General features: G+C 25.6%; 57 protein-coding genes, 1 tRNA gene and 1 riboswitch (1 of these 59 only partly in view). Of the genes, 46 read left to right on the top strand and 12 right to left on the bottom strand.

The window, feature by feature from the left end:
• Positions 1-14: 14 nt before the first annotated feature.
• Positions 15-90: transfer RNA gene (locus tag D3Z33_RS08230), tRNA-Phe, on the top strand.
• A 48-nt stretch (positions 91-138) separates the two neighbouring features.
• Here the strand turns inward: D3Z33_RS08230 and D3Z33_RS08225 are convergent.
• The gene (locus D3Z33_RS08225) at positions 139-1,155 is read right to left on the bottom strand and encodes a ribonuclease H-like domain-containing protein (RefSeq protein ID WP_160197285.1); all 1,017 of its coding nucleotides are present in this window, start codon (positions 1,153-1,155) and stop codon (positions 139-141) included.
• Between the two features lie 136 nt (positions 1,156-1,291).
• On the opposite strand from D3Z33_RS08225, the gene D3Z33_RS08220 reads away from it, so the two are divergent.
• The 4 genes from D3Z33_RS08220 (at position 1,292) to D3Z33_RS08205 (ending at position 5,741) form a co-directional block, all read left to right on the top strand.
• Positions 1,292-2,647: a hypothetical protein gene (locus tag D3Z33_RS08220; RefSeq protein WP_160197284.1), complete on the top strand. Its 1,356-nt coding sequence runs from the start codon at positions 1,292-1,294 to the stop codon at positions 2,645-2,647.
• A 77-nt stretch (positions 2,648-2,724) separates the two neighbouring features.
• Positions 2,725-3,711: an acyl-CoA dehydratase activase-related protein gene (locus D3Z33_RS08215; RefSeq protein ID WP_160197283.1), complete on the top strand. Its 987-nt coding sequence runs from the start codon at positions 2,725-2,727 to the stop codon at positions 3,709-3,711.
• Complete coding sequence (locus D3Z33_RS08210; RefSeq protein WP_160197282.1) at positions 3,683-4,789, top strand: CoA protein activase; 1,107 nt, start codon at positions 3,683-3,685, stop codon at positions 4,787-4,789. Before D3Z33_RS08215 ends, D3Z33_RS08210 begins: the two co-directional genes overlap by 29 nt.
• Positions 4,764-5,741, top strand: coding sequence for an acyl-CoA dehydratase activase (locus tag D3Z33_RS08205; RefSeq protein WP_160197281.1), 978 nt, complete (start codon positions 4,764-4,766; stop codon positions 5,739-5,741). The genes D3Z33_RS08210 and D3Z33_RS08205 overlap by 26 nt, the downstream gene beginning before the upstream one ends.
• 59 nt (positions 5,742-5,800) lie before the next feature.
• On the opposite strand, the gene D3Z33_RS08200 is transcribed toward D3Z33_RS08205, so the two are convergent.
• Positions 5,801-6,730: a hypothetical protein gene (locus D3Z33_RS08200; protein WP_160197280.1), complete on the bottom strand. Its 930-nt coding sequence runs from the start codon at positions 6,728-6,730 to the stop codon at positions 5,801-5,803.
• Positions 6,731-6,888: 158 nt separating this feature from the next.
• Here D3Z33_RS08200 and D3Z33_RS08195 point away from each other — a divergent pair, with 158 nt between their 5' ends.
• Positions 6,889-8,199 (top strand): hypothetical protein, encoded by a 1,311-nt coding sequence (locus D3Z33_RS08195; protein WP_160197279.1) that lies wholly within the window; start codon positions 6,889-6,891, stop codon positions 8,197-8,199.
• Between the two features lie 22 nt (positions 8,200-8,221).
• On the opposite strand, the gene D3Z33_RS08190 is transcribed toward D3Z33_RS08195, so the two are convergent.
• The gene (locus D3Z33_RS08190; RefSeq protein WP_160197278.1) at positions 8,222-9,211 is read right to left on the bottom strand and encodes an asparaginase; all 990 of its coding nucleotides are present in this window, start codon (positions 9,209-9,211) and stop codon (positions 8,222-8,224) included.
• 295 nt (positions 9,212-9,506) lie between these two features.
• On the opposite strand from D3Z33_RS08190, the gene D3Z33_RS08185 reads away from it, so the two are divergent.
• Genes D3Z33_RS08185 through thiI form a run of 3 tightly spaced genes read left to right on the top strand, consistent with a single transcriptional unit; the run spans position 9,507 to position 12,460 of the window.
• Complete coding sequence (locus D3Z33_RS08185; RefSeq protein ID WP_160197277.1) at positions 9,507-10,118, top strand: lactate utilization protein; 612 nt, start codon at positions 9,507-9,509, stop codon at positions 10,116-10,118.
• A gap of 13 nt (positions 10,119-10,131) precedes the next feature.
• Positions 10,132-11,286 (top strand): cysteine desulfurase family protein, encoded by a 1,155-nt coding sequence (locus tag D3Z33_RS08180; RefSeq protein ID WP_160197276.1) that lies wholly within the window; start codon positions 10,132-10,134, stop codon positions 11,284-11,286.
• Positions 11,287-11,290: 4 nt separating this feature from the next.
• Positions 11,291-12,460 carry a tRNA uracil 4-sulfurtransferase ThiI gene (gene thiI, locus D3Z33_RS08175; protein ID WP_160197275.1) on the top strand — a complete coding sequence of 390 codons (1,170 nt, stop codon included), beginning with the start codon at positions 11,291-11,293 and terminating at the stop codon, positions 12,458-12,460.
• Between the two features lie 17 nt (positions 12,461-12,477).
• Here the strand turns inward: thiI and D3Z33_RS08170 are convergent, their stop codons facing one another.
• A complete protein-coding gene (locus tag D3Z33_RS08170; protein WP_160197274.1) occupies positions 12,478-13,326 on the bottom strand; it encodes a DMT family transporter in 849 nt (282 codons plus the stop codon).
• Positions 13,327-13,549: 223 nt separating this feature from the next.
• Here D3Z33_RS08170 and D3Z33_RS08165 point away from each other — a divergent pair, with 223 nt between their 5' ends.
• From D3Z33_RS08165 to D3Z33_RS08145, 5 genes are read left to right on the top strand one after another with little or no spacing between them, the layout of a single operon-like run.
• Positions 13,550-14,089 (top strand): helix-turn-helix domain-containing protein, encoded by a 540-nt coding sequence (locus D3Z33_RS08165; RefSeq protein ID WP_160197273.1) that lies wholly within the window; start codon positions 13,550-13,552, stop codon positions 14,087-14,089.
• Between the two features lie 13 nt (positions 14,090-14,102).
• Positions 14,103-15,143: a spermidine/putrescine ABC transporter ATP-binding protein gene (gene potA, locus D3Z33_RS08160; protein WP_160197272.1), complete on the top strand. Its 1,041-nt coding sequence runs from the start codon at positions 14,103-14,105 to the stop codon at positions 15,141-15,143.
• Between the two features lie 4 nt (positions 15,144-15,147).
• On the top strand, positions 15,148-15,981 hold the full coding sequence (locus D3Z33_RS08155) for an ABC transporter permease (RefSeq protein ID WP_160197271.1): 834 nt from the start codon (positions 15,148-15,150) through the stop codon (positions 15,979-15,981).
• Positions 15,975-16,757, top strand: a complete 783-nt coding sequence (locus D3Z33_RS08150) for an ABC transporter permease (protein ID WP_160197270.1) — start codon at positions 15,975-15,977, stop codon at positions 16,755-16,757. The genes D3Z33_RS08155 and D3Z33_RS08150 overlap by 7 nt, the downstream gene beginning before the upstream one ends.
• A gap of 2 nt (positions 16,758-16,759) precedes the next feature.
• Positions 16,760-17,791 carry an ABC transporter substrate-binding protein gene (locus D3Z33_RS08145; RefSeq protein WP_160197269.1) on the top strand — a complete coding sequence of 344 codons (1,032 nt, stop codon included), beginning with the start codon at positions 16,760-16,762 and terminating at the stop codon, positions 17,789-17,791.
• A gap of 29 nt (positions 17,792-17,820) precedes the next feature.
• Here the strand turns inward: D3Z33_RS08145 and D3Z33_RS08140 are convergent, their stop codons facing one another.
• The 5 genes from D3Z33_RS08140 to D3Z33_RS08120 form a co-directional block, all read right to left on the bottom strand.
• Positions 17,821-18,687 (bottom strand): thiamine pyrophosphate-dependent enzyme, encoded by an 867-nt coding sequence (locus D3Z33_RS08140; protein ID WP_160197268.1) that lies wholly within the window; start codon positions 18,685-18,687, stop codon positions 17,821-17,823.
• Positions 18,687-20,363 (bottom strand): 2-oxoacid:acceptor oxidoreductase subunit alpha, encoded by a 1,677-nt coding sequence (locus D3Z33_RS08135; protein ID WP_160197267.1) that lies wholly within the window; start codon positions 20,361-20,363, stop codon positions 18,687-18,689. Before D3Z33_RS08135 ends, D3Z33_RS08140 begins: the two co-directional genes overlap by 1 nt.
• A gap of 137 nt (positions 20,364-20,500) precedes the next feature.
• On the bottom strand, positions 20,501-21,070 hold the full coding sequence (locus D3Z33_RS08130; RefSeq protein ID WP_160197266.1) for an accessory gene regulator B family protein: 570 nt from the start codon (positions 21,068-21,070) through the stop codon (positions 20,501-20,503).
• The gene (locus D3Z33_RS08125; RefSeq protein ID WP_160197265.1) at positions 21,045-22,373 is read right to left on the bottom strand and encodes a sensor histidine kinase; all 1,329 of its coding nucleotides are present in this window, start codon (positions 22,371-22,373) and stop codon (positions 21,045-21,047) included. The genes D3Z33_RS08130 and D3Z33_RS08125 overlap by 26 nt, the downstream gene beginning before the upstream one ends.
• A 44-nt stretch (positions 22,374-22,417) precedes the next feature.
• Positions 22,418-22,552, bottom strand: a complete 135-nt coding sequence (locus D3Z33_RS08120) for a cyclic lactone autoinducer peptide (RefSeq protein WP_160197264.1) — start codon at positions 22,550-22,552, stop codon at positions 22,418-22,420.
• Between the two features lie 210 nt (positions 22,553-22,762).
• Between D3Z33_RS08120 and D3Z33_RS08115 the strand changes: the two genes are divergently transcribed.
• The 3 genes from D3Z33_RS08115 (at position 22,763) to D3Z33_RS08105 (ending at position 25,681) form a co-directional block, all read left to right on the top strand.
• Positions 22,763-23,662, top strand: coding sequence for a nitroreductase family protein (locus D3Z33_RS08115; protein ID WP_160197263.1), 900 nt, complete (start codon positions 22,763-22,765; stop codon positions 23,660-23,662).
• A gap of 127 nt (positions 23,663-23,789) precedes the next feature.
• The gene (rpsD, locus tag D3Z33_RS08110) at positions 23,790-24,386 is read left to right on the top strand and encodes a 30S ribosomal protein S4 (protein ID WP_160197262.1); all 597 of its coding nucleotides are present in this window, start codon (positions 23,790-23,792) and stop codon (positions 24,384-24,386) included.
• Positions 24,387-24,526: 140 nt separating this feature from the next.
• Positions 24,527-25,681, top strand: a complete 1,155-nt coding sequence (locus D3Z33_RS08105) for a CD0519/CD1768 family membrane protein (protein WP_160197261.1) — start codon at positions 24,527-24,529, stop codon at positions 25,679-25,681.
• A 21-nt stretch (positions 25,682-25,702) separates the two neighbouring features.
• Here D3Z33_RS08105 and D3Z33_RS08100 read toward each other — a convergent pair whose 3' ends face one another.
• Positions 25,703-27,073, bottom strand: coding sequence for an MATE family efflux transporter (locus tag D3Z33_RS08100; RefSeq protein ID WP_160197260.1), 1,371 nt, complete (start codon positions 27,071-27,073; stop codon positions 25,703-25,705).
• Positions 27,074-27,194: 121 nt separating this feature from the next.
• Between D3Z33_RS08100 and D3Z33_RS08095 the strand changes: the two genes are divergently transcribed.
• Positions 27,195-27,638 carry an endolytic transglycosylase MltG gene (locus tag D3Z33_RS08095; protein ID WP_160197259.1) on the top strand — a complete coding sequence of 148 codons (444 nt, stop codon included), beginning with the start codon at positions 27,195-27,197 and terminating at the stop codon, positions 27,636-27,638.
• An 8-nt stretch (positions 27,639-27,646) separates the two neighbouring features.
• Positions 27,647-28,897: a UV DNA damage repair endonuclease UvsE gene (uvsE, locus tag D3Z33_RS08090; protein WP_160197258.1), complete on the top strand. Its 1,251-nt coding sequence runs from the start codon at positions 27,647-27,649 to the stop codon at positions 28,895-28,897.
• Here uvsE and D3Z33_RS16940 read toward each other — a convergent pair.
• The gene (locus D3Z33_RS16940; RefSeq protein WP_160197257.1) at positions 28,894-29,148 is read right to left on the bottom strand and encodes an Rdx family protein; all 255 of its coding nucleotides are present in this window, start codon (positions 29,146-29,148) and stop codon (positions 28,894-28,896) included. The genes uvsE and D3Z33_RS16940 overlap by 4 nt on opposite strands.
• A 171-nt stretch (positions 29,149-29,319) precedes the next feature.
• On the opposite strand from D3Z33_RS16940, the gene D3Z33_RS16530 reads away from it, so the two are divergent.
• The 12 genes from D3Z33_RS16530 to D3Z33_RS08030 all read left to right on the top strand — a co-directional run bounded on the left by D3Z33_RS16530 (position 29,320) and on the right by D3Z33_RS08030 (position 39,559).
• Complete coding sequence (locus D3Z33_RS16530) at positions 29,320-29,487, top strand: hypothetical protein (protein WP_201750469.1); 168 nt, start codon at positions 29,320-29,322, stop codon at positions 29,485-29,487.
• A gap of 104 nt (positions 29,488-29,591) precedes the next feature.
• On the top strand, positions 29,592-30,212 hold the full coding sequence (locus D3Z33_RS08080) for a DedA family protein (protein WP_160197256.1): 621 nt from the start codon (positions 29,592-29,594) through the stop codon (positions 30,210-30,212).
• 12 nt (positions 30,213-30,224) lie between these two features.
• Positions 30,225-30,899, top strand: a complete 675-nt coding sequence (locus D3Z33_RS08075; protein WP_160197255.1) for a TIGR01906 family membrane protein — start codon at positions 30,225-30,227, stop codon at positions 30,897-30,899.
• 42 nt (positions 30,900-30,941) lie between these two features.
• Complete coding sequence (locus tag D3Z33_RS08070) at positions 30,942-31,943, top strand: restriction endonuclease (RefSeq protein WP_160197254.1); 1,002 nt, start codon at positions 30,942-30,944, stop codon at positions 31,941-31,943.
• Positions 31,944-31,958: 15 nt separating this feature from the next.
• Positions 31,959-32,049, top strand: a riboswitch (THF riboswitch).
• A 63-nt stretch (positions 32,050-32,112) separates the two neighbouring features.
• The gene (locus D3Z33_RS08065) at positions 32,113-32,838 is read left to right on the top strand and encodes a folate family ECF transporter S component (protein WP_160197253.1); all 726 of its coding nucleotides are present in this window, start codon (positions 32,113-32,115) and stop codon (positions 32,836-32,838) included.
• Between the two features lie 42 nt (positions 32,839-32,880).
• The gene (gene aroC, locus D3Z33_RS08060) at positions 32,881-34,008 is read left to right on the top strand and encodes a chorismate synthase (RefSeq protein WP_160197252.1); all 1,128 of its coding nucleotides are present in this window, start codon (positions 32,881-32,883) and stop codon (positions 34,006-34,008) included.
• Positions 34,009-34,024: 16 nt separating this feature from the next.
• Entirely contained in the window at positions 34,025-35,095 is a 1,071-nt protein-coding gene (gene aroB, locus D3Z33_RS08055; protein WP_160197251.1) for a 3-dehydroquinate synthase, read from the top strand.
• Entirely contained in the window at positions 35,096-36,391 is a 1,296-nt protein-coding gene (aroA, locus tag D3Z33_RS08050; protein WP_160197250.1) for a 3-phosphoshikimate 1-carboxyvinyltransferase, read from the top strand.
• Positions 36,392-36,432: 41 nt separating this feature from the next.
• Positions 36,433-37,635, top strand: coding sequence for a carboxylate--amine ligase (locus D3Z33_RS08045; RefSeq protein WP_201750468.1), 1,203 nt, complete (start codon positions 36,433-36,435; stop codon positions 37,633-37,635).
• Between the two features lie 125 nt (positions 37,636-37,760).
• A complete protein-coding gene (pduL, locus tag D3Z33_RS08040) occupies positions 37,761-38,336 on the top strand; it encodes a phosphate propanoyltransferase (RefSeq protein ID WP_431768831.1) in 576 nt (191 codons plus the stop codon).
• A 13-nt stretch (positions 38,337-38,349) separates the two neighbouring features.
• A complete protein-coding gene (gene deoC, locus D3Z33_RS08035) occupies positions 38,350-39,015 on the top strand; it encodes a deoxyribose-phosphate aldolase (RefSeq protein WP_160197248.1) in 666 nt (221 codons plus the stop codon).
• 127 nt (positions 39,016-39,142) lie between these two features.
• The gene (locus tag D3Z33_RS08030) at positions 39,143-39,559 is read left to right on the top strand and encodes a DUF327 family protein (RefSeq protein WP_160197247.1); all 417 of its coding nucleotides are present in this window, start codon (positions 39,143-39,145) and stop codon (positions 39,557-39,559) included.
• Between the two features lie 25 nt (positions 39,560-39,584).
• Here the strand turns inward: D3Z33_RS08030 and ychF are convergent, their stop codons facing one another.
• Positions 39,585-40,676: a redox-regulated ATPase YchF gene (gene ychF / locus D3Z33_RS08025; protein WP_160197246.1), complete on the bottom strand. Its 1,092-nt coding sequence runs from the start codon at positions 40,674-40,676 to the stop codon at positions 39,585-39,587.
• 192 nt (positions 40,677-40,868) lie between these two features.
• On the opposite strand from ychF, the gene D3Z33_RS08020 reads away from it, so the two are divergent.
• The 15 genes from D3Z33_RS08020 to D3Z33_RS07950 all read left to right on the top strand — a co-directional run.
• Positions 40,869-41,804 carry a PstS family phosphate ABC transporter substrate-binding protein gene (locus D3Z33_RS08020; protein ID WP_160197245.1) on the top strand — a complete coding sequence of 312 codons (936 nt, stop codon included), beginning with the start codon at positions 40,869-40,871 and terminating at the stop codon, positions 41,802-41,804.
• 159 nt (positions 41,805-41,963) lie between these two features.
• Positions 41,964-42,887 carry a phosphate ABC transporter permease subunit PstC gene (pstC, locus tag D3Z33_RS08015; RefSeq protein WP_160197244.1) on the top strand — a complete coding sequence of 308 codons (924 nt, stop codon included), beginning with the start codon at positions 41,964-41,966 and terminating at the stop codon, positions 42,885-42,887.
• Positions 42,887-43,747 carry a phosphate ABC transporter permease PstA gene (gene pstA / locus D3Z33_RS08010; protein ID WP_160197243.1) on the top strand — a complete coding sequence of 287 codons (861 nt, stop codon included), beginning with the start codon at positions 42,887-42,889 and terminating at the stop codon, positions 43,745-43,747. Before pstC ends, pstA begins: the two co-directional genes overlap by 1 nt.
• A 16-nt stretch (positions 43,748-43,763) precedes the next feature.
• Positions 43,764-44,519: a phosphate ABC transporter ATP-binding protein PstB gene (pstB, locus tag D3Z33_RS08005; protein WP_160197242.1), complete on the top strand. Its 756-nt coding sequence runs from the start codon at positions 43,764-43,766 to the stop codon at positions 44,517-44,519.
• A gap of 10 nt (positions 44,520-44,529) precedes the next feature.
• Positions 44,530-45,177 (top strand): phosphate signaling complex protein PhoU, encoded by a 648-nt coding sequence (gene phoU, locus D3Z33_RS08000; protein WP_160197241.1) that lies wholly within the window; start codon positions 44,530-44,532, stop codon positions 45,175-45,177.
• A gap of 94 nt (positions 45,178-45,271) precedes the next feature.
• On the top strand, positions 45,272-45,826 hold the full coding sequence (locus D3Z33_RS07995) for a YhcN/YlaJ family sporulation lipoprotein (protein ID WP_160197240.1): 555 nt from the start codon (positions 45,272-45,274) through the stop codon (positions 45,824-45,826).
• 95 nt (positions 45,827-45,921) lie between these two features.
• On the top strand, positions 45,922-47,103 hold the full coding sequence (locus D3Z33_RS07990; RefSeq protein ID WP_160197239.1) for a hypothetical protein: 1,182 nt from the start codon (positions 45,922-45,924) through the stop codon (positions 47,101-47,103).
• Between the two features lie 11 nt (positions 47,104-47,114).
• Positions 47,115-48,377: an EF-P 5-aminopentanol modification-associated protein YfmF gene (yfmF, locus tag D3Z33_RS07985; protein ID WP_160197238.1), complete on the top strand. Its 1,263-nt coding sequence runs from the start codon at positions 47,115-47,117 to the stop codon at positions 48,375-48,377.
• 20 nt (positions 48,378-48,397) lie between these two features.
• Positions 48,398-49,690, top strand: coding sequence for an EF-P 5-aminopentanol modification-associated protein YfmH (gene yfmH, locus D3Z33_RS07980; RefSeq protein ID WP_160197237.1), 1,293 nt, complete (start codon positions 48,398-48,400; stop codon positions 49,688-49,690).
• 97 nt (positions 49,691-49,787) lie between these two features.
• Positions 49,788-50,519, top strand: coding sequence for a prolipoprotein diacylglyceryl transferase (lgt, locus tag D3Z33_RS07975; protein ID WP_160197236.1), 732 nt, complete (start codon positions 49,788-49,790; stop codon positions 50,517-50,519).
• A gap of 181 nt (positions 50,520-50,700) precedes the next feature.
• Positions 50,701-50,856 (top strand): Spo0E family sporulation regulatory protein-aspartic acid phosphatase, encoded by a 156-nt coding sequence (locus D3Z33_RS07970; protein WP_160197235.1) that lies wholly within the window; start codon positions 50,701-50,703, stop codon positions 50,854-50,856.
• Between the two features lie 160 nt (positions 50,857-51,016).
• Positions 51,017-51,448 carry a division/cell wall cluster transcriptional repressor MraZ gene (mraZ, locus tag D3Z33_RS07965; RefSeq protein WP_160197234.1) on the top strand — a complete coding sequence of 144 codons (432 nt, stop codon included), beginning with the start codon at positions 51,017-51,019 and terminating at the stop codon, positions 51,446-51,448.
• Positions 51,449-51,472: 24 nt separating this feature from the next.
• On the top strand, positions 51,473-52,405 hold the full coding sequence (gene rsmH / locus D3Z33_RS07960) for a 16S rRNA (cytosine(1402)-N(4))-methyltransferase RsmH (RefSeq protein ID WP_160197233.1): 933 nt from the start codon (positions 51,473-51,475) through the stop codon (positions 52,403-52,405).
• A gap of 30 nt (positions 52,406-52,435) precedes the next feature.
• Positions 52,436-52,807, top strand: a complete 372-nt coding sequence (locus D3Z33_RS07955; protein ID WP_160197232.1) for a cell division protein FtsL — start codon at positions 52,436-52,438, stop codon at positions 52,805-52,807.
• Between the two features lie 76 nt (positions 52,808-52,883).
• On the top strand, positions 52,884-53,638 hold the start of the coding sequence (locus D3Z33_RS07950; RefSeq protein ID WP_201750466.1) for a stage V sporulation protein D. It continues 1,255 nt past the right edge of the window; the window shows 755 of its 2,010 coding nt (coding positions 1-755); its start codon is at positions 52,884-52,886; its stop codon lies beyond the right edge, outside the window.

Below are 53,638 nucleotides of genomic sequence, written 5' to 3'. Positions count from 1 at the left end.
AAGGCCCACCACTTGCCCAGATAGCTCAGTCGGTAGAGCAGAGGACTGAAAATCCTCGTGTCGGTGGTTCGATTCCGCCTCTGGGCACCACTGAAAAAGCTTCTAAACTTAATGTTTGGAAGCTTTTTTAATATATAATTATTTAGTGAGTTTATTTAATATTCCATTCATAATTGATTGAAATAGCATTGTTAAATTTTCATATATAATTTTTTTATCATCTTTTATAATAATTAAGTGAGAAGGTAAGTTATATTTTGTTTGATCTGTTAAATTTAGTGATAAATCACATTTATCTTGATCTAAATAATAACAATATTTGCCTGTAGATAATTTTCCTTTTTTTAGTGAGATATTTAAAGAAAATAAACCATTTTTAACTTGCCATCTAAAACTATAATTATCTCTATAATATATTTGATCATTTAAATCTAAATAGTTAGAGCTACCACATATGCTTAGTGTTTCTTCATTTAAATCAATATTTCTTAGATCTGTACTAAATTCAACTTTATTATTTCTAAAAGTATGAATAAAATTAATATTAGATTTTCTTTTTATTAAATTATATATCTCTAGTATTTTTGGTAAGTAATAAATATCATCATGATTATGTCCTAAAATAATACTTTTTATTTTTTCATCTTTAGTTTTTATATAATCATAATATAAATCTATACTATCTTTTCCAGAAATTATATCATTTCTTTTTATTCCTAATCTTTTTTCAAGAGTTTTTAATTTACAGTTTTCTAAATTTAATAGTTCTTTATTTTTTCTTGCAGTTTTCAATAAATCAATATTATTACTTTTACTTATCGTATAATCTATTGAATTGGATTTGATTCTACTATTTAAAAAAGGAATATCAAATGTATCTCCATTAAAGGAAATTAAATATTTGAATTTTGAAATAAAACCAATAAATTTTATTAACATTTCTTTTTCATCATTTAAGTTTTCTGAAAAAAATTGAATTATTTTACTTCCTTTATAAGTTGGATAGAGTATTCCTATCAGCATAACTTTATTTTTATATCTATTAAAACCTGTAGTTTCTATATCAAAAAAACAATAACTATTGTTTTTAATTGTATTTTTAATTTCTTCAGGTAAAGCTATAATTTCTTTTGATTCATATGTAATTATTTCCATTATAATTCCTCCAAATTCTATCAACTTATATTATAAATCATTTAATCTATATAGTAAAATTATTTAATTAATAAATATAATATAAATAATGAAATTTTAAATGATAAATGTTAATATAAATATAGAGGTGGATAAAATGGACAAAAATGAACTGACAAATAATATAAAAATATCATCAAAAAATCAAAATAATGTTATTATGAAATTATCTATTTTAGAAATATTTTTTAGAGAAAAAAATATTATAAAAAGTGAAGAAAAAATAAGAGGTATTATATCTAATTTAGAAGACCAAAATACAAAAATTATTGAATTAAAAACTGAAATATTTAACAATATAATTAATATAAAAGATGACTTTTCAAGTATAAGCAAAAAAAATATAAATTATTATATTGATATAAGAAATGATATACATAAAACATTAATGGATTTATCAAGATATCTTACAGAAATATCTTATTATAATAATATATATTATGATTTTTTATCAAGAAAACAGTTTGATAAAAATATACCTATATCTTTTGAAGATTTTTATAAAAAAATATATGATTATTTAATGATAGATAAAATGACTATAAATCAAAAGATAGCTGAAGTTATTTGGGTTATACCAATGAAAATAACTAAACAAAAATATTATTCAATATTATCAAATTCACTTAAGAAAAGTTTTAAGAATTTAAATAAAGAAAAGTGTGAAATTTTATTTAAAAGGTATAAAAGTATTTTCAATGGAACACTTGAATGGGAATATGTTAATGCATTCGATAAATATTTTAGAATAACTCAAAATTATAAAGAAGTTGATTATAAACATATATCTCAAGAAGAATTGGATAAAAATTTTATAGATTCTAAAAATATAATAAGAGAAATTGAAGACTTATTAGAGTTTCTTAGAGAATTAGGTTTAATTATAAATAAATTTATTATTGTTCATATGATAATTGATGAAATGGATAAAGAAGATAAAAAGAAAGTAGAAATCTTTTTACAAGATCTAACAAAATATGACTATAAAATGCTGTTAAATAAATCAAATGAAATTGAAAGTGATTTAATGAAAGTAACTAAAGTATATCAAGAAGATACACAAAATATAATAAATAATAATATAGGAATCGATAAAAATTTAGAAGATATATATTCTAAAACTGAGAAAATATTATCCTATTTAAATGATTATTATATTGAAAGTGAAGAATTATTAATCAAAAATGATGAATCAATAGAACAAAATTATTTAGATAAATTAATTAGTAATTTTATAGAGTTTATTGAAAGAAATATAAAAAATATGGATAATACAAATAGGAAAATTAGAATGAAAAAAATACTTACATTATTAGAAATTCCATTTAATACTCCTGATGATTTTTTTGATTACTTAAAAAGTAGTATAGAATTTAATAATGATAGAAAAGAGATTCAATATATTATGAATGAAGTTTATAATATATTAAACCATAAAAAAAGTTCTCATTAATGAGAACTTTTTTTATGGTTTAATTAGAATAATAATTCGAATTTTGTCTATAATAATGAGTGGATTGGAGGTTAAATATGATAAAAATAGGAATACCACGTGGAATGAATTATTTTGACTTTTTTCCATTGTGGGATGAATTTTTTACTCAACTTGGAGCAGAAGTTATAACATCAAAAAAAACAAATAAAGACATTTTAAATATGGGAGTATTAAACTCAATAGATGATGCTTGCTTGCCGGTAAAGATATTTCATGGTCATGTATATAGTATAAAAGATGATGTAGATTATTTATTTATACCTAGGATAATAAGCATTCAAAAAAGTGAGTACGAATGTCCTAAAATATTAGGTTTACCTGCTATGGTGAAAAATACAGTTCCAGATTTACCAGAAATAATAGATATAGAAATTAATCTTAGAAAAAGAAAGATGTATCTTTTAAAAGAAGTGTATAGAGCAGGATCTAAAGTAACAAATAATTATATAAAAATACGAAATGCATATCTAAAATCTCAAGAAAAATATAATGAATATAAAATTTTATTGAATAATGGATTAAATCCAAATAATATTATTGAAAAGAATAGTAACAAAAAAGGAGAATATAAAAATAAACACTTAAATGTTTTATTAATTGGTCATCATTATAATTTATATGATGATTATATTAATATGAATGTATTTACTAAATTAAATAATATGGATGTAAATATAATTACTCCTAACATGGTAAAAGAAAAAGAGATTGAATTTTATATTTCAAAATTATCAAAGAGAATGTTTTGGACCTCAGGAAAGAAAATTGTTGGGGCATCAATGTATATGATTAATGAAAGAAATATTGATGGGATTATTTTTGTTTCTTCTTTTGGATGTGGTTTAGACTCAATATTGATTGATATGGTAGAAAGAGAATCAAAAATAAAAAATATACCATTTAATTTAATTACTTTAGATGAACATTCAGGTGAAGCAGGAATAAATACTAGAATAGAAGCTTTTATAGACATGATTAAATGGAGGTCAAATGATGAAGATTACTTTTCCACATATGGGTAATGTATATATTGCTGCTAAAGGACTATTGGAGGATTTAGATAGAGAAGTAATATTACCACCTCCAATAACAAAAAAAACATTGGAATTAGGGATTAAATATTCTCCAGAATCTATATGTATGCCATTAAAAATAAATATAGGAAATTATATAGAAAGTATAGAAAAAGGTGCAGATACTATAATAATAACTGGAAGTTGTGGACCTTGTAGATTTGGATTTTATGCTGATATGGAGAGAAAGATACTAAGTGACTTAGGATATAATATCAATTTTGTTAGTTTGGATCCTCCAGAAGGACAATTTAAAAATTTAGTAAATGAAATAATCAAAGTAGCTGGGACAAATAATATTTTCAAAATCATAAAAGCAATTATAAATGCTAAGAAAACATTATATTTATCTGATAGTTTGGTAAATTATTCAAATTATAAAAGAGCTGTAGTTCATGAGAAGTATAAAGTTGATAATATAATGGATTATTTTTATTCTAATATTGAGGAAGTTAAAGGTACATACAATATAAGAAAACTTATAGATACAAGTTTTAATAGACTAAATGATTTAAAAGAATATAAACAAAGTAACCAAATTAAAATAGGTATCATTGGTGAAATATATACTATAATTGAACCTTATGTAAACTTAGAAATTGAAAAAAAACTAGGTAATATGGGGGTAATAGTAGATAAATCTTTAACTCCAAGTAAGTGGGTATCACATCATTTAGGACTTGGAAATTTAGGTATAAGTAGCGAAAAAATAAAATGGAAAAAAGCAAAACCTTATTTACCTACTTTAGTAGGGGGACATGGAAGAGAAACAGTAGGTAGTGCAATTATATATGCAGAAGAAAATTATGATGGGTTAATTCAAATTCTTCCCTTTAATTGTATGCCAGAAATAGTAGCGGAAAGTATAATGCCAAGTATTAAAAAAGATTATGATATTCCTATAATGACTTTAATAGTTGATGAGCTTACTGGAGAAGCTGGATATCAAACAAGAATAGAAGCATTTATTGATTTAGTAAAAAAGAGAAAGGAGCAAGAAAATGAACAGATTATTCTTGGGAGTTGATGTAGGGTCTGTAAGTACAAATATAGTTTTATTAGATGATGATAATAATATAATAGAAAAAAATTATGTTAGAACTAAAGGAAATCCTATAAAGGTAATTACAGAGTTAATGAAAGAAATAGGAGAAAGGTATAGTGATAGTGATATTAAGGGTGTAGGTACTACAGGAAGTGGAAGGAATTTAGCAAACATAATTCTAGGAGCTGATATAGTAAAGAATGAAATAACATCTCATGCTATAGCAGCTATAAATTTTATACCTGATGTTAAAACCATTCTGGAAATTGGAGGACAGGATTCTAAAATTATATTAATTGATAATGGTATTGTTACAGATTTTGCGATGAATACAGTATGTGCTGCAGGAACAGGATCATTTTTAGATAGACAGGCTCAACGATTAAATATTGATATAAAAAATTTTGGTGATATAGCTATACAGTCAAATAATCCCGTTAGGATTGCAGGAAGATGTGCAGTATTTGCAGAATCAGATATGATTCATAAACAACAATTAGGGCATAATTATGAAGATATTTTAAATGGATTATGTGAAGCATTAGTAAGAAACTATATAAACAATTTAGCAAAAGGAAAAAGGATAGAGGGACCAGTAATATTTCAAGGAGGTGTAGCTGCCAATAAAGGTATTATTAAAGCTTTTAAAAAGTATTTAAATAAAGAAGTATTTGTTCCTGAACATCATGATTGTATGGGAGCTATTGGTGCAGCTATACTTGCAAAGGATAAAGTTAAAAGAACAAATAGAACAAAGTTTAGAGGGCTTGATAAAGTCAAATTAGAATATAATGTAAGAGGATTTGAGTGTAAAGATTGTCCTAATATGTGTGAAGTAGTAGAGATTGTTTCAAATGATAAAATATTAGCTAGATGGCAAGATAAATGTGGTAAATACTCAAATATTAATAGTGAAAATGAAAAGTTAGCTTAGAGTACTAAAATAGTTAAAGCTAGAACTAAAATTTTAGTTCTAGCTTTAACTATGTTTAATTAATCTTCTACCTCTTCGTTTAATGCACAGTGATGATGATCTTTTCTACTACTTTCATCTATTTGATTAGGGAATAGTGATGGGAAAGTTTCACATATTGGTGCAATCTCTGCTGCTAATTGAGGGAAACCAGTTGATAATACACATAATTGTACTGGAACAATTATTTTCTTTTCACAAGTTACACATAATGAAATGAGTAAGTTTCCTCTAACTGCACCATTAGGATTTACATTTAAGTCCCTAGTTATGCTTTGAGTAGCAAGTCTTGTTTCACAAGATAAGTTGCAGAATTCAGTAAATCTTGGCAAGAAAGCTCCATCAAAAACAGAAGGCAAACATAATTCAAAGAAATTTGTTAAAGTAAGTGGATCTAATGATACATTAGCTGTTAAAGTAGTTCTGTTTCTATCTCCACAATCATCTGCATATATAATATCAATTTCTACGATTACATTACCAGTTATATCAATATTTTGAGTACCAAATATTGGAGTACCTTTATTTTCTTTATCACAATCTGAAGTATCTGCATATATTAGCTTTTGACTTTTCTTACCATCTGGACCTGTTACTAATACATCACATTCACCATCTTTTACAAAACTTGCACCTGATATTTCTGTAGTAGGTGTAATTTTTAAATTTTCAGGACATTTTATATCTTTTGGATTGAAGAATTTTCTACATCTAATGTCAAGAACTCTTAGAATTCTAGATCCTGCTGGTAAATTTGGTCTAAATCTTTGTCTTGCTACTGTTCGTAATCCTTGTAAGTTAAATAAAGCTGCATCATATACTTTTTGAACATATATTGGTTCTGATACTACATTTTTTAAAGAACCGTCAAATTTACAACCTGTTGTAGCTTCACAGCATTGTTCCGGTTGTGTTAAATCTAGAAGATCATTATTATTTTTTCGTTTCATTATTTTTTCCTCCCTAAAACATATTGGAATTATACTTCCTACTTTCAATATATTCTAAAACTAATAACCTGTTACAATTATTATAGAAGTAATATTTTTATAATAATTTAAATAGAATTATATAAATAAGGTTTATAGTTAATGGAAAGGAGGTACTTATGTCTTTACTTAAAAACTCTTCATATTTATTAACTGATTCTTTTGGGAATATATATAATTTGTTATATAAAGATGAAGATATCAACTTTATAACATATGATAAAATATTATCAAAAAATAAAAAAGAAGTTTTAGTTAAAAATTGTAATGAACATTTCTATTCCTTTATAGATCGTAAGAATAATATAAATATTGTTTATCAAGAAAACAATAATAATAATATTTATTTTTCAACTTATTTAAGTGGAAATTGGAATCATAAAACTATAGTTGAAGATTCAAATAAAATTTATGAGCCACAAATGATAAAATTATATGATAATATTCATATATTCTATTTTCAAAAAAGTGTTCAAAAAAATTATTATGAATTTATGCATGTGGTTGTATACAATGACAATGTTGTTAAAAATAAATTATTTACTATAGAAACAAATGGCATTTTAAACCCATATAATATAACACTTTACAATCGAGGAGTAATTATATCATATATGAACTTTAAGGATTATTATCATAATATAGAACTAAGATATTTTAATCTAGAGAAAAACCAATTAGGAGATGAAATAGTAATAAATGAAGAAAAATATGAAAAATATTATTTAGATATTTTAGGTATAGATAACTCAAAATTACTAATGAGTTATTCAGCAAAGCAAGATGAGAATTTTAAAATTATATGTGATTATATAAGTTTAGATAATGAAAAGTCTAAAGTAGAATCAAGAGCTGTTTTATCTAATTTATCAAACTGTATGTATCCAACAATTATTTTAGAAGGTGAAAATATATGGGTTTGTTGGTATGAATTTAAATCAATAATGAGTTCAGTTAAACGAAAAGATAACAAAAAATTTGAAGGGCCATATTTATGGAATGATTCTAAAGGAAAAGATTTATTAAGATATGGATATAGCTCTAACTCAAAAAATAATATTTATAAATTGAACTATTCATTTGGCACGATTCCTCCAGAAATTTCTTTTATAGGTTTTGGAAAACTTGAAAATGTTGAAGAAGTACCTTTAAAAAAAAATTCAAAAGGTGGTGATATTATAGAAACTAATAATAACGATTATATAAAGCCTAAAAAAAATTATAGTTATGATTATGATGATTTAGAGGATCTTAAAATTGAAATAGAAGAAAATAAAAAATTAATAACAAAGATATTACAATCTACAATAAAAGAAAATAATGAATATGAAAAACTAAACAAAAGAATATCTGAGTTAGAAGATAGGATAAAAGATATAGAAGATTTTTTAAGTAGAAGACGAAGAGGTTCAATATTTAGTTCGAGATAGATTTAAATAGGATCATATGATCCTATTTAAATCTATCTTTTTCAAATATATCTTTAATTTTATTAATATCTTTTGTCATACTAAGTGCTAGCATTAACTTTATTCTAGCTTTTTGACCTGGAAGGTTAAATCCAAATATCGCACCAATATCTCTTAACATTTTACCCGCACCTAAATATCCATAAGTATCTAATACTCTTCCAGTAGGGCATCTAGAAACTATAATAACTGGAATATTTTTATTTATAGCTCTTTTTATTCCATCTAACATACTAGGGGGAACATTTCCTCTTCCCATTGCTTCTATAACTAATCCTTTGTAACCATTATTTATGTAAAAGTCAATTATATCAGAATCCATTCCAGCTCCAGATTTAATTAATCCTACTTTTGATTCTAATTTATCTATATTTAATATATGATCGTGAGATTTTTTTTCTCTGTAATATAGAACTTCATCATTATCAACTATTCCTAAAGGTCCAAATTCTGGAGATTTAAAAGTATCTAGTGATAAGGTATTTGTTTTTGTAACTTCAGTTGCAGCATTAACTTCATTGTTCATTACTACTAGGACACCTTTACCTTTAGACTCTTCAGAAATTGCTGTACAAATACCAGCTGATAAATTACTTGGTCCATCATAACCAAGTTCAGATCCATTTCTCATAGCTCCTAATACAATAATAGGTTTTTCTGATTTTATATTTAATTCTAAGAAAAATGCAGTTTCTTCTAATGTATCAGTCCCATGTGTAACAATTACGGCATCAATATCTTCACGTTTTAATATGTTCTTAATAGTATTTGATAGTTCAAGCATTAGATCTGGTGTCATATGTGGCCCTGGTAATTTTGAAAAATTAATTGTTTCAATATCAGCATACTTTTCTATATTTGTAACCATAGACATAATTTCTTGACTGCTTAATGCTGGAATTGCAGCATTTATTCTAGGGTCTACTTTCATAGAAATTGTTCCACCATTAAATATAATAGCAACTTTTTTCATTGTTAAAACCTCCTAACTATAATTATTTTAACAGATAAATTAAATTAAATGTATATAAAATATATTAAAAAAAATTAAGGAAATAAAAAATGACCCAACGGGGGTCATTTTTTATTTCCTTTAACCGTTCAAAAGGGGTATTGGGAATAGAGATTTAATTTGAGGTTACCAGGGGGATAACCAATTAAAATTATAACAAATAACGACAAATTTCGCAAGTACTTTTTATAAAAAATATATATAATTTTTTTATGTTATAATATATTAGCAGAAGATTAATATGGAGGAGATTTTATTGAAAAATTTAGTTGATATAACTATAAACAATTTAGAAAATAATGGATTTCAAGTAGAGTATTTTGATAACATTAATATAGCTAAAGATTATTTGTTAAGTAAAATAGATATAGAAACGGATGTAGGAATCGGGGGTTCAATGACAATATTTGATTCTAAGATACATGAAGAATTAATTAAAAAAGGAAATAAAGTTTATTGGCATTGGTTATGTGATTCTGAAAATAAAAATACTGTCTTACGAAATGCAAGTAATTCCAATATATATCTTTCTAGTTCTAATGCCATAACAAGTGAAGGAAAATTAATTAATATTGATGGAGTAGGCAATAGAGTAACTTCTATGGTTTATGGACATGATAAGGTATATATATTAGTTGGAATAAATAAGATTGTAGAAAATAATGAAGAAGCCATAAATAGAATTAAAGAAGTTACATGTCCAAAGAATGCTGAAAGATTAAATCTTAATACACCTTGTAGACATACTGGAAAGTGTAATGATTGTAACTCTCTAGATAGGATGTGTAATGTTACAGTGATTTTAGAAAAAAAACCAATGAAAACTGATATAGAAATTATAATAATAAATCAAAAATTAGGATATTGATAGAGGTGAAAACATGTTTGTTTATCTAGATAATAGTGCAACAACAAAACCTAGAGATGAAGTAATTGATGAAATGAATATTTTATTAAGAGAAGATTATGGTAATCCATCTTCACTTCATAGAATGGGGCTTAAAGTAGAGAAAAAAATTAAAAGAGGCAGAGATATAATTTCAAAATATTTAAATGTAAAATCAAGTGAAATATATTTTACATCAGGAGGTACTGAAAGTAATAACATAGCAATACAAGGTATAATTGAAGCAAATAAAAATAAAGGTAATCATATAATAACTTCTAAAATAGAACATCCTTCAGTATTAAATATTTTAAAAAACTATGAACAAAAAGGTTTTAAAATTACTTACTTAGATGTAGATGAATATGGTATTATAGATTTAAATCAATTTAAAGATGAATTATTGGAAGATACTATACTTGTAAGTCTTATGATGGTTAATAATGAAGTAGGTAGCATACAACCATTGGAAAAGGTTAAAGAGATAATTAATAACAATAAATCAAATGCATATTTGCATGTTGATGGAATTCAAGCTTTAGGTAAAATTGATTTTAATATTAAAAAGATGGGCATAGATAGCTTTTCTTTTAGTGCTCATAAAATACATGGCCCTAAAGGGGTAGGATGTCTCTATATAAGAGATGGATTAAATATTAAATCTATTATTTTTGGAGGAGAACAAGAAAAAGGTATAAGATCTGGGACAGAAAATACTCCGGGAATAATTGGTTTATCAAAAGCTATAGAGATATTAAATTCTGAAGGGAATTCTGAAAAAAAATATTTAGATGATTTAAAGAACTATTTTATTGAAAAGGTAAAAGAAAATATATCTGATATTAAAATAAATACAGCATATATAAATAGTGCTCCACATATAGTTAATATTTCTTTTATAAATACTAAAGGCGAAGTATTACTTCACTTTTTAGAAAGTGATGATATATATGTATCCACTGGATCAGCTTGCTCATCTAAAGATGATAGAGGAAGCTATGTTCTTAAATCTATGGGGCTAAAAAATGTAGAGATTGAATCTGCTATAAGATTTAGCTTTAGTATTTATAATACTAAAGAACAAATAGATTATGTTATTAAAAAATTAAAGTTAAGAGTAGAAGAAATAAGAGATATAATGATGAGGTGAAATTATGAAAAATGTAATAAGCATAAGTGTAGGAGAAGTGGCATTAAAGAAAGGAAAGAGAAACTTTTTTGAAAAAAAGTTATTAGGAAAAATTAAAGCAGCAACTAGGGACTTAGGAAGTCCTAATGTATATAGAGAACTTGGAAAGATGTATGTAGAAGTAAATGAAGATAATATTGATAAAGTAATAAATAGAGTAAAAAAAGTCTTTGGATTAGTTCATTTAAGTCCAGCATATAAAATAGAAAAAAATTTAGATAGCATAAAAGTTAATTCTCTAAAAGCATTAAAAGAAGCTATAAAAAAACGTAAAATAAGAACATTTAAAGTTGATTGTAAGAGGGCTGATAAAAAATTTCCTGTTAATTCAATGGAAGTAGCTAGAGAAGTAGGAGCATATATATTACAGAATACTGAGGATTTAAAAGTTGATATTCATAATCCCGATATTTATGTTTATGTAGATATAAGACAAAAAGTTTATATCTATACAGAAAAAATATATGGATATGGTGGGTTACCATTAGGAACCAATGGTAAAGGATTATTATTATTATCAGGAGGAATAGATAGTCCAGTAGCAGGATTTATGATTGCAAAAAGAGGAGTATCAATAGAGGCAGTACATTATCATAGCTACCCATTTACAAGTGAAAGAGCTGAAGAAAAGGTAAAAGATTTAGCTAAAATAATTTCTATGTATACAGGAGAAATAAAGTTATATAGTGTAAACATACTAAATATACAAAAAGCTATTAATAAGTATTGTCCGCCATCAGAAATGACTATAATATCAAGAAGATTTATGACTAAAATAGCAGAAAGCATAGCAAATATAAATAACATAGATTGTATTATTACAGGTGAGAATCTGGGACAGGTAGCAAGTCAAACTATGAAAAGTTTAAATGTAACTAATTCTTCAGTTAATATACCTATATTAAGACCACTTATTGGATTTAATAAGACAGAAATAATTGAAATAGCAAAAGATATAGAAACATTTGAAACATCTATATTACCATTTGAAGACTGCTGTTCTGTATTTTTACCTAAGCACCCAGTAACTAGTCCAGAATTAAGAGATATAGAAGAATCTGAAAAGGTTTTGGATGTAGAAGGATTAATAGAAGATGCAATTAATAAAATGAAAATAACTACAATAAGTATATAAAAAAAGGCTTAATTATTTTAAGCCTTTTTTTTATTAGTATAATAATTGATAAATCCTGCAAGAATAATCAAAGAACCTCCTATAGAACTTAATATTCCAGGGATTTCTGACCAAACAATTATACCTATTATTGTTGAAAACACAATATTAGTATAAGTATATATTGCGAGTTCGCCAGCTGGTGCAAATCTATATGCATTTGTCATACAAAATTGAGCTGCAGTTGCAAATGTACCAAGAGCTAAAAAACCCACTGTTTGTTTGGCATCAGGAATTACAAATTGTCCATTTAACATAAATGGAATCATTGCTATTGTTGAAATTAATGTAAAATAAAAAACAATAGTCTCTGAAGAATCAGTATGTCTTAGATGACGTATTACAGTATATGCAGAACCTGCAAAAAAAGATGCTGTAAGAGCTATTATATATGGCATTAAACTTACATCAAATTCTGGTTTTATAACAAGTCCAGCACCTAAAATAGCTAATATTAAAGATAAAATTTGAAGCTTTTTTATTTTTTCACCTAAAAATACTGCTGCAAGTAGTAACACAAAGAATGGTGACATTTTATTTAATATAACAGAATCAGCTAAAGGTAGATACGATAGTGCATAAAAATATCCAGCTACTCCTAAAAGACCAAATATACTTCTTAGAATCAGAAGTTTTTTATTATTACCTAACATAGATTTTTTATTCTTGACAATTAAATATGTAGCTACTATAAAACCTAGTAAGTTTCTAAAAAATATTTTTTCTGCTACAGGTATTCCATCTAGATACTTAACAGTAGCTGCCATTAGAGCAAAGAATAAAGCAGATAATAAAATCAAAACTATTCCTTTTTTTCTATCATTCATACTAAAACCTCCTAAAAGCTTACTATAATATTGTACACTAAATATATTATAAGTAAATAGGTTCAATTGAAGTTTTTAAATTGAGATAATGTAATTATAATTTATTATATATTTTAATTAAAAATTATTGACATTAATTGACTTAACAAGTATAATAATTATTGCTTAAGTTTAGTAATTATAAACTTTTAGTTTAATAAAGTTTTCATTGGAGGGTGATTATATGAATATTGGAAAGAAAATTAAAGAACTTAGAATGAAAAATAATTTAACTCAAGAAGAATTAGCTAATAGATGTGAATTATCAAAAGGTTTTATTTCTCAAATTGAAAGAGATTTAACTTCACCTTCAATTACTACATTTACTGATATATTAGAAAGTTTAGGAACTAATTTAAAGGATTTTTTTACTGAAGTTGAAGATGAAAAAATTGTTTTTTCAAAAGATGATATGTTTATAAGCAAAGATGATGAATATAAATTTGAACTTAAATGGATAATACCTAATGCTCAAAAAAATCAAATGGAGCCAATTTTGTTGACATTAGAAGAAGGAGGAAGATATAAAGAGGATCATCCTCATGAAGGTGAAGAATTAGGATATGTATTAAGTGGAAGTATATTTGTTATTCTTGGAGGTAAAAAGTACAAAGCAAAAAAAGGTGAAAGCTTTTATTATAAATCCAATGTAGATCATTCTATAATAAATGCTGGTAAAAAGAAAGCAAGTATAATCTGGATATCTACTCCACCTAACTTTTAAAAGGAGGTATATTATGGAGAAGAATATTATAAAATTAGAAAATATAATTAAAAGTTATGGAGATACAAAAGTGTTGAAAAATATTGATTTAAAAATTAAAGAAAATGAATTTTTAACGCTTTTAGGGCCAAGTGGTTGTGGTAAAACTACTACACTTAGAATAATAGGAGGATTTGAACAACCAAATGAAGGAAATATTTATTTTAATGATAAGAAAATAAACGATGTACCTCCTTATAAAAGACAGATTAATACTGTATTTCAAAAGTATGCACTTTTTCCACATATGAATATTTTTGAAAATATTGCTTTTGGGTTAAAAATAAAAAAAATTTCTCAAGATGAAATAAAAAAGAAAGTAAGCAAGATGCTATCTTTAGTAGGGCTTGAAGGATATGAAAATAGAAAAATAAGTTCACTAAGTGGAGGGCAGCAACAGAGAATAGCTATTGCAAGGGCACTTGTTAATGAACCTAAAGTATTACTATTAGATGAACCTTTAGGAGCCTTAGATTTAAAACTAAGACAAGAAATGCAATTAGAGCTTAAAAACATGCAAAAAGAAGTGGGAATAACTTTTATATATGTTACACATGATCAAGAGGAAGCACTTACTATGTCAGATACTATTATTGTTATGGATAAAGGTGAAATCCAACAAAAAGGAAGTCCAGTTGATATATATAATGAACCTAAAAATAAATTTGTAGCAAAGTTTGTTGGGGAAAGTAATATTATAGAAGGTAAAATGATAAGAGATTATGTAGTAAAATTTGCTGATAACATATTCGACTGTGTAGATAAGGGTTTTAATAATAATGAAAAAGTAGATATAGTTATAAGACCTGAAGATATAAAGTTAGTATCTAAAGAAAATTCTAAACTTATAGGTACTATTAAGTCAGTAATATTTAAAGGAGTTCACTATGAAATGATAATTGAAGAAAATGAAAGGACATGGTTAGTACACAGTACATTGAAACAAGATATGGATACTCAAATCGGAATACATTTCAGACCTGAAGATATACATGTGATGCATAAGGAGGATTAAATTAATGAAAAGAATAGCAGCTTATCCTTATATTTTTTGGAGTGTTATTTTTATTGTATTACCATTAATATTAGTATTTCTATATGGTATTACAATTGAAGATTATTCTAGTCCATTAGGATTAAAGTTTTCTTTGGAAAATTTCTATAGATTTTTAGAACCAGTTTATCTAAATGTTTTATGGAGATCAATTTTACTTGCAGTAATTTCTACTATAATGTGTCTTATAATTGGTTATCCTTTTTCTTTTATACTGTCTAAATTATCTATAAAAAAAAGAAATACTTATATATTATTAGTAATAATACCTATGTGGATGAATTTTTTACTTAGAACTTATGCATGGATGAGTATACTTGGAAAAAAAGGTATTATTAATAATTTATTAAGGAGTATTGGGCTACCTGCACTTGATTTATTATATAATGATGGGGCTGTAATACTTGGTATGGTTTATAATTTTTTACCATTTATGATACTTCCAATTTATACAGTTTTAATTAAAATGGATAAAAATATTTTAGAAGCCGCAGAGGATTTAGGTGCAAATAAATTTAAGGTGTTTTTAAAAGTGATTTTTCCATTAAGTTTACCAGGAGTTATATCTGGGATAACTATGGTATTTATGCCTGCAGTAAGTACTTTTGTAATATCAAAACTTTTAGGTGGAGGTCAATATTGGCTAATAGGAAACTTAGTAGAAGAGCAATTTTTAAGAATAAATGACTGGCATTTTGGTTCAACTATAGCATTAGTACTTATGATAATAATATTATTTGCTATGGCAATTTTAAGCAAGTATGAAGATAAAGAAGAAGGAGGTGCAGGTTTATGGTAGAAAAATATATACAAAAAATATATATATTTTTAATTTTTCTATTTCTTTATGCACCTATTGCTGTACTAATTATATTTTCATTTAATGATTCTAGACTACAAGGTACATGGGATGGATTTACATTAAACTGGTATAGAGAATTATTTAAAAGTAGAGAAATAATGAAATCTCTTTATTATACTATTAGTATAGCAATATTTTCATCAATTATATCTACTATAATTGGTACATTATCTGCTATTGGAATTTATAACATGAAAAGTTTTAGAAAAAAAATTATTTTAAATATAAATTATTTGCCTGTATTAAATCCAGATATAGTTACAGGTATTGCTCTTATGACTTTATTTATATTTATAAAAATTAGACTTGGCTTTATGACTCTTTTACTTTCACATATAACATTTAGCATACCATATGTAATACTTGCTGTATTACCTAAATTAAAACAATTACCTAAAGATATTTCAGAAGCTGCTATGGATTTGGGTGCTACACCTTTTTATGCATTTAGAAAAATAATTCTACCTGAAATATCACCTGGGATAGTAACAGGGGCTTTAATTGCCTTTACACTTTCTATAGATGATTTTGTAATTAGCTTTTTTACAACAGGTTCTGGCATAAGTAATTTGTCAATAACTATATATTCTATGGCTAGGAGAGGAATAGATCCAAAAATAAATGCACTTTCTACATTAATGTTTTTATCTGTATTAATATTAATGTTAATAATAAATAAAAGAACATCAAAAAAAATGAATGAAGAGGTGTAAATATGAAAAAAATATTTATTCTATTATTATTAGTAAGTATCCTTTTTCTAAGTTCATGTGGGGAAGACAAGGAAGAGTTACATGTATATAATTGGGGCGATTACATCGATGAAACAGTTCTTGATGAATTTGAGAAAGAGTATGATGTAAACGTAATATATGAAACTTTCCCTACAAATGAAGAAATGTATGTAAAGATAAAACAAGGCGGAACTAGTTATGATGTAGCATTTCCATCAGATTATATGATTGAAAAAATGATAAAAGAAGATTTATTATATAAAATTGATATGAATAATATAACTAACTATGATAAGATTGATGACAGATTTAAAAGCTTAGATTTTGATCCTAATAATGAGTATTCTGTGCCATATATGTGGGGAACAATGGGAATATTATACAATAAAAATATGGTAGAAGAAAAAGTAGATAGTTGGAATATTTTATGGAATGAGAAGTATAAAGATGAAATATTGATGATAGATAGCCAAAGAGATTCTTTTGCAGTTGCACTTAAAAAATTAGGTTATTCTTTAAACTCCACTGATGAGCAAGAATTAGAAAAAACAAAACAAGAATTAATAAAACAAAAGGATTTAGTACTTGCATATGTAGGTGATGAAGGCAAAGATATGATGGTTAGAGAAGAAGCAGCATTGTCAGTACAATGGTCTGGAGATGCTATATATTTGATGGAAGAAAATAAAAACCTTGATTATGTAGTTCCTAAAGAAGGTTCTAACTTATGGTATGATAATATGGTTATACCAAAAACCTCTGAGAATAAGGAGTTAGCTGAAAAGTTTATAGACTTTATGACTAGGAAAGACATTGCACTTAAAAATACAGAGTATATAGGATATTCTACTCCTAATAAAGAAGCAAAACAAGAATTAGCTGAAGAATTACAAAAGAGCGAAATTGCATATCCAACTGAAGAGCAAGTTAAAAATAGTGAAGTGTTTCTAGATCCAGGAGAATTTTTAAAAGTTTATGATAAATTATGGACAGAAGTAAAAGCATCAAAATAAGAGAAGGCAATTGCCTTCTCTTATTTTGACTATCTAAAGTCTTCCATGAATTTTGATGCATCTTTAGGAGACCATTCTCTATCTACTAGAGGTTTATTATCTCTTATTTGTGGAATTCTATCATTAAATGAGATTGCTTCTTTATCTTGGTATATTATTCCAAGAGGGATTCCATCATCTCCCCACTCATTTGCTTTTTTAAATGCTTGATCTTTATCTGTTGGATCATAATTTTCATCAAGTTTATAAACTCTATCTTTATACCATTTAAAAGTATTTACCTTATTAAAAGTAACACAAGGTTGTAATATATCAATAAGAGCATAACCTTTATGTTCCATAGCCTTTTGAATCATTTCTGATAGATGATTTACATCTCCAGAAAAACTTCTAGCAACAAAAGTTGCTCCCATAGTCATAGCTGTAGCTATAGGATTAAAAGGATCCACCCTAACACCGTCTAATTGCATGGAAGTTACTTGGCCTTTAGCAGTAGTAGGAGAACCTTGTCCTTTAGTTAAGCCATAAATTTGATTATCATGTACTAAATGAGTTATATCTATATTTCTTCTTATATTATGGATAAAGTGATTTCCGCCTTCACCGTAAGTGTCTCCATCTCCTGAAGTAACAACTATTTTAAGATCTTTATTTGCAATATTAGCACCTAATGCAGGAGGTAATGCTCTACCATGAAGACCATTAAATCCATTTACATTTATATAATGTGGTGTTTTAGCAGCTTGTCCAATACCAGAGCATAAAAGTATTTGGTGAGGTTTTAAATTAGCCTCAGAAAAAGCTTTTTTTAATGAGTTTAATATTCCAAAATTACCACAACCAGGACACCATGCATTTTCATCATTTGAGTTAAATAATTTTATATCTGTAGCCATTATAATACCTCCTCTTGTAATTTACTTACAATTTCTTTTCCATATAATTGTCTACCGTCATATTTTAATATACTTTTATTACAATGTATTCCTGTCTCTTGTCTAATAAATTTAGCTAATTGTCCATTAAAGTTTTGTTCTACATTAACTATATTTTTAGCATTCTTGCTATATTTTTCGAGTAATTTTGTAGGTAGAGGATAAATATCTCCAAAAATTAATGCACCTATCTTTTCTCCATCATCTTTTAATGTTTCTACAGCTTCTCTTAAACCACCATATAAAGAACCCCATCCTATAAGAAGAGTTTCTGGATCATCTACTCCAAAGTAATCTGGCTCTATGAGCTCGTCTTTTAATAATTCCATTCTCTTCATACGTTTATCCATTTGAGATATACGCACTTCACTTTCTTCTGTAATATGGCCATATTCATCATGTTCATCACTGTCAGCAAGAACTGTAACACCTTCTATTTTTCCTGGAATTATTCTTTTAGATAAACCATTTTCAGTTATTTCATAACGTTTATAATCATCTTTATTAATATCATTTTCTCCAGATATATGTCTTTCAATAGTAACTTTATCAAAGTCAAATTTATTAACTGTCTGATTTGCATCTGCTAAGAATTGGTCATTTAATATTATTACTAGCATTTGATATTTATCAGCTATATTAAGTGCTCTAGCAGTTTGATAGAAAGCATCTTCAGGGTTTTTAACTGATAGGACCATTCTAGGTATTTCTCCATGAGAAGCAGTTAGAATAAAGCTTAAATCACTTTGTTCAGTTCTAGTAGGAAGTCCTGTAGCTGGTCCTGGTCTTTGTACATTTACTGTAACTAATGGAGTTTCAGTAATACCAGCTAGACCTAATGCTTCAGTCATAAGAGAAAATCCTCCACCAGATGTACCTGTCATAGCACGAACTCCTGTAAATGAAGCACCTATTGCCATATTTATAGCTGCAATTTCATCTTCCGCTTGCTCTACAACAATCCCTGCATCATTTTGTTTTGTAGATAAATATGTCATTATACTAGTTGAAGGTGTCATTGGATACGCACCATAAAAGCTAAGTCCACCAGCAAGTGCTCCAAGTGCTATTGCTTGATTACCATTGATTAATAATGTATCTTTAGCTTCTCCTTTTTTAGGTTTATATTTTGAATCTACATATTCATAACCTTTATTAAAAGCTTCAATATTATCATTAGCTATTTTTTCGTCCCATTTTTCATTAAATACTTCTTCAATTTTTGAATCATCTAGAGATAATAGCTTTATAATAGCTCCCATTCCAACAGTTCCAAATACACGTGCTTGACCAATTTCTTTTGCTATTTTAAGCATTGGTATTGTTATTCTTCTTTCATCTTCCCATTTTATTTTATCATCACACAAAAACACACCATCTTTTTTCAAGTTTTTTGAATGAAATTCTACTGAATTTTGATCTAATCCAATAATTATATCTAGTTTATCATCGTATGAATAAATAGGTTCATTACCAAATCTAATTTGTATAAAGTTGTGGCCACCACGAACTCTAGACATATAGTCTTTATTAGAAAAAACATAGTATCCTTTTCTTTGTAAAATTTTTTCTAACAAAGAGCTTATGGTATCCATACCTTGGCCAGCTGAACCACCAATTAAAATATTATATTTCATCATATACACTCCTTTTATATTATTTATATTATATTTAAATTTATAGAATATTGTATACAATCTATTACTTTTAATTTATATCCTATAATATAGACATTAAACATGTTATAAATTAACATTTTAAAATAAAAAATTCATCAAGAATTTTCTTGATGAATTTTACCAACTAATAGAGTTATTGATTGAATAAAAAGTGCGGAAATAGATATGTTAGAAAAGCTAGGTTTTAATATTAAAGAGATAAAAGATAATATTATTAGTACAAATATAGAAATATATTTTATTTTCTTTTTTTGCTTTTTTGATTTAATTCTTTTATTAGGATGATCCACAGGGCTATAGATATAAGTTAAAATATAAGTTGTTATTATTAATATTAGTTTAGTTTCAAATGTAAACGATATTAAATTAGGCAACTTTATTATAGTAAATAAAAGAAAAAAAGAAGTTATAAAACAAGATATATAAGTATCTTGATGAAAACCTCCTGAATAAATTCTAAAACTACTAAAAAATAAAATTGCTATAAAAAACTCCTTAGTTAATGATAATAAACTAAAAATAATAAAATAAATTATAATTTTAGAAAGTTCACTTATTATACATTCAATACCATATTTTATTTTAATTTTTTGAAGTCTATCAAACTCTCTATATTTTATTATCTGATAGTATAAAAAGTTAGAAACTCTCACTATATAGTTCATACTTATCTCCTATAAGATTAAATATAATTTGAAATTCTGTTTCTTCTTTATTGCTGTATAAAATTATTTTACCATCATTTTTTTCTATCATTTTCTTTACTATATACAAACCATATCCATGATCATCACTATTTCTTTCTTTAGTTGAAAAACCATTTTGAAATATTTTTTCCAAAATTTCATCCTCTATTTTAGGGCCATTATTAGAAATAGAGATTATGTATTTTTCTTCTTCAATGTATGTCCATAAAGAAATTATCGGTCTTTCAATAGTTTCTTTAGATAAAATAATTGCTTCAAAAGCATTGTCTAATATATTACTGATAATACTTATTAAATCTACATTATCAACTCTTACTTTATCCAACATAGATTCAAAATTAACATCAAATATAATATTATTTTCATATGCATGATTACTCTTAACTACTAATAATCCATCAATATAATCATTTCCACTATTAAATGTAGTATATGAATTTTTGATCTCATTAGTTATATTTTTTAAATACTCTTTAATTCTTTCAACTGTATTAGGTTTATTTATAGTACTCATAGCATATATAGTATTTATATGATTTGAAAAATCATGTTTTTCCCGACGTATTATATTAATTAAAGATTCAAGGTTCTTTATATAGTCATATTGAATATTATATTTTTTTTCAATTTTAATAAGATTAATTTTTACTTTATAATCTAAATAACCAATAATTGCATATATTAAAAATATTAAAATGATTAAAGTTTCATATAATATTATCTTTTCAGGTTGATATATTACAAATTGTATACTTAGGATTAACATACCCATTAAAAACATACCAAAAACCCAATATATAATGACTTGATGACTTAATTCTTTAGAAAAATATTTTATGTTTGGACTTTTAATTTTTGAAATTATAAATAATAAAATCAACTCTATGCTTTTAACTAATATTGAAAAATGTAATTTGACTTCCTGAATATTTTGTAATTGTTCCATAGTAGTATTTGTTATCATTGAAAAAAAAGGAAATAACATTAATTCTATTATAATCATTAAAAATCCTATAAATATAATTGTAACTATAGATAAAAAAACCTTTACATTTGCTATTAAAGCAAGACTTAAGCTTACAAATAAAATTATTAATATTGTATGATAACCTGCTGGAAATGATAAAGTAGCCCAAAATGAAAATAATGTAAAAGAAATCAAAAATAAAGTACTAATAAATTTTTTATTTTTAATTATTTCTCTTTTATTAGAAATAAACAAGTAAGAATATAAAAAAATAAATGCTTCTATAATAGCCATAATAACTTCATTTACGAAGAGATAGGGACTAGTAATAGACCCTATCATTTGATTAATTCATCTGGACATTTAGGTTGATTTGTTAAGAATGTTGTAGCAGAATTGCCAGCATTATTTGCTATAAAAGTTGCTAACAATGCTAAGGGAGATAATAAGAAATTAATAAGTTTTTTATACATTATAAAAAAACCTCCTTTATTATATTTGATACCTTAATGAAGCTATTATACTTTATTATAATTATACCAAAAAAATGAAAAAAAGTAATCTATTTTTTTATAATAAATTTTATAATTAAAAATAATATATAAGAATATAATTTAAAAAAAGATTATATTTTTAGTATTAGGGTATAAAAATTTTAACAAAGTATATTAGGAGGAAATAAAATGTTATTTAGAAATTTTTTAGAAAATCGAACATCCACAAGAGAATATAAAGAAACAGTAATAGAAAGAGATAAACTAGATATGTTAATGGATTTTGCATTTAAAATTGAAAAAAGTTATGGTAATGAAGGTATCAGGTTTAAATTATATCAAAATGGAGATGAAATATATAATGAGTTAAAAGGAAAAGCAGGTTATTCTGGAGTGATGATTAAAAGTCCTCATTATATAGGATTACAAACTAATGATGAAAATGATTTAACGTTTTTGAAGGCTTCTTACGCTATGGAAACTTTATTAACTAAAGTATATCAAATGGACTTAGGAAGTTGCTGGATAAATGTAATGGATACACCATATGATTCTAAGAAAATTTTATTTGATGAAAATAATAAACATGTTAATTACATAGTAGCTATTGGATATCCAAAAAATAGTCAGAAAATAACTGACTTTACAAACAGTGATGGCTTACAAAATGAAGATATTGAATACTTGAATACAATTAGACCTTTTAAAGAAAAAAAATATTTTGTTGATAAATCTACAAGTAGTAGACTGTCTGTTAGTGATATAGTATTTTATAATGAATTTGGAAATGAAATTTCTCAAGAAGAATTAGATAATAGGGGATTAAATGAACTTTTTTACTATATAAGATATGCTCCTTCTGATAAGAATGAACAACCTTGGAGATTTATACTTAAAAATAACAGTGTTGAATTGGGAGTAATTGACCCACAAGATAAAAATAATTTAACTGATGCAGGTATAATGATGTATTATTTTGAAGAAATGGCAAAAAGTATAGGTTATAAAGGAAATTGGAACTTTAAACAAGATAATATTCAAGATTATAAAGGCATAAATTATACAATTTTAGGAGAGTATAATCTATAATAAAAAGCTTTGTAAATGATACACATTATCATTTACAAAGCTTTTTTTATATGGTATAATTGTTATTGGCTATTCGTAATGAGTATATACCGCGGCAAGTATATTCTAAAATACGGAGGTAATAAATATGGCAAAAATGATGGGACCACGTTTTAAACTTAGTAGAAGACTAGGTGTAAATGTAGTTGGTCATCCTAAAGCAATGAAACGTGCACAAAGAGGAACAAGTAGAGCTGATAAAAAACTTTCAAACTATGGCTTACAATTATTAGAAAAACAAAAATTAAGATCATATTATAATGTAATGGAAAAACAATTCAAAAAAAGATATGTAGATAAAGCTATGAAAGCTGAAGGGATATCTGGTGAAGTTTTAATAGAGTTATTAGAAAAAAGATTAGATAATATGGTATATAGAATGGGATTTGGAAGTTCTATAAGACAGGCACGTCAAATGGTAAATCATGGACATATTTTAGTAAATGGAAAAAAAGTTGATATTCCATCTTTTTCAGTAGAAGTTGGAGATATTATATCTCTTAGAGAAAAATCTAAAAATATTGATGTATTTAAAGAGAATTTTGAAAATCCATCTTTTGCATTAGATTATATAACTAGAAATGAAGAAAGTATTAGTGCTAAACTTGAAAGAGAGCCTAAAAGAGAAGAGATACCAGTTGAAGTAGATGAACAATTAATTGTTGAATATTATTCAAGAAAATAGTAAAAAAACACAGTGTATACACTGTGTTTTTTTACTATATAAAAGTTAATTTAATGTAATATTAATTTATTATAAAATGATTGATAATTTAGACATTACTCTTGTATAATGGATATAGATTATACATAAGGGGTGATTAAATGACTTTTTCAAGCTTGAAGAAGAAAACCTTTGCCTATACTGATTCAATAATTTTTATTGCACTTATATCACTTTTCTTTGGCTACATAGGATCACAAATGGGTGTAGGCTATATGTTTTCTACAATAATGAATACAGCATATAAGTTATTAATGGATACTGTGTTTTATATTATGGCTATAGCTGTTTTAGCAGGGGCATTTGGAAGACTTGCTACTGAGTTTAAAGTAGTACAATTATTAAATATGTTATTTGCACCTTTAATGAAGCCACTTTACAATTTACCAGGAGTTAGTTTTTTAGGAATAATAACTACATATCTTTCGGATAACCCAGCTATAATATCCCTTGCTAAGGATAAAAGTTATTTAAGTTATTTTAAAAGAAATGAAGTTCCTTGTCTTTGTAATTTAGGAACAGCCTTTGGAATGGGACTTATAGTAACAACTTTTATGATTGGGCAAGGTTATTTTAAAGAGGCATTGATAGGTAATGTTGGGGCTTTAATAGGAAGTATAGTAAGCGTACGATTAATGGCTTATAGGAGTAAAAAAATATTAGGAGAAAGCAAAATTGAAGGAGATAGAGATTTTGATTTAGAAGAGATTTTAAATACTGCAGAAGATGAAAAAGTAAGTTTTTTTGAAAGATTTTTAACTGCATTTTTAGAAGGTGGTAAAATGGGAGTAGACATAGGCTTAAGTATCATACCAGGAGTATTAATTATTTGTACGATAATTATGATATTGACATTTGGACCAATAGATGCTACAGAAGGATATCAAGGGTTAGCATATGAAGGTGTAGGTTTATTACCTCTTATTGGAGAAAAGTTATCACCTATATTAACTCCATTGTTTGGATTTAAAAATCCAGAAGCTATTGCATTTCCAATTACAGCATTAGGTGCTGTAGGTGCTGCATTAAGTTTAATACCAAGCTTTATAGAAAACAATGTAATAGGAGGTAATGAAATAGCTGTATTTACTGCTATGGGTATGTGTTGGAGTGGATTCTTAAGTACTCATGTGGCAATGTTAGATACATTAGGTCATAGAAATTTAATTTCAAAAGCTATAACAAGCCATTTAGTAGGAGGCATGGTTGCAGGTATTTCTGCACATTACTTGGTATTATTAATAAGTATATTTTAAGCTAGGCTGAAAGCCTAGCTTTTATGTGGTTTTCATTTTTTCAAATGTATCATTTAGAGCTTTTCTAAGCCAAAACACAAGAATTATTGAAGAAATTAATTCAGATATAGGGAATGAATACCATATAGTATTTAAAGTGCCTATTTTACCTAATATATATGCAATAGGTAGTAGAAGAATTATTTGTCTTAAAAATGATAATGTTAAACTAGGAAATCCCTTACCAATTGCTTGAAAAGTTGTAGACCCAACAATTGCAGGACCGATAATAGGAAATGCAATACTTATTGTTTTTAATGCTTTAGTTCCTATTTCTATTAATTCTTCATTATTATTTGAATTTGAAACAAATAAGTTTATTAATTGAGTAGGAAACAGTTGAAACAATAAAAAACCTAAGGTAGTAAATACAAAAGAAACTATAAAACCGTATTTGATAGTTTTTTTCATTCTATCAGGTTTGTTATGACCAAAATTATATCCCACTATAGGCATATATCCTTGGTTCAACCCAAATACCGGCATAAAAACAAATGATTGTAATCTAAAATATATACCTAATGCTGCTATTGCAGTTTCATTATAAGCACCAACTATAATATTTAGTCCACTTATCATAAACGAAGCTAAAAACTGCATTACCATAGCAGGAAATCCTACTTTATATACATCTTTGATTATGTTGAAATTAAATTTAAATTTTTTAAAGTTAACTTTAATTTCATTATCTGATTTAAATATCATAAGAACTATAAATATTCCACTTAAGAATCTAGAAAATACTGTAGCTATAGCTGCACCTTCAATTCCCCATTCAGGAAAAGGACCAATTCCAAATATTATAAATGGATCCAATACAATATTCATTAGAGATCCAATTAGCATAGATATCATAGGAATTAAAGTATTACCTTCTCCACGCAATATATTATTAGATATCATAGGTACAAATAAAGCAGCTGAACCTAAAAGTATTATTCTTATGTAACGAGTTCCATAGTCTATAATTTCTACATTATTAGTAAATATAGAAATTATGTTTCTTGCAAATAATGCTCCTAATATAGCAAGGATGATTCCATAAATAACTGATAATAACATTACATGCTCTGCAGCATTTGAAGCTTTTCTTTGATTTCCACGTCCTAGTTCACGTGAAATTAATGAACTTGTTCCAATTCCAGTTCCTACGGCAATTGCTATTAAAATCATTTGTATTGGAAAAGCAATAGAAAGTCCCGTAAGTGCTTTTGGGTCATAATTTCCAATATATATGCTATCTATAACATTATATAAAGCTTGAATTGCCATAGATATTATAGAAGGAACAGATAATTTAAAAAGTAAAGATATGATAGGTTCTGTTCCCATTCTATTTTCATTTTCATTCATCTAACTACCTCCAATAATAATACTAATATATAGCATATACCATAAAAAAATATAAATCAAACATTTAAATTAATAGATATTTTTAGTATAATTTATATTATATATGAAAGGGTGTTTAATATTGAAAAAAATTAGAGTATGGGATCTTAGTATATTATTTTTAGGAATTGGTATTGGAATTATACTTTCAGTTGCTATCTTTTATTATAATCCTGTTGTAAAATATAGAGATTATAGTGATGATCAAATAGTAGAAAAATATACTGAAATAAAATTAAAGGAACAACGTGAAAGTGAAAAAAATAATAATAAAAATAATAATAAAAAAGATGAAGAAAAAAATATAGAAGATGATATTAAGAAATTAGAGTTTAATATTGAAAAAGGACAATCTCTAGATACAATAATTGATAATTTATATAGTAAAAAAGTTATAGATAATAAAGAAAGTTTTTTAGATAGACTTAAGGTAAGGGAAGTAACAGGGAAAATACAATATGGAACATATAATATAGAACTTCCTATTGATTACGATGATTTAATTGATAAGATTATTATAAAATAAAACTGGAGGTGATTAGTATTAAAATTGGCTATGCTTGTATTAATAAATCTATAAATAGTATAAATTTTAAGACATGCAGATTAAAAAATGCTTTGCAACAACGTTTGAAAGAGCTGATAAAATATAATTTAGAAAGTTTAGAAGAAATATTAAAGTATAATAAAGAGAAAAATATTAATATGTATAGAATAAGCTCTGATATTATTCCCTTTGCATCTCATGATGTAAATAATGTAGATTGGGAATTGGAATTTAAAACAGAATTGAACAGAATAAAAAACATTATAAACAACAATAATTTTAGAGTTTCTATGCATCCAGGGCAGTATACTGTGTTAAATTCTAAAAATCAAGGTGTAGTACTAAAATCAGTAAAAGAATTAAATTATCATGCAAAATTTCTTGATGCTATTACAGATGACTTTACTCATAAAATAGTATTACATATAGGCGGAGTATATGGAGATAAAAGAAAAGCAATTATACGTTTTATAGAGAATTTCAATCTATTATCTACCAGTGTGAAAAAGAGATTAATTATAGAAAATGATGATAAGAATTATACCATAGAAGAGGTTATATATATTAGTGAAAAATTAAAAATCCCTATAGTTTTTGATAATTTACATAATGAAATTAATGGCAACTATAATATATTTGAATTATTTAAAAAAATATATTATAGTTGGAAAGATGAAGATGGGATACCAAAGTTCCATTATTCTCAACAAGCTCCATATAAAAGAACAGGTTCTCATACTCAAACAATAGAGCCCTTTAGTTTTTTTAAATATATAAATAAGTTTAATTATGATATAGATATCATGCTTGAAGTAAAAGATAAGAATCTATCTGTAGAAAAAATAATGAATTTAAAAGAGAATAAATCAAATATAATGAGAGATGAGTGGGGAAAATATAAATATAATGTTATGAAAAAATCTTATAATGATTATAAAAGGATAAGTAAATATATAAATACAGAAAATCCTAGTTGGAATAATGTATGTACAATGCTAGAAAATTGTTTCAATAAACAAGAATCTATAGAGGAATCTTTAAATACTTATATGCACATATGGGGCTATTTTAAAAAATTAGCAAATGATAAAGAAAAAAGAAGCTTCTTGGAATTAATCAATAAATCCAAAAACACTTCTTTTGATTCATATGATATTGAAAAATACTTATTTGATTTATCTCAAAAATACAATATGAAATACTTACTTAATTCATATTTTTTTAATGATATAAATTAATGGTTTTCAAATATGTATTCTTCCTCTATAATATCCTCTATTTCATTTTCATTAGGAAATCTATTTAACTCTTTTTTAGAAAATATTAATTTTTCATTTACTTTTATTTCAAATACTCCTCCTGATGAAGGAATTAAAGATAAAGCTTTAATATCATTAGTATGAATATTAAGTAAGTTTTCACAAAGACTCACGGCCTTAGATAAATATCCTCAAGATGTGCAGTATTCTATACTTATGTTGTTAATCATTATAATCACTCCTATTAAATAAAATATTACTTATAACTTATTATACCTAGAAAATTCTTATTTAAACAAATAATTATAAATAAGAATTGTAAGTCTATTAGAATATTTTTTATGTATATGTTTAAACTAAAATTATATGTAATTAAATATTAAATTAAAGGAGTGTAAGACTTGGCAAAAGATTTTAATAAAATAAAAGAAGAATTTATTAAAGCTGATTTAAATAAAAAAATAGAAATTTATACTACAACTGCAGGACTTACTGTGGAACAATTTAAAGAACTATTAAAAAGCTTCCCTATTCAACATTTAAGTAAGTTAGAAAAAGCTATGGCGTAAAATAAAGTAGCAGATTTAAATCTGCTACTTTATTTTATGTATACAATATTATAATATAGAATAAAGGGTATAATTATTATATTGATTGAATAGGAGGAGATTATATGGAAGAATTAATTATACAATTTTCTAAAAATATTGTTTCTCAAAATGTGATTTTTTCATATGTTTTCTTTTTTATATCTCAAGCACTTCAAGTTCTATTTCCACCTTATCCTGGAGATATGGTTTTAATATTAGAAGGATATTTAACTGAAATTGCAAATTTAAATATAGTATTAGTAATAATTATTGCAATTACTTCTACTTGGATTTCATCTATTGCTTTATATATACTGGGGAAAAAAGAAGGAGAGAAAATATTACATTCTAAAATAATAAGAAAACTTTTTGAAACAGATAAAGTATTAAAATTAAAAAAATTATTTAAAAAATTTAGTTTTATTGTTATAATAATAAGTAAATTTATTCCTGGAATATATTCTATAACTATATTGTCAGCGGGTATATTTAAAGTTAAAAAAACAATAGTTTATTCTTCTATAGCAATAATAACAAGTTTGCATCACATTGTATTGATATCTTTAGGAAAAATATTAGGAGAGAATTGGACATTTGTATTTAGAAAAATAGAAAAGTATAACAAACAAATGTTAACTCTTATAATTCCTATTTTAATTTTTTATTTTATAGTTATTCAAATAAAGAAAAGAATTTTTAAATAAATGGAGAAAAATATGAAAAAAATAATATTAGGTTTTATTTTTATAATTTCTTTAAATATATCATTATTATTTTTAGATGTTCAAATGGCTACATTTGATATAAAATTTTATGAAAAAAAATTTGAAGAATATAATGTATATAAAAAAACAAATATACAAAAAGAAGATTTAAAAAAAGTTACAATTCAAATGTTAGATTATATGAAAGGTAAAAGAGAAAATCTTATAATAGAAACAAATATAGGGCAAGAAAAAGAAATTGTATTTGGCGAAAGAGAAAGACTACATATGGTAGATGTTAAGAATTTATTTGAAATAGGCTTTAAGATAAGAGATATTTCTATTATAATATTTTTGATAACTTTTATAATATTTATAAAATATTATAAAAATATATTATATAAACTTTTGTTATTTTCAGCTACTATTCCTATGATAGCAATGGTTATATTTGGTATATTAATAAGTATTGATTTTAGTAAATATTTTACTATCTTTCATGAAATATTATTTACTAATGATCTTTGGTTGCTAAATCCTAAAACTGATATACTTATACAAATGTTACCTTTAAATTTTTTCTATAGTATTTCTATAAGGATATTAACATATTTTATATTACAACTTATTTTAATTTTTATTTTAGGATTTGGATTAAAAGAAAAAAATAAGGTAATTAATGATTAAAATTTTATAAAATGTCTATAATCCTTTTAAAAGGAGGATATTATGGATAATAAAATTTCAATAAAAAAACTAGAAAAAAAATTAAAATATAAAGTCAAACAATATAAATTAAATTCATTTTTTATAAGTAAATCTAATAAGAAAAAAACTTTATTTGCAAGAATGATTGATAGATTATTTATATCTATTATAATTTTTATAATTTCATATGTTGTATTCATTTATAAGTGGAATAATATTTATATCTCAGCTTTTCTTTCTTTAACCTTTTCTATTTTAATATATTCAATTTTAAACTTAAAAAATAAAAGTGAAATTAAAAATGCTAAAAAAATCACTACGAAAAAAATTGTAGAAGAAATTATTTATAATGATATTTTAAATAAAACACCTGGAGAAATCAGTATATATTTTTCTGATTTATTTACAGAATTAGGTTTTTATGTTAATGATAATTTAAATGATGATGATTTTTATTTAGAAGTATATAAGAATAATTTGAAAATAGGAATAAATATATTACAATATTCTTCAGAGTATGGAGTAAATGAAGAAACTTTAAGAAATTTTTTTATCAAGATTAATAAAAGTAATTTAAATAAAGGGATTATTATAACTACTAGTAGTTTTTATGAAGATACAAAAAAATTAGTAATAAAATTAAAAAAATATAAAAATGTTGAATTAGTGGATATAAAGAAGTTAATTTCAATAATTAAAGATACAAAATTATATCCCAATAAAAAGGAGATAGAGAGTTATATATTGAATAAGATAGAAAATAATAAAAAGTCAGTTACATATTATACTAAAAATATACTTTCGCCTAATAAGTGGAAAAAATATTTGATAAGTAGTTTTAGTATATGGATATTTGGACAATTTACAGATTTTTATAGTTATTATATATTTATAGTTTTGATTCTTTTTTCACTGGGAATAGTATGTTTATTGAGAAAAATTATTAATTATATTTATAATGGTAATGAAAAAAAGCCTGAGTATTCATATGATTTCATTTACAAAAATGAAGATATGTTATAAAATAAGTACTGTAATATCAGAGTAGGTAAAGTGCGTTAAGTGTTAAGAGATGGGAAGTAGCTCTTGAACGAAGGTTTAACCGCGATATTTTGCCGCATCCGCTGAATATTAAAGATCTCTTTTCTTTAGTTTGGGGACTCTATATTACTAAAAAAAGGAGGTTTTATTAATGGAAAAGAAAAAAATAAATACAAAAAGTTTAGTATCAGCAAGTTTACTTACTGCAATAAGTATTATTCTTACAAGAGCATTATCTATAATTATACCTATTGCAGGAGGACAAGCTCTTAGAATAGGTTTTGGTGGAGTACCTATTATGATAGCAGGTATATTATTTGGACCTTTAGTTGGAGCACTTACAGGAGTTACTGCAGATTTGGTTGGGGTATTAATCAATCCCATGGGACCTTATTTTCCAGGATTTACTTTATCAGCTGGCTTAAGTGGATTTATACCAGGGTTATTTTATCATTATGTTTTTAAAAATAGAAATAGAGAAAATAAATTCATAAATTATACAATAGTAAATGGACTAATAGTAATTTTACTTTCTTTACTTTCTGGTTATATATATATTAAATCTGGGAATGATATATCTTATAAATTTTTAATTATATATTTTGTTGCAATAGTAGGATTTATCTATTTGCCAATTACTATAAATAAAAGATATAAAAATGAAAATTCATCATATAGATTTGACAAACTTATATTTGTAGTATCTATAAGAACTATGATAATATCTTTAATACTTAATACTATATGGCTTATAATGTTATATGATCTTGGGTTTATTATTATATTTCCAATTAGAGTACTTACAGCTTTAGTTACTATACCATTAGATACTATAATAATATATATGATTTCAAAATATTTTAAATATGCTAAATAAAGCTGCCTTTGGCAGCTTTTAATATATATTAGGAGTGATAAAGTGTTAAGATTTTTAACGGCGGGAGAATCTCATGGAAAAGGTCTAATTGGAATAATAGATGGAATACCTTCAAACCTAAAAATTGATATCGATTTTATAAATATGGAATTAAAAAGACGGCAAAAAGGCTATGGTAGAGGAAATAGAATGAAAATAGAAAGTGATGAAATAAATATATTATCTGGAGTAAGAGGTGGAATTACGACAGGTAGTCCATTAACTTTTTTTATAGAAAATAAAGATTATAAAAATTGGATAGATAAAATGCATATTGAAAAAAGCATAAAAGAATCTATAACAAAACCAAGACCTGGACATGCAGACTTTGCAGGTAGTATTAAATATAATCAAAAAGATTTAAGAAATATATTAGAAAGATCTAGTGCTAGAGAAACTGCTATGAGAGTAGCTATTGGAAGTGTTGCGAAACTTATACTTAAACAATTTGGTATAAATATTTATAGTTATATTACTTCAATCGGAAATTTAGTAGATGAACAAAAGTATGATATAAATAAAATTAAAACATCAGATGACTCTATAATGAGAGTATTAAATAAGGGCTTAGAGGAAAAAATAATTAGAATGATTGATAAAACTAAAGAAGTTGGTGATACTTTAGGGGGTTCCTTTAAATTATTAGCAACGAATATACCTATAGGGCTTGGAAGTCATGCACAATGGGACAAAAAGTTAGATAGTAAATTAACAGGTGCAATTATGAGTCTTCAAGGAATAAAAGCAATTGAAATTGGAACTGGCATAAATTCTTCTAAAAATGTAGGTTCAAATGTTCATGATGAGATATTTTATAATGGTAGTTATTATAGAAAAACTAATAATGCCGGAGGAATTGAAGGTGGAATTTCTAATGGGGAAAATATTGAAATTAAAGCATATATGAAACCTATACCATCTCTCAGAATTCCTTTACAAAGTGTAGATATGGATACTAAGGAGAAAGTATCAGCACATAAAGAAAGAGCTGATGTATGTGCAGTTCCTTCTGCTAGTATAGTAGGCGAAAGTATATTAGCATGGACACTTGTAGAAGAATTATTTATTAAATTTGGTGGAGATAGTATAGATGAAATAAAGGTCAATTATTATAATTATATAAATAATTGAAAGAGAGGTCATCATATTGAAAATAAAAGTAGATTCTCAACTATATAAATATAATATTTATATAGGAAATAATATTTATAAAACTTTAAATGCTTATATAAAGGAATATAATGATAAAAAAATACTCATTATTACGGATAGCAATGTAAGTAAAATTTATTTAGATAGTATATTGAAATCTTTAAAAAACTTTAAAATATATTATTATATAATTCCAGCTGGCGAGAATAGTAAATCTTTAGAAATGGCAGGAAGGATATATAATAAATTATTGAGAGAAAAATTTGATAGACAATCATTAATAATAAGCTTTGGAGGTGGAGTTGTAGGAGATATTGCAGGGTTTGTAGCAGCAACTTACATGCGTGGTATAAACTTAATACAGATACCAACTACATTGTTATCACAAGTAGACAGTAGTATTGGAGGAAAGGTAGGAGTTAATTTTAACAATATAAAAAACATAATAGGGAGTTTTTATCAACCTAAGAAAGTTATAATTGATATAGATACTTTAAAAACCTTAAGTGAAAGAGATACTAAATCTGGATTAGCTGAAATTATAAAATATGGAATTATATCAGATTATAAGTTATTAAATCTTATACATAACATAAATGACATTAGTGAGATGGATTCTAAACTAATTAAATTATTAATAAAGAGATCATTAGAAATAAAAAAGGATATTGTAAAAGTAGATACCTTTGAAAAAGGAAAAAGAAAAATATTAAATTTTGGTCATACAATAGGTCATGGAATAGAATCACTTGATAATTTTAAAAGGTTTAAACATGGTGAAGCTGTAGCTTTAGGAATGTTATCAGAAGCTTATATATCTAAAGAGTTAGGACTTATATCAATAGAATATTATAAAGAAATAAAACAATTAGTAAAGAAAATAACTCAAGATAATATATTTACTCAACAAGAAAAAGAAGTAATAATGGAAAATATAAAATTAGATAAAAAGAATATGAATGAAAATATAGTATTCATCTTACCTATTAGTTATGGTAAAGTGAAAATATATGAGGATAAAATTAATGAAGGATTGATTAAGAAATCTTTAGGAGGTGATATCTAAGTGAATATACGAGGTGGCAATATAACATTAAAGGGTGAAATAATAGCACCAGGAGATAAATCAATCTCTCATAGGGCTATAATGTTAGGAGCTATTTCTGAAGGAGAAACTATAATTCATAATTTTTTATTTTCAGAGGATTGTATTAATACTATTAATATCTTTGAAGATATGGGAGTAAATATAAAAATTGATAATAAAATTATTAAAGTTAAAGGGGTAGGCTTAAATGGCTTGAAGAAATCTGCTAAGAAATTGTATGTAGGGAATTCTGGGACAACTATAAGGTTGGTTTCAGGAATACTTTCAGGGCAAAAATTTTCTACAGAAATTTTGGGTGATAGTTCTATAAATAGAAGACCTATGAAAAGAATTATAGAGCCATTATCTATGATGGGAGCTAATATAAAGTCAAAGGATGGTAATTATCCTCCTTTAAAGATACTATCATCTAATAAGCTAAATGGAATTAAATATAAACAAAACATAGCAAGTGCTCAAGTAAAGTCTTCAATTATGTTTTTATCACTATATGCTAAAGGAATAACAAAAATAATAGAACCTTATAAATCTAGAGATCATACAGAAAGAATGATGAAGTATTTTGGAGTAGACATAGTACAAAAGAATAACACTATAATTATAAATCCAAAAATTAAACCTTTAGCAAAGGAAGTAATTGTCCCTGGTGATATATCTTCTATATCTTTTTTTATTGTTGGTGCTTTAATTTTAAAAGATTCACATATTACAATAAGAAATGTAGGATATAATATTACAAGAAGAGGTATAATTGATGTATTAAATACTATGGGAGCAAATATAAAAATTTTTAATTGTAGAAATAAGAATAATGAAGAAATAGTAGATATGGAAGTAAAATATTCTAGACTTAATGGCGTAGAAATAAAAGGAGAAGTTATACCTAGATTGATAGATGAAATACCTATTATTGCTGTGGCTGCATCTTGCGCAGAAGGAAAAACAGTAATAAAAAATGCTAGTGAATTAAAAGTAAAAGAAAGTAATAGGATTTTTTCTACAGTACAGAACTTATCTTCTATGGGAATAAATATAGAAGAAACGGATGATGGAATGATTATAAATGGAAGTAATAAAATTTTGGCTGCTAGTTTGAAGAGTTATGGTGATCATAGAATAGTTATGAGTATGATAATAGCAGCTTTTAAAGCAAAAGGTACAAGTAATATCGATGATATAAATTCTATAGAAACATCTTATCCAGATTTTTTTAAAACATTAAATAAGTTGATAGACTTTAATGAATTTAAATAATATAATAAAGACTGAACAAGTGAATAATTGAAATTAGGAAGGTGATTAAAATTAATTATAAAAATAGAGCAGTTGTATTAGGAGCAAATTATTACATAGGACTTAGCATAATTAGATCATTAGGAAGAAAAGGCGTAAAAGTTACAGCTATAGATTATACGAAGGAAGATAGTTATGGATCAAGATCAAAATATCTAGATGAACATTTAATAGCGCCACATTATGGTAGAGAACCTGAAAGATTTTTAGAGTTTTTAATAAATTATTCTAAAAATCAAGACTATAAACCTGTATTATTTCCCTCTTCTGACCCTTATGTAGAGTTTATTGATAAATATTTTTATGAGCTAAAAGAATATTATCTGTTCCCTATGGATAGAAAAGGGTTTTGGAGTGAGGTTATGGATAAATATACCATGAGTTTATTAGCTCAAAAATTCAATGTAAAGGTGCCTGAAACTATAAATTCTAAAGAAGAAAATTTAGTTGAAAGAGTTAGAGAGGAAATAGGTTATCCTTGTATTATTAAACCTATGGATTCTGCTTCCTTTGTACGTAAATATAGAAATAAAGTTTTTATAATTGAAAAAGAAGAAGAATTAATTGAAAAAGTAAAAATGTGTCATAATGATGATTTTGAAATACTTATTCAAAGAATAATTCCAGGTCCAGAAAGCAACTGTTATTGTTATGATGCATATTTGAATCAAGAATCAAAAGTAACACATTGGACCACTGCTTATAAAATAAGACAATGGCCTATAAATTTTGGAGCATCTACTTATGCAAAGCAGAAATATATACCTGAACTACATGATATATGCAAACCATTCTTAGAAGGTATAAAATTTAAAGGATTTTCAGAAATTGAACTAAAAAGAGATGAAAAAACAGGAGTTATATATTTAATTGAAGTAAATGTAAGAATAATTAATTTTAATGAAATGTTGTATAATTGCGGGCTTAACTTTCCATATATTACTTATATGGAAATGACTGATAAATTACCTGAACCTAAAAGTGTAGAAGAAGATTTAGGATATACTTTTCTCTATATGTATGAAGATTTATTTGCAGTAAAGGAGTATTTAAAAACAGGTCAAATGAGCTTATCAAAAATAATAAAAGATATTTCATTTAAAAATGTGGCATCAACATGGAGTTTTTCAGATCCAAAACCAGCTCTTTATTTCATGAGTAGAGTAGCATTAAAAGTATTTAATAAATTGACAAAGTCTCAATAATAAACAAAGTATTTTATTAATTTTTTTTAAAATATAATATTTTCTCACCTTTTTATGATGTAATTATTTGCTTTTTGTATACAAAAGCAATATAATTATTTTAGAAATATCTAAAGGGAGGAATTATAGTGAAAAAAGAATTACCTATTGCTTTATCAAATAGACATATTCATTTGACTAATGAGCATATAGAAAAACTTTTTGGGAAAGGTTATAAATTAAATAAATTAAAGGACCTTTCTCAACCAGGACAATTTGCATCAAAAGAAAAAGTTGATATTGTAGGACCTAAGGGAGAATTAAAAGGCGTTAGAGTATTAGGTCCAGCAAGAAATAAGACTCAAGCAGAAATATCTTTATCAGATGGATTTAAATTAGGAATAAAACCACCGGTAAGAAATTCGGGAGATATAGAAGACTCTCCTGGTGGGAAAATTGTAGGACCTAAAGGAGAAGTTGAAATCGGTAGAGGAATTATTGCAGCTTCTCGTCATATTCATATGCATATTAAAGATGCTAAGGAGTTTGGATTAAAAGATAATGATACAGTTAGAGTTAAAGTTCCAGGAGAAAGAGGATTAACTTTTGATAATGTATTAGTTAGAGTTAATGAGAATTATGCTCTTGAAATGCATGTAGATGTAGAAGAAGGAAATGCATGTGGAGTTAAGAATGGACAAATAGTTGAATTAGTTGGATGATGGAGGTTATATTATGAATGAAATAGCATCAATAATTGATCATACAATCTTAAAACCAGATACTACAGAAGAGCAAGTAAAAAAAGTATGTGAAGAAGCCAAAGAGTATAATTTTGCTTCAGTTTGCGTTAATCCTAATTATGTAAAATATGTATCAGAACAACTAAATGGAAGTGATGTAAAAGTAACTTCTGTAGTGGGATTTCCACTTGGAAATACTCTTCCAGAGGTTAAAGCATATGAGACAAAAAAAGTAATAGAAAATGGCGCTGATGAAATTGATATGGTAATAAATATAGCAGCTCTTAAAAATAAAAATTATGATTTAGTTAAAGAAGATATTCAAGCTGTAGTTAATGCATCAAATAATAAAATGGTTAAAGTAATAATAGAAGCATGTTTACTTACAGATGAAGAAAAAATTAAAGCTTGTGAAATAGCAATGAAAGCAAAAGCTGATTTTGTAAAAACATCAACTGGTTTTTCAACTGGAGGAGCAACTATTCATGATGTAAAACTTATGAAAAAGGTTGTAGGAGATAATTTAGGTGTTAAGGCATCTGGAGGAGTAAGAGATATCGAAACGGCATCAATGATGGTTGAATCAGGAGCTAACAGAATTGGAGCTAGCTCATCAGTTTCAATAGTAAAAGGAGAAAAAGGAAGTTCAGATTATTAAAAAATAAGTTAGGTCATTTGACCTAACTTATTTTTAAGTATAATTAAATAAAAATGTAAATATGTCGATATATTATATGAAGTGATAGTTAAGTTATGTATACAGAATGTATTTTAGGAGGATTATAGTGAAAATAGGTAGAGTTGCAAATACAAATGTTAACCCAGTTAATTATAAAAATAATAATACTGAAACTTCTTTTCAAGAGGTTATAGATAAAAAGGCAAGTATTCTTAATACTAAAAAAATTAATAAAATGATATCAGATATCACAGAGTCTGGAAGAAAATTGGCAAATAAAAGAACTATAATAAATCTTTTAAATTATAAAAAGAAAATTAAAGAATTATTAGATACTGCTTTGCAATCAGGATTAGAATTAAATAAAAGGGGAGGCAGAACAAGAATATTAAAAATAGTTGAAAATGTAGATAAAAAACTTATTGAGATAACAGATAATGTATTAAATGAAGAAGATAATAAGTTAAAGATATTGAAATTAGTTGGTGAAATAGAAGGAATGTTAATAGATATCTATGCATAAAAAAATAGCCCATAAGGACTATCTTTTACACATTAAACCTAAATATTACTACATCTCCATCATTCATTATATAATCTTTACCTTCAAGTCTAACCAAACCTTGTTCTTTGGCCTTAACCATACTTCCTACGTTACTTAAATCTTGAAAGCTTATTGTTTCAGCTCTTATAAATCCTTTTTCCATATCTGAATGAATTTTTCCGGCAGCTTGTGGCGCTTTAGAACCTTTTTTTATTGTCCAAGCTCTAGCCTCTTTAGGACCAGCAGTTAAGAAAGAAATAAGACCTAAAAGTTCGTAACTCGCTTTTATTAATCTATCTAAACCAGATTCTTCTAAACCTAGCTCCTCTAAAAACATTTCTTTTTCTTCTTCTTCTAGTTCAGCAATTTCTGACTCAATTTTACCACATATAGTAATAAGTCCTGAATTTTCTTCTTTTGCATAATTTTTTAGTTTAGTAAGATATTCATTTTCATTTTTATTTACAATATCATCTTCTGAAATATTAGCAGCATACAATACAGGTTTTTTTGATAATAAATTTAAGCTTTTTACGAATATTTCTTCTTCTAAGTCAAACTCTAACTTTCTTACTGGTTTACCTTCCTCTAAAGTTGTAACTATTCTTTGTAAGATTTTGAACTCTTTAGATAAAGACTTATCATTTTTAACTAATTTTTTCGTTTTAGAAAGTCTCTTATTCATTACTTCTAAGTCTGATAGTATTAGCTCTAAATCAATTATTTCAATATCTCTTAAAGGATCTATATTACCTTCTACATGAGTGATATTTTCATCTTCAAAACACCTTACTACATGTACAATTGCTTCAACTTCTCTTATATGAGATAAAAATTTATTACCCAAACCTTCGCCTTTACTAGCACCTTTTACTAATCCAGCAATATCAAAAAATTCTATAGCAGTAGGAATTTTCTTCTCTGAAGAAAAAACTTCAGTTAACCTGTCTAGTCTTTCATCTGGCACAGATACTACTCCAACATTAGGCTCTATTGTACAAAATGGATAATTAGCAGATTCAGCACCTGCTTTTGTGATTGCATTAAATAATGTTGACTTTCCTACATTAGGAAGTCCTACTATGCCTAATTTCATATAAATCTCCTTTCAACAAATATATTGTGTTTACATACTTATAAAATTATACATTATATATGTGAGAACTTCAATATAAAGACTATTAACACTTATTTAACATCCAATTAACTTATAGACAACATACTAATTTAAATAAGGTGCTATAATTCTAATTGTTAGATAAAACTTAACTTTTGAAAGGAGATTTATATGAAGAAATTATTTAAATTAAAATTAACATTAATTTTAGTATCAATTTTATCCTTATTATTATTTGCGGGGTGTAGTACTGATGAAGAAAAATCAGATGATACATCATCAGATTTAAATGGAGAAGTAGAAGTTGATGGGTCTTCAACTGTATATCCTGTAACAATGGCAATGGCTGAAGAATTTCAAGCAAGTAATCCAGATGTACAAGTTACAGTTGGGGTTTCAGGAACAGGTGGTGGAATGAAAAGATTTACTACTGGAGATACAAGTATAAGCAATGCTTCTAGACCAATTAAAGAGGAAGAATCAAAAAAAGCTGAAGAAAACAATGTAGAGTTTTCTGAGTTGAAGGTGGCATTAGATGGTATCTCAGTAGTCGTAAATCCAAGTAATGATTGGGTCGATGATATTACAATTGAAGATTTAAATAAAATATGGGAACCTAATAGTAGTGTTAAAATGTGGAGTGACGTTAATCCAGAATGGCCTGAAGAGGAAATTAAATTATATGGTCCAGGAACAGATTCAGGAACATTTGATTACTTTACAGAAGCAATAAACGGAGAAGAAGGAGCAATAAGAACAGATTTTACTGCAAGTGAGGATGATAATGTATTAGTACAAGGTATCTCTGGAGACAAATATTCATTAGGATATTTTGGTTACGCATACTATGAAGAAAATAAAGATAAATTAAAAGCACTATCAATTAATGGAGTAGAACCAACACCTGAAAATATTGAAAGTGGAAAATATACTCCATTATCAAGACCATTATTTATTTATGTAAATAAAGATCATTATAATAATCAAAATCAAGTAAAAGAATTTGTAAATTATTATATAAATAATGCAACTGAAATAGTTCCTTCTACAGGTTATGTAGCATTATCAAAAGAAAAATATGAGGAAGAATTAAATAAATTAAAATAATATACTCTAAGATAAGAATCAAATTAATTTGATTCTTATTTTATTTCTTTATTAAAGTTAACTTAGAATTAACATAATATTAACTCCAATAAAACAACAGTAATCCCTAAATGAAATATAATGATGTTGAAGTATTAATGTAATAAGGGAGGATTTATTATGATATATGAAAATACACCAATAAAGTCAAGTAATAAGACATTAAAAAGAGGAAAAACAAAAGAGAAAATAATATCAAAAATATTAATGGTATTAGCATCAATATCTATATTAACAACAATTGGAATAATAGTGATATTATCTAAAGAAACTTTTTTATTTTTTCAAGAAATTAGTATAAAAGATTTTTTAACTGGTACAGAATGGACTGCATTATTTGCTAATCCAAAATTTGGGGTATTACCACTCGTATTAGGTACTTTAATGATAGCAATATATGGAAGTATAGTAGCTATTCCAGTAGGTCTTGGAAGTGCAATTTATTTAAGTGAATATGCTTCAGATAAAACAAGAAAAATAGTAAAGCCTTTATTAGAAATTTTAGCAGGTATCCCATCTATAGTATATGGATATTTTGCATTAACATTTATAACACCTATATTAAAGAAATTTTTTCCTGATATAAATGTGTTTAATGCATTAAGTGCTAGTATTGCTGTAGGGATTATGATAATACCTATGATTTCATCATTGAGTGAAGATGCAATGAAGGCTGTACCAGATGAAATTAGACAAGGAGCATATGCTCTAGGAGCTACTAAATTTGAAGTTTCTACAAAAGTTGTTATTCCTGCTGCACTATCTAGTATAATTTCATCTTTTGTTTTAGCTATTTCTAGAGCAATTGGAGAAACAATGATTGTTACACTAGCGGCTGGGTCTACTCCTAGATTAACATTAAATCCTTTAGAAAGTGTTCAGACAATGACTTCTTTTATTGTACAAGTTGCATCTGGAGATGTAACCCATGGAGGTCTTATATATAAAACTATATTTGCAGTAGGAATGTTATTATTCTTAATTACATTATTAATGAATATCATAGCTAGAATGATAATTAAGAAATATAGGGAGGAATATTAATGAATAATCTAAAGAAAAGAAAGATCATAGATAGATTTTTTCATGGGTTAGTATTTTGTACAACATCATTTGCATTAATTGTACTATTTATATTATTATTTGATATCTTCAAAGATGGAACAAAGTGGTTAAGTCTAGATTTTTTTACTAACTTCACTTCTAGATTCATAGAAAAAGCAGGGATAAAAGCAGCAATTACAGGTAGTATATGGGTTATATTTGTTACTATTATTTTTTCGTTTCCAATTGGAGTAGGTACTGCATTATATTTAGAAGAATATTCTGATGATAAAAGTTTATTAACAAGAATTATAAAATTAAATATATCTAATTTAGCAGGAGTACCTTCTATCGTATTTGGAATATTAGGTCTAGGTATATTTGTAAATACACTTGGATTTGGAAGAAGTATATTATCAGGTGGGTTAACATTAACTTTGCTTATATTACCAATTATTATTGTATCAGCTCAAGAGGCTATTAAAAGTGTTCCAAAGGAACTTAGATATGGGGCTTATGCATTAGGAATTACTAAGTGGCAAGTAATTAAAGGGGTAGTATTACCTTATTCTTTACCTGGTATATTGACGGGCTCTATATTGGCAATAGCAAGAGCATTGGGAGAAACTGCTCCATTGATTATGATAGGAGCTGTAACGTTTATAGCTTTTACTCCAGAAAGTATATTTGATAAATTTACAACATTACCAATGCAAATATATAATTGGTCAACAATGCCTCAAGCTGAATTTCATGATTTAGCAGCTGGAGGAATAATTGTATTATTAATATTATTGTTAGGAGCAAATGCTATATCAATAATATTAAGAAATAAATATCAAAGTAGAATAAAAGGATAGAATTGGAGGATTAAGTATGGGAGTTAAAATAGATATTAAAAATTTAGATTTTTACTATGGAGATTTCAAAGCTCTAAGTGATATAAATATGAAAATTGAAGATAGGAAAGTAACAGCTTTAATTGGACCTTCTGGATGTGGGAAATCTACATTTATTAGAATAATTAATAGGATGAATGATCTTATTGATGGTACTAGTCATAAAGGTGAAATAGTATATGAAGGGAAAGATATATACTCATCTAAGGTTGATGTAGTTGATCTAAGAAAAAGAGTGGGAATGGTTTTTCAAAAACCAAACCCATTTCCAAAGTCAATATATGAAAATGTAGTTTTTGGACCAAAAAGACATGGTATTAAGAAAAAATCAGAACTAGATAAAATAGTTGAAACAAGTTTGAAAGATGCTGCCTTATGGGATGAGGTAAAGGACAGATTAGACTCCTCAGCATGGTCCTTATCTGGAGGACAACAACAAAGGTTATGTATTGCTAGGGCATTAGCAATGGAGCCAGATGTATTATTAATGGATGAACCAACTTCTGCTCTTGACCCTGTAGCAACATCAAAAATAGAAGAACTTATAGAAGAGTTAAAAAATAAATATACTATTGTTATAGTAACTCATTCTATGCAGCAAGCAGGTAGGATATCTGATAATACGGCATTTTTCTTAATGGGAAGATTAGTAGAGTTTGGGAAAACTGCAGACATTTTTTCAAATCCACAAGATAAAAGAACAGAGGATTATATTACAGGCAGATTTGGTTAGGGGGTATATTATGAGAAAATATTTTGATAATGATATGAAAAAATTAAAAAAAATGTTGTTTGATATGGGTATATTAGCAGAAGAAATAATAGATATATCGATAAATTCACTTTTAAAAAAAGATGAAAAATTAGCTAATAGAGCAATAAAACTAGATGAAAAAGTTGATGAAATGGAATACATTATTGAAAGAAAATGTCTAGAGCTAATAGCACTTCAACAACCAATGGCAAAAGATTTAAGAGAAATTAGTGCTATACTTAAAATTATAACAGATATAGAGAGAATAGGAGATCATGGAGTAAATATTGCTAAGGTTACTAAGCGTATAAGTAAAGAAGAATATATAAAACCTTTAATAGATATTCCAAAAATGGCTGATATTTCTAAAGAGATGATAAGAAGGAGCTTAGAAAGTTTTGTTGAAAAAGATGTTCAATTAGCAAAACAAGTAGCAAAGATGGATGATACTGTAGATAATATATATGAAGAAATATATGTAGAATTATTAAATAAATTAACTGAGGATAAAAGAATTATGAATCAAGTAATAAACTTATTGTTTATAGGTAGATATATAGAAAGAATAGCTGATCATACTACTAATATCTGTGAAAAAATTATATTTATGGTAGATGGAAAAAGAATACATTATTAAACTTCACTTTTAAAGTGAAGTTATTTTTTTAAACATAAAAAGTTTTATAATAAAAATTAGAAATAATGCAATACTAATTATAGGAGGTGAAAAAATGGTAAAAAGATTTAAAGGCATAAGCATAATTTTCTTAATTATACTTATGGTTTCAGCAATTAGTATAGGATGTCAAAATAAAGATAATAATGGAACAGAAGAAAATGATGATATGGAAACAGAAGATAATGATATGAATAATGGGGATACGAATGAAAACATGAATGATGAGGATGCAACAGATCCAAATAATAATGACGAAGGTATGACAGATCAAGATCAGAACATGGATATTGACAATGATGCTTTGGCAAATAGTATAGTGGAAATGGATGGTATTAATGATGCCACAGTAGTTACTATGGATGAAGTTGCATTGGTAGGTATAGATATAAATGGAGAAGATAACATAAGTGATGATATGAAACAAGAAATAGAATCAAAGATAAAAGAAGAAGATAGTAATATTAATGAAGTATATGTATCTAATGAGCCTGATTTATTTGAAAGAATTAATACGATTTCAAATGATGTAAGAGGCGGTAATCCTATTGAAGATTTTTCAGACGATATAGCAGAAATTATTGACAGAATAACTCCAAAAACTAAATAATTATAAAAAAATCTCAGTAAATTTTACTGAGATTTTTTCATAATATACTACTTTGTTTACATAAATATAAATAATAAATAGTTTGGGGGAATTAAATGGATAAAACTAAAAATTATTATAAATATTTTCTTTTAACTTCTCTTACAATGTCTTTTTTGATATATTTATGTTTTAATAACTGGATTGAAAATTTATCAATAATAATATTTACACTTTCTATAACTTTAATATATAGTTTATATAAGAAAAAACAATATTTATCAATAATAAAAAGTTTAATAATAATTATTATAATTTATATTTTGATATTCATTATTTTATTTATAAATAAAGTACAAATACCAAAAAATATTCCAACAATTAATAATGCGAATAATAAAGTTGCAGTTATTTTAGTATATTCAGGTGAAGATTCAATGTATTCTACAACGAATCAAATTACACGACTTTTACTACTTAATAACAAAAAAGATATACTTTTTTATCCAATTAAATTATATGAAAATAAATTACTATATAATAAAATAGGAAAAAGTCAATATAAAAATAAAACTAAAGAATTTTATCATAAATTATCTAATGAAATAGAAGATACTTATAAAGTATACATGGGATATTTATATGATGATAAATATTTAGAAAAAGAAATATTAAACATAGTAAAAGAAGGGTATCAAAAAATAATAGTTGTACCCATGTTCTTAGATGATAATTATAATGTCTTAAATCTCAAAAAAAGAATGGAGGATTTCAAGCTTTATAATTATGGAATAGAATATAAATATATAGATACACTTTGGAAAAGTGAGTCTTTAGTAGATTCTTATATTCAAAAAATAAAATTGAATTTTAAAAATATAAACAAATCAGGAATTAATTTAGTTGGAATAGATAAAGATATAATAGATGAAGATAAAAGTGAATCAATAAAACAAAATATATTATTTAGAAATAAAATTAAAGAAAAACTAATTACAGAATTTAATATTGACCCTTCATTAATAAAATTATCGTGGTATAATGATTTAAGTCCTGATTTTATATCGAAAAATATGGAATTATTTGAATATGGAATTTCTGAGTTGATTATTATACCAGTTAATGTTGAATCAAGTGATTTAATTAAATATGATATTTACCATAATTCAATAAAAACAAGTGAATTACCTGAAGGTGTAAAAGTAAAAGTTATAGATGGATTTGTTAATGACAATAATATGGTTAAAGATATAATAAAGAAAATTGAATATATAGATATGCAAAAATGGAAAAATTAGGAGGCAACCAAATGAAAAGGATAAGAGAAAAAGTAAGTGAAGGAGTATATTTAAATGTTATTAATTCTGATAAATTTAAAACAGAATTAATAAGTGTATATTTTATACTTCCATTAAACAAACAAGATGTAACTTTTAATACAATGATTCCACTAGTATTAAAGAGAGGTACTAAAGACTATAATAATTCTATGGAAATAGAAAAAAGGTTAGAAGAGTTATATGGTTCTGATTTAAGTATTAGTGTTACAAAAAAAGGAGAAAAGCATGTTTTAAGATTTAGTATAGAAGGACCTAGTGAAAATTTTGTTGAATCGAATAAAATATTTAACAATAAATTAGACATACTTAAAAGTATAATTTATGAACCTTTATTGATAAATAATGTTTTTAAAAAAGACTATGTAAATCAAGAAAAGAGAAACTTAAAAGATAGAATTAGCTCAAAAATTAATGATAAACAACAATATGCAGTTCAAAGAACAGTTGAAGAAATGTTTAGAGATGAAAAATATAGCATATATAAATATGGTTATATAGAAGATTTAGATAAGATTAATGAAGTAAATCTATATAAACATTATTTAGATTTATTAAAAAGAGCTCGAATAGAAATTAATATAGTAAGCAATCTAGAGTCAGAACAAATAAGAAAAAGCATTAAAGATAAATTTTCCTATAATGAGAGAGAAGAAATAAATCTTGAAAGGGAAAAAGTAATATTTAATGAAATAAAAGAAAAAATCATAATAGATAAGATGGATGTAACACAAGGGAAGTTAACTTTAGGATATAGAACAAATATTCCATATGAAGACAAGTTATATAGTGCGTTTTTAGTAGGAAACTATATTTTAGGTGGAGGACCAGATTCAAAGTTATTCTTAAATGTACGTGAAAAACATAGTTTGGCATATTATGTTTATTCAAGGGTCTATAAATATAAGTCAATTATGCTTATATCAGCAGGTATCGAATTTGATAAATTTGAAGATGCATTGAAAATAATAAAAGAACAAATAGAATTAATGAAACAAGGAGAATTTGATCAAAAAAGTATAGAACAATCTAAAAAAGCAATTATTACTTCAATGAAAACAATAAATGATGATATATTTTCAATATCTGAGTTTTATTTAAGTAAGGTTTTATCAAATGACGATAAAAATATTGAAGGGCTTATAGAATCTATACGGGAAGTTAATAAAGAAGATATAATAGCAGCTATTAATAAAATAAAATTAGATACAGTTTATTTCTTAAAAGATAAATAAGTCGTCGAGGAGAGGTTAACATGGAAAATATTAGTACAATTAAAAGTGATATATTAAAAGAAGAATCATTTTTATATGTCTTGAAAAATGGTTTAAAAGTATATTTTGTACCTAAGTTAGGATTTTCTAAAAAATATGCTATATTCTCTACAAATTATGGTTCGAATGACAATGAGTTTGTTCCTATCGGAGAAAATGAAGCTATTAAAGTTCCAGAAGGAATAGCACATTTTCTAGAACATAAACTATTTGAAGAACAAGAAGGTAACATATTTGATGAATTTTCTAAATTAGGATCTTATGTGAATGCATTTACAAATTTTAATCAAACTGCATATTTGTTTTCTTGTACTGATAACTTTTATAAAAATTTAGAATTATTAGTATCATTTGTAGAAAACCCATATTTTACTGATGAAAATGTGAATAAAGAAAAAGGAATAATTGCGCAAGAAATAAAAATGTATGAAGACAATCCAGGATGGAAGGTATTTTTTAATTCATTGAAAGCTATGTATCATTATCATCCTGTAAAAGAAGATATTGCTGGAACTGTTGAAAGCATTACTAAAATAGATAAAGAAACCCTTTATAAATGTTATAATACATTTTATCATCCTACAAATATGATTCTTTTTTTAGTTGGTGATATTGATTTTGAAAAAGCAATAAAGACAATAGAAAAAAATATTAAAAATAAAGATTTAAATACACAAAATAAAATTGAAAGAATTTATCCAAATGAACCTAAAGAAATTAAAAATAGATATATTGAAGAAAGTTTAAGTGTATCAATACCGTTATTTAATATAGGCTTTAAGGATAAAGATGTGGGATTTGATGGAAATGAGTTATTAGAAAAAGAAATTGTAACAAATATACTTCTTGATATGATCTTTGGAGAATCAACAGAACTTTATAAGAATATGTATGAAGAAGGATTAGTTAATAATAGCTTTGGAGCTCAATTTGTAGCAAGTAAAACTTATTCTCATTCTATAATAGGAGGAGAGTCATCAAATCCTAAAAAAGTATTAGATAAAGTTATAGAGAATATAAATCATTTAAATGAAGTAGGGTTAAATAAAGAAGATTTTAATAGAATTAAGAATAAAATGATAGGACATCATATAATGAGTTTTGATTCTTTAGAGTATATAGCAAATAGCTTTACAAAATATGAATTTCAAAATTCATCATTATTTGACTATATCAATATACTAAAAAGCATAAACTTTCAAGATATAGAAAAAAGATTTAAGAGTCATTTTACAGTTGATAATTATATATTATCAGTTATAAATCCTAAATAGTTTGTTGACTTTTAAAATGATGTATTATAATTTATTAATAGCTACTTAGTTAAGTAGCTATTAACGAATTACATATAAATATAAAAGAGGTGTTGAAATGGATCCAGTTGCATTTGAGATATTTGGTATAGCTGTTAGATGGTATGGTATTCTTATAGCATCAGGAATGATAATAGGAGCTCTATTAGCTATAAAAAGATCAAGGGAAATAGGATTTGATGAAGAAGAGTTAATTAATATGCTTATATTTGCTATACCTATGGCTATAATTGGGGCTAGAGTATATTATGTAATATTTAAATGGGATTATTATCAAGGGAATTTTATGGAAATGATAAATATCAGGTTAGGAGGACTTGCGATTCATGGGGGGATAATAGCTAGTGTTTTAACAGCAATTATATATTGTAAAATAAGAAATATTAACTTTTGGCAACTTGCAGATATAACTGCACCAAGTATAATATTAGGTCAAGCTATAGGTAGATGGGGAAATTATGTAAATAAAGAAGCACATGGAGGCCCTACAGATTTACCATGGGCTATTGAAGTAAATGGAGTAAATGTACATCCAACATTTCTTTATGAATCAATATGGAATATTATTGTATTTATATTTTTAATATGGTATAGAAAAAATAAAAAACAAGCAAATGGAGAAGTGTTTTTACTGTACTTAGCATTATATTCTTTAGGAAGACTTTTTATAGAAGGACTTAGAACTGATAGCTTGATGTGGGGACAGTTTAGGGTTGCTCAACTGATAAGTGTATCTTTAATTATATTCTCTGGAATATTATTTTTTATTAAACGAAAGAGAGATGTGTAAAAGGTTGTCACTATTTGTAAAAAAATGATACAAACAATTAATATTTTAAAGAATTATGAAGTGATTTGTAACATAGCAATTGGTTTTAGATTTTATCTATGTGGATTAGTCTTTTCAGAAATTGATTTTTATGTTTTTAAATTATAAAATGAAATCACTGTTAATAGTGGAAGGTGTTAAAATGAAAATTAATGAAAAGATTAATATTTTTAGGGACGAGCTAAATTATCTTATATCAATTAATGCAAATTATTATGAAATATATAAATTAAGCATTTACATAGATAGTTTAATTCTAGAATATTATAGAGAGATAAAAAAGAATAAAAGCAGCTAAAAAGGCATTTTAATGAAAATTAAAATGCCTTTTTTTATTTTAAAAAAATATTTAATAAATTTATAAAAAATAAAGGAATTTTAAAATCAATGTAGAAGTAATATAATGTGGTGAAAAGTGGTGTTAAGTGGTATAATTATATGAAAAGTGGGGCAAAGGTATGTTTATAGGTGAATATAATCATTCTATTGATAAAAAATCCAGATTAATAATACCTGTAAAATTTAGAAGTAATCTAGGTAATAACTTTATTTTAACTAAAGGGTTAGATAATTGTTTGTTTATTTATCCTGAAGATGAATGGAAGGTATTAGAGAATAAATTAAAGAATTTACCGCTTACTCGAAAAGATGCAAGAGCTTTTGTTCGCTTTTTCTTTTCTGGCGCTACGGAGTGTGAATTAGACAAACAAGGAAGAATATTAATACCAAGCAACTTAAAAAAACATGCAAAGTTGGATAAAGAAGCTACCATAATTGGTGTTTCAAATAGAGTGGAAATTTGGAGCAGTGATGAATGGACGAAATATAATGAAGATGATGATTTAAGTTATGAAAATATAGCCGAAAAAATGTCTGAACTTGGAATATAAATAATTGAATTTGAGGTGTGAAAAATGGAATTTAATCATATATCAGTCTTGTTAGAAGAATCTTTAAATGGATTAAATATTAAGTCTGATGGAATATATATTGATGGAACAATGGGTGGAGCTGGCCATTCATTAGAAATAGTAAAAAAATTAGATACAGGAAAATTAATAGGAGTAGATCAAGATATAAATGCAATAAATAAGTCAAAAGAAAAATTAAAAGAATATAAAGATAAAGCTATATTAATACATGATAATTTTAAAAATATAAAACAAATATTGAGAGAGTTAAATATTGAAAAGGTTGATGGAGTATTATTAGATTTGGGTGTTTCTTCACATCAATTAGACACAGGAAATAGGGGCTTTTCTTATCATAAAGATGCTCCATTAGATATGAGGATGAATGAATATGATAGTATTTCAGCAAAAGATATTATAAATACTTATAGTGTAGAAGAATTAGATAGAATATTAAAAGATTATGGCGAAGAAAGATGGTCTAAAAGAATTGCTGAATTTATAGTAGATAAAAGAAGAGAGAAATATATTGAAACTACTGGTGAATTAGTTGAAATAATTAAAAATGCAATACCTAAGGCAGTAAGAAAAGATGGCCCACATCCAGCTAGAAGAACTTTTCAAGCAATTAGAATTGAAGTTAATAATGAACTAGGAATATTAAAACAAGCTATTATTGATATAGTAGGTTGTTTAAACCCTAATGGAAGACTTAGCATTATTACATTTCATTCATTGGAAGATAGAATAGTGAAAGAAACGTATAAATATTTATATAAAAATTGTATTTGTCCAAAGGAATTTCCTATATGTAAATGTGATAAAAAAAGAGAAATAAAACTTATAAATAAAAAACCTATAGTAGCATCAATAGATGAATTAGAAAATAATAAAAGAGCTAGAAGTGCAAAGCTTCGTATAGCTGAAAAGATATAGTGTTCTAAAAATAGAAAGAGGTGAATAAAATTGGTAGTAGCTAAAAAAGAATTTCAAGTTTATGATTTAGAAGAAAAAAAACTCCAAAAACCTAAAAGAAATAAAAAGCCTAAAAAAAATAATACAAAAATAAAATTAAAATTATTTTTATATGCTACAGTAATATTAACTATATCTATACTAGTATTATTGAGATTTGCACATATATCTAAACTACAATATGACTTATCGTCTACAGAATCTGAAGTAGAAACCTTAATTAAGGAGAAGCAAAATATTTCTATTGAGCTTGGAAAAGTTAAAGATTCTAGATGGATTGAAATAGTAGCTTTAAATTCATTAGGAATGAGTTATCCAAAAGAATCTCAAAAAGTATATGTGGATTTAAGTAAAAAAAATTAGTGGTTAACGAATGAAGAACTCTGTATTTAACATAAGAATATAATTCTAAAGTAAAGTGTTTAGGAGGTCTTCATAATTGTCATCAACTATTATAGTTAAAAAAAGATTATTTTTTACACTAATATTTTGTATAGTAATTATATTATTATTAATTATTAGATTATTTCATATACAAGTAATAAAAGGAATAGAGTTAAGAGAAAAAGCATTAGAACAATGGTCAAGGAATATTCCTGTGCCTTCTAAAAGAGGTATGATTTATGATAGAAATAAAAATATATTGGCTACAAATGTAAGTAGCTATACAATATGGGCAAGGCCTGCAGATATATTTGAACCTGATAAAGTAGCAATAAAAATTGCTAATATATTAGATATGGATTCAAATAATATATACAAATTAATAACTAAAAAGCAAAGCTTAACAATTATAAAAAAATGGATAAGTAAAAAGGATGCAGATAAGTTGAGAAGCTTGAAAATAAAGGGTATAGAGGTTGTTGATGATAACAAAAGATATTATCCAATGGATAATTTTGCATCTCATATACTAGGGTTTACAGATATAGATAACTATGGACTGTATGGAATAGAAAAAATATATGATGAAGAACTTACAGGAACAAATGGGAAATGGATAAAAATGGTTGATGGAAAACAAAAACAGTTGCCTTATGAAAACGAAGGTTTTTTTGAACCACAACCTGGAAATAACATTTTACTTACAATTGATGAAACTATACAACATTTAGCTGAAAAGGCTGCATTGGAAGCTCTAGTGAAAAATAAAGCTAAAAATGTTTCAGTAATAGTGATGAATCCTAATAATGG

It is taken from the genome of Senegalia massiliensis, from assembly GCF_009911265.1.
In the GTDB taxonomy this organism is placed as follows: domain Bacteria; phylum Bacillota; class Clostridia; order Tissierellales; family SIT17; genus Anaeromonas; species Anaeromonas massiliensis_A.
This window is presented reverse-complemented; position numbering and strand designations above follow the sequence as displayed.

What these genes read in the sequence shown, in the direction of transcription:
- D3Z33_RS08225 (WP_160197285.1), bottom strand. Translation starts at nt 1,155, where the DNA reads ATGGAAATAATTACATATGAATCAAAAGAAATTATAGCTTTACCTGAA.
- D3Z33_RS08220 (WP_160197284.1), top strand. Translation starts at nt 1,292, where the DNA reads ATGGACAAAAATGAACTGACAAATAATATAAAAATATCATCAAAAAAT.
- D3Z33_RS08215 (WP_160197283.1), top strand. Translation starts at nt 2,725, where the DNA reads ATGATAAAAATAGGAATACCACGTGGAATGAATTATTTTGACTTTTTT.
- D3Z33_RS08210 (WP_160197282.1), top strand. Translation starts at nt 3,683, where the DNA reads ATGAAGATTACTTTTCCACATATGGGTAATGTATATATTGCTGCTAAA.
- D3Z33_RS08205 (WP_160197281.1), top strand. Translation starts at nt 4,764, where the DNA reads ATGAACAGATTATTCTTGGGAGTTGATGTAGGGTCTGTAAGTACAAAT.
- D3Z33_RS08200 (WP_160197280.1), bottom strand. Translation starts at nt 6,730, where the DNA reads ATGAAACGAAAAAATAATAATGATCTTCTAGATTTAACACAACCGGAA.
- D3Z33_RS08195 (WP_160197279.1), top strand. Translation starts at nt 6,889, where the DNA reads ATGTCTTTACTTAAAAACTCTTCATATTTATTAACTGATTCTTTTGGG.
- D3Z33_RS08190 (WP_160197278.1), bottom strand. Translation starts at nt 9,211, where the DNA reads ATGAAAAAAGTTGCTATTATATTTAATGGTGGAACAATTTCTATGAAA.
- D3Z33_RS08180 (WP_160197276.1), top strand. Translation starts at nt 10,132, where the DNA reads ATGTTTGTTTATCTAGATAATAGTGCAACAACAAAACCTAGAGATGAA.
- thiI (WP_160197275.1), top strand. Translation starts at nt 11,291, where the DNA reads ATGAAAAATGTAATAAGCATAAGTGTAGGAGAAGTGGCATTAAAGAAA.
- D3Z33_RS08170 (WP_160197274.1), bottom strand. Translation starts at nt 13,326, where the DNA reads ATGAATGATAGAAAAAAAGGAATAGTTTTGATTTTATTATCTGCTTTA.
- D3Z33_RS08165 (WP_160197273.1), top strand. Translation starts at nt 13,550, where the DNA reads ATGAATATTGGAAAGAAAATTAAAGAACTTAGAATGAAAAATAATTTA.
- potA (WP_160197272.1), top strand. Translation starts at nt 14,103, where the DNA reads ATGGAGAAGAATATTATAAAATTAGAAAATATAATTAAAAGTTATGGA.
- D3Z33_RS08155 (WP_160197271.1), top strand. Translation starts at nt 15,148, where the DNA reads ATGAAAAGAATAGCAGCTTATCCTTATATTTTTTGGAGTGTTATTTTT.
- D3Z33_RS08150 (WP_160197270.1), top strand. Translation starts at nt 15,975, where the DNA reads ATGGTAGAAAAATATATACAAAAAATATATATATTTTTAATTTTTCTA.
- D3Z33_RS08145 (WP_160197269.1), top strand. Translation starts at nt 16,760, where the DNA reads ATGAAAAAAATATTTATTCTATTATTATTAGTAAGTATCCTTTTTCTA.
- D3Z33_RS08140 (WP_160197268.1), bottom strand. Translation starts at nt 18,687, where the DNA reads ATGGCTACAGATATAAAATTATTTAACTCAAATGATGAAAATGCATGG.
- D3Z33_RS08135 (WP_160197267.1), bottom strand. Translation starts at nt 20,363, where the DNA reads ATGAAATATAATATTTTAATTGGTGGTTCAGCTGGCCAAGGTATGGAT.
- D3Z33_RS08130 (WP_160197266.1), bottom strand. Translation starts at nt 21,070, where the DNA reads ATGAACTATATAGTGAGAGTTTCTAACTTTTTATACTATCAGATAATA.
- D3Z33_RS08125 (WP_160197265.1), bottom strand. Translation starts at nt 22,373, where the DNA reads ATGGCTATTATAGAAGCATTTATTTTTTTATATTCTTACTTGTTTATT.
- D3Z33_RS08120 (WP_160197264.1), bottom strand. Translation starts at nt 22,552, where the DNA reads ATGTATAAAAAACTTATTAATTTCTTATTATCTCCCTTAGCATTGTTA.
- D3Z33_RS08115 (WP_160197263.1), top strand. Translation starts at nt 22,763, where the DNA reads ATGTTATTTAGAAATTTTTTAGAAAATCGAACATCCACAAGAGAATAT.
- rpsD (WP_160197262.1), top strand. Translation starts at nt 23,790, where the DNA reads ATGGCAAAAATGATGGGACCACGTTTTAAACTTAGTAGAAGACTAGGT.
- D3Z33_RS08105 (WP_160197261.1), top strand. Translation starts at nt 24,527, where the DNA reads ATGACTTTTTCAAGCTTGAAGAAGAAAACCTTTGCCTATACTGATTCA.
- D3Z33_RS08100 (WP_160197260.1), bottom strand. Translation starts at nt 27,073, where the DNA reads ATGAATGAAAATGAAAATAGAATGGGAACAGAACCTATCATATCTTTA.
- D3Z33_RS08080 (WP_160197256.1), top strand. Translation starts at nt 29,592, where the DNA reads ATGGAAGAATTAATTATACAATTTTCTAAAAATATTGTTTCTCAAAAT.
- D3Z33_RS08075 (WP_160197255.1), top strand. Translation starts at nt 30,225, where the DNA reads ATGAAAAAAATAATATTAGGTTTTATTTTTATAATTTCTTTAAATATA.
- D3Z33_RS08070 (WP_160197254.1), top strand. Translation starts at nt 30,942, where the DNA reads ATGGATAATAAAATTTCAATAAAAAAACTAGAAAAAAAATTAAAATAT.
- D3Z33_RS08065 (WP_160197253.1), top strand. Translation starts at nt 32,113, where the DNA reads ATGGAAAAGAAAAAAATAAATACAAAAAGTTTAGTATCAGCAAGTTTA.
- deoC (WP_160197248.1), top strand. Translation starts at nt 38,350, where the DNA reads ATGAATGAAATAGCATCAATAATTGATCATACAATCTTAAAACCAGAT.
- ychF (WP_160197246.1), bottom strand. Translation starts at nt 40,676, where the DNA reads ATGAAATTAGGCATAGTAGGACTTCCTAATGTAGGAAAGTCAACATTA.
- D3Z33_RS08020 (WP_160197245.1), top strand. Translation starts at nt 40,869, where the DNA reads ATGAAGAAATTATTTAAATTAAAATTAACATTAATTTTAGTATCAATT.
- pstC (WP_160197244.1), top strand. Translation starts at nt 41,964, where the DNA reads ATGATATATGAAAATACACCAATAAAGTCAAGTAATAAGACATTAAAA.
- pstA (WP_160197243.1), top strand. Translation starts at nt 42,887, where the DNA reads ATGAATAATCTAAAGAAAAGAAAGATCATAGATAGATTTTTTCATGGG.
- pstB (WP_160197242.1), top strand. Translation starts at nt 43,764, where the DNA reads ATGGGAGTTAAAATAGATATTAAAAATTTAGATTTTTACTATGGAGAT.
- phoU (WP_160197241.1), top strand. Translation starts at nt 44,530, where the DNA reads ATGAGAAAATATTTTGATAATGATATGAAAAAATTAAAAAAAATGTTG.
- D3Z33_RS07995 (WP_160197240.1), top strand. Translation starts at nt 45,272, where the DNA reads ATGGTAAAAAGATTTAAAGGCATAAGCATAATTTTCTTAATTATACTT.
- D3Z33_RS07990 (WP_160197239.1), top strand. Translation starts at nt 45,922, where the DNA reads ATGGATAAAACTAAAAATTATTATAAATATTTTCTTTTAACTTCTCTT.
- yfmF (WP_160197238.1), top strand. Translation starts at nt 47,115, where the DNA reads ATGAAAAGGATAAGAGAAAAAGTAAGTGAAGGAGTATATTTAAATGTT.
- yfmH (WP_160197237.1), top strand. Translation starts at nt 48,398, where the DNA reads ATGGAAAATATTAGTACAATTAAAAGTGATATATTAAAAGAAGAATCA.
- lgt (WP_160197236.1), top strand. Translation starts at nt 49,788, where the DNA reads ATGGATCCAGTTGCATTTGAGATATTTGGTATAGCTGTTAGATGGTAT.
- D3Z33_RS07970 (WP_160197235.1), top strand. Translation starts at nt 50,701, where the DNA reads ATGAAAATTAATGAAAAGATTAATATTTTTAGGGACGAGCTAAATTAT.
- mraZ (WP_160197234.1), top strand. Translation starts at nt 51,017, where the DNA reads ATGTTTATAGGTGAATATAATCATTCTATTGATAAAAAATCCAGATTA.
- rsmH (WP_160197233.1), top strand. Translation starts at nt 51,473, where the DNA reads ATGGAATTTAATCATATATCAGTCTTGTTAGAAGAATCTTTAAATGGA.